The organism is Hominiventricola sp., from assembly GCF_057604405.1.
Map to the genome: position 1 here is coordinate 1 of NZ_DBLYVB010000013.1, position 57,671 is coordinate 57,671.

At 46.5% G+C, this 57,671-nt stretch carries 59 protein-coding genes, 2 tRNA genes, 2 riboswitches and 1 other annotated feature (1 of these 64 running past the window's edge); of the genes, 3 read left to right on the forward strand and 58 right to left on the reverse strand.

What is annotated here, in order from left to right; genetic code table 11:
• Positions 1-319 precede the first annotated feature (319 nt).
• The 47 genes from ACZMB2_RS09055 to ACZMB2_RS09285 all read right to left on the reverse strand — a co-directional run bounded on the left by ACZMB2_RS09055 (position 320) and on the right by ACZMB2_RS09285 (position 37,322).
• Positions 320-408 (reverse strand) — tRNA-Ser (locus tag ACZMB2_RS09055).
• Between the two features lie 60 nt (positions 409-468).
• Positions 469-554: transfer RNA gene (locus ACZMB2_RS09060), tRNA-Ser, on the reverse strand.
• Between the two features lie 134 nt (positions 555-688).
• Positions 689-1,411, reverse strand: a complete 723-nt coding sequence (gene ispD, locus ACZMB2_RS09065; protein ID WP_487596496.1) for a 2-C-methyl-D-erythritol 4-phosphate cytidylyltransferase — start codon at positions 1,409-1,411, stop codon at positions 689-691.
• A gap of 4 nt (positions 1,412-1,415) precedes the next feature.
• Complete coding sequence (tsaD, locus tag ACZMB2_RS09070; RefSeq protein WP_487596497.1) at positions 1,416-2,444, reverse strand: tRNA (adenosine(37)-N6)-threonylcarbamoyltransferase complex transferase subunit TsaD; 1,029 nt, start codon at positions 2,442-2,444, stop codon at positions 1,416-1,418.
• 3 nt (positions 2,445-2,447) lie between these two features.
• On the reverse strand, positions 2,448-3,362 hold the full coding sequence (locus ACZMB2_RS09075; protein WP_487596556.1) for a ribonuclease Z: 915 nt from the start codon (positions 3,360-3,362) through the stop codon (positions 2,448-2,450).
• Positions 3,363-3,370: 8 nt separating this feature from the next.
• Positions 3,371-3,619 (reverse strand): hypothetical protein, encoded by a 249-nt coding sequence (locus ACZMB2_RS09080; protein WP_487596498.1) that lies wholly within the window; start codon positions 3,617-3,619, stop codon positions 3,371-3,373.
• 75 nt (positions 3,620-3,694) lie between these two features.
• Positions 3,695-4,117 carry a ribosomal protein S18-alanine N-acetyltransferase gene (gene rimI, locus ACZMB2_RS09085; protein WP_487596499.1) on the reverse strand — a complete coding sequence of 141 codons (423 nt, stop codon included), beginning with the start codon at positions 4,115-4,117 and terminating at the stop codon, positions 3,695-3,697.
• Between the two features lie 8 nt (positions 4,118-4,125).
• Positions 4,126-4,920 (reverse strand): tRNA (adenosine(37)-N6)-threonylcarbamoyltransferase complex dimerization subunit type 1 TsaB, encoded by a 795-nt coding sequence (tsaB, locus tag ACZMB2_RS09090; protein ID WP_487596500.1) that lies wholly within the window; start codon positions 4,918-4,920, stop codon positions 4,126-4,128.
• 2 nt (positions 4,921-4,922) lie between these two features.
• A complete protein-coding gene (tsaE, locus tag ACZMB2_RS09095; RefSeq protein ID WP_487596501.1) occupies positions 4,923-5,369 on the reverse strand; it encodes a tRNA (adenosine(37)-N6)-threonylcarbamoyltransferase complex ATPase subunit type 1 TsaE in 447 nt (148 codons plus the stop codon).
• 93 nt (positions 5,370-5,462) lie between these two features.
• Complete coding sequence (locus tag ACZMB2_RS09100) at positions 5,463-6,095, reverse strand: ECF transporter S component (protein WP_487596502.1); 633 nt, start codon at positions 6,093-6,095, stop codon at positions 5,463-5,465.
• Between the two features lie 100 nt (positions 6,096-6,195).
• A riboswitch (FMN riboswitch) is annotated at positions 6,196-6,341 on the reverse strand.
• Positions 6,342-6,395: 54 nt separating this feature from the next.
• Positions 6,396-6,638 carry a hypothetical protein gene (locus ACZMB2_RS09105; RefSeq protein WP_487596503.1) on the reverse strand — a complete coding sequence of 81 codons (243 nt, stop codon included), beginning with the start codon at positions 6,636-6,638 and terminating at the stop codon, positions 6,396-6,398.
• Between the two features lie 69 nt (positions 6,639-6,707).
• A complete protein-coding gene (locus ACZMB2_RS09110; protein ID WP_487596504.1) occupies positions 6,708-7,865 on the reverse strand; it encodes a hypothetical protein in 1,158 nt (385 codons plus the stop codon).
• Positions 7,866-7,958: 93 nt separating this feature from the next.
• Positions 7,959-8,441: a YqeG family HAD IIIA-type phosphatase gene (locus ACZMB2_RS09115; RefSeq protein WP_487596505.1), complete on the reverse strand. Its 483-nt coding sequence runs from the start codon at positions 8,439-8,441 to the stop codon at positions 7,959-7,961.
• 7 nt (positions 8,442-8,448) lie between these two features.
• Positions 8,449-9,051 (reverse strand): bifunctional phosphoserine phosphatase/homoserine phosphotransferase ThrH, encoded by a 603-nt coding sequence (thrH, locus tag ACZMB2_RS09120; RefSeq protein WP_487596506.1) that lies wholly within the window; start codon positions 9,049-9,051, stop codon positions 8,449-8,451.
• An 18-nt stretch (positions 9,052-9,069) separates the two neighbouring features.
• A complete protein-coding gene (locus tag ACZMB2_RS09125; RefSeq protein ID WP_487596507.1) occupies positions 9,070-10,266 on the reverse strand; it encodes a homoserine dehydrogenase in 1,197 nt (398 codons plus the stop codon).
• Positions 10,267-10,273: 7 nt separating this feature from the next.
• Positions 10,274-10,717, reverse strand: coding sequence for an ACT domain-containing protein (locus tag ACZMB2_RS09130; protein WP_487596508.1), 444 nt, complete (start codon positions 10,715-10,717; stop codon positions 10,274-10,276).
• Positions 10,714-11,836, reverse strand: a protein-coding gene (prfB, locus tag ACZMB2_RS09135; protein WP_487596509.1) for a peptide chain release factor 2 whose coding sequence is annotated in 2 segments (ribosomal slippage) — positions 10,714-11,760 and positions 11,762-11,836 — 1,122 coding nt in all. Because the reading frame shifts where the segments join, the coding sequence is not laid out codon by codon here. Before prfB ends, ACZMB2_RS09130 begins: the two co-directional genes overlap by 4 nt.
• 36 nt (positions 11,837-11,872) lie before the next feature.
• Positions 11,873-14,440 (reverse strand): preprotein translocase subunit SecA, encoded by a 2,568-nt coding sequence (gene secA / locus ACZMB2_RS09140; protein WP_487596510.1) that lies wholly within the window; start codon positions 14,438-14,440, stop codon positions 11,873-11,875.
• Between the two features lie 168 nt (positions 14,441-14,608).
• The gene (gene hpf / locus ACZMB2_RS09145; protein ID WP_487596511.1) at positions 14,609-15,133 is read right to left on the reverse strand and encodes a ribosome hibernation-promoting factor, HPF/YfiA family; all 525 of its coding nucleotides are present in this window, start codon (positions 15,131-15,133) and stop codon (positions 14,609-14,611) included.
• A 51-nt stretch (positions 15,134-15,184) separates the two neighbouring features.
• On the reverse strand, positions 15,185-15,961 hold the full coding sequence (gene hisA, locus ACZMB2_RS09150) for a phosphoribosylformimino-5-aminoimidazole carboxamide ribotide isomerase (RefSeq protein ID WP_487596512.1): 777 nt from the start codon (positions 15,959-15,961) through the stop codon (positions 15,185-15,187).
• 87 nt (positions 15,962-16,048) lie between these two features.
• Positions 16,049-16,450 carry a hypothetical protein gene (locus ACZMB2_RS09155; RefSeq protein WP_487596513.1) on the reverse strand — a complete coding sequence of 134 codons (402 nt, stop codon included), beginning with the start codon at positions 16,448-16,450 and terminating at the stop codon, positions 16,049-16,051.
• A gap of 87 nt (positions 16,451-16,537) precedes the next feature.
• Positions 16,538-17,305, reverse strand: a complete 768-nt coding sequence (gene dapB, locus ACZMB2_RS09160; protein ID WP_487596514.1) for a 4-hydroxy-tetrahydrodipicolinate reductase — start codon at positions 17,303-17,305, stop codon at positions 16,538-16,540.
• Positions 17,305-18,204, reverse strand: coding sequence for a 4-hydroxy-tetrahydrodipicolinate synthase (gene dapA, locus ACZMB2_RS09165; protein ID WP_487596515.1), 900 nt, complete (start codon positions 18,202-18,204; stop codon positions 17,305-17,307). Before dapA ends, dapB begins: the two co-directional genes overlap by 1 nt.
• 113 nt (positions 18,205-18,317) lie before the next feature.
• Positions 18,318-18,494, reverse strand: a riboswitch (Lysine riboswitch).
• 37 nt (positions 18,495-18,531) lie between these two features.
• Positions 18,532-19,032, reverse strand: coding sequence for a cob(I)yrinic acid a,c-diamide adenosyltransferase (locus ACZMB2_RS09170; RefSeq protein ID WP_487596516.1), 501 nt, complete (start codon positions 19,030-19,032; stop codon positions 18,532-18,534).
• Between the two features lie 136 nt (positions 19,033-19,168).
• The gene (locus tag ACZMB2_RS09175) at positions 19,169-19,729 is read right to left on the reverse strand and encodes a DUF2284 domain-containing protein (RefSeq protein WP_487596517.1); all 561 of its coding nucleotides are present in this window, start codon (positions 19,727-19,729) and stop codon (positions 19,169-19,171) included.
• A 23-nt stretch (positions 19,730-19,752) separates the two neighbouring features.
• A complete protein-coding gene (locus tag ACZMB2_RS09180) occupies positions 19,753-20,193 on the reverse strand; it encodes a EutQ-related cupin domain-containing protein (RefSeq protein WP_308460304.1) in 441 nt (146 codons plus the stop codon).
• A gap of 36 nt (positions 20,194-20,229) precedes the next feature.
• On the reverse strand, positions 20,230-21,480 hold the full coding sequence (locus tag ACZMB2_RS09185) for an ethanolamine utilization protein EutH (RefSeq protein WP_487596518.1): 1,251 nt from the start codon (positions 21,478-21,480) through the stop codon (positions 20,230-20,232).
• Between the two features lie 72 nt (positions 21,481-21,552).
• Entirely contained in the window at positions 21,553-22,092 is a 540-nt protein-coding gene (locus tag ACZMB2_RS09190; RefSeq protein WP_118771531.1) for a BMC domain-containing protein, read from the reverse strand.
• A gap of 3 nt (positions 22,093-22,095) precedes the next feature.
• Positions 22,096-23,445: a 4Fe-4S dicluster domain-containing protein gene (locus tag ACZMB2_RS09195; protein WP_487596519.1), complete on the reverse strand. Its 1,350-nt coding sequence runs from the start codon at positions 23,443-23,445 to the stop codon at positions 22,096-22,098.
• 18 nt (positions 23,446-23,463) lie between these two features.
• The gene (locus ACZMB2_RS09200) at positions 23,464-23,745 is read right to left on the reverse strand and encodes a EutN/CcmL family microcompartment protein (RefSeq protein WP_487596520.1); all 282 of its coding nucleotides are present in this window, start codon (positions 23,743-23,745) and stop codon (positions 23,464-23,466) included.
• Positions 23,742-24,527 (reverse strand): hypothetical protein, encoded by a 786-nt coding sequence (locus ACZMB2_RS09205; protein ID WP_487596521.1) that lies wholly within the window; start codon positions 24,525-24,527, stop codon positions 23,742-23,744. The genes ACZMB2_RS09200 and ACZMB2_RS09205 overlap by 4 nt, the downstream gene beginning before the upstream one ends.
• Before the next feature lie 31 nt (positions 24,528-24,558).
• Positions 24,559-25,374, reverse strand: a complete 816-nt coding sequence (gene eutJ / locus ACZMB2_RS09210) for an ethanolamine utilization protein EutJ (protein WP_118771535.1) — start codon at positions 25,372-25,374, stop codon at positions 24,559-24,561.
• Positions 25,375-25,384: 10 nt separating this feature from the next.
• Positions 25,385-25,999 carry a phosphate propanoyltransferase gene (gene pduL, locus ACZMB2_RS09215; RefSeq protein ID WP_308460119.1) on the reverse strand — a complete coding sequence of 205 codons (615 nt, stop codon included), beginning with the start codon at positions 25,997-25,999 and terminating at the stop codon, positions 25,385-25,387.
• Entirely contained in the window at positions 25,996-26,799 is an 804-nt protein-coding gene (locus tag ACZMB2_RS09220) for a cobalamin adenosyltransferase family protein (protein ID WP_308460120.1), read from the reverse strand. Before ACZMB2_RS09220 ends, pduL begins: the two co-directional genes overlap by 4 nt.
• 73 nt (positions 26,800-26,872) lie before the next feature.
• Positions 26,873-27,154 (reverse strand): BMC domain-containing protein, encoded by a 282-nt coding sequence (locus ACZMB2_RS09225; protein ID WP_118771538.1) that lies wholly within the window; start codon positions 27,152-27,154, stop codon positions 26,873-26,875.
• Positions 27,155-27,202: 48 nt separating this feature from the next.
• Positions 27,203-27,484, reverse strand: coding sequence for a BMC domain-containing protein (locus tag ACZMB2_RS09230; RefSeq protein WP_118771539.1), 282 nt, complete (start codon positions 27,482-27,484; stop codon positions 27,203-27,205).
• Positions 27,485-27,505: 21 nt separating this feature from the next.
• Entirely contained in the window at positions 27,506-28,981 is a 1,476-nt protein-coding gene (locus ACZMB2_RS09235) for an acetaldehyde dehydrogenase (acetylating) (protein WP_487596522.1), read from the reverse strand.
• 19 nt (positions 28,982-29,000) lie between these two features.
• Complete coding sequence (locus ACZMB2_RS09240) at positions 29,001-29,552, reverse strand: BMC domain-containing protein (RefSeq protein WP_118771541.1); 552 nt, start codon at positions 29,550-29,552, stop codon at positions 29,001-29,003.
• Positions 29,553-29,617: 65 nt separating this feature from the next.
• The gene (gene eutL, locus ACZMB2_RS09245) at positions 29,618-30,268 is read right to left on the reverse strand and encodes an ethanolamine utilization microcompartment protein EutL (RefSeq protein ID WP_118771542.1); all 651 of its coding nucleotides are present in this window, start codon (positions 30,266-30,268) and stop codon (positions 29,618-29,620) included.
• A 19-nt stretch (positions 30,269-30,287) separates the two neighbouring features.
• Positions 30,288-31,187: an ethanolamine ammonia-lyase subunit EutC gene (gene eutC, locus ACZMB2_RS09250; protein WP_487596523.1), complete on the reverse strand. Its 900-nt coding sequence runs from the start codon at positions 31,185-31,187 to the stop codon at positions 30,288-30,290.
• A 20-nt stretch (positions 31,188-31,207) separates the two neighbouring features.
• Complete coding sequence (locus tag ACZMB2_RS09255; protein WP_118771543.1) at positions 31,208-32,575, reverse strand: ethanolamine ammonia-lyase subunit EutB; 1,368 nt, start codon at positions 32,573-32,575, stop codon at positions 31,208-31,210.
• Between the two features lie 18 nt (positions 32,576-32,593).
• The gene (eutA, locus tag ACZMB2_RS09260) at positions 32,594-34,024 is read right to left on the reverse strand and encodes an ethanolamine ammonia-lyase reactivating factor EutA (RefSeq protein ID WP_118771544.1); all 1,431 of its coding nucleotides are present in this window, start codon (positions 34,022-34,024) and stop codon (positions 32,594-32,596) included.
• Positions 34,025-34,046: 22 nt separating this feature from the next.
• Positions 34,047-34,484, reverse strand: coding sequence for a EutP/PduV family microcompartment system protein (locus ACZMB2_RS09265; protein WP_178755788.1), 438 nt, complete (start codon positions 34,482-34,484; stop codon positions 34,047-34,049).
• A 28-nt stretch (positions 34,485-34,512) separates the two neighbouring features.
• Positions 34,513-34,863 carry a BMC domain-containing protein gene (locus ACZMB2_RS09270; RefSeq protein ID WP_118771546.1) on the reverse strand — a complete coding sequence of 117 codons (351 nt, stop codon included), beginning with the start codon at positions 34,861-34,863 and terminating at the stop codon, positions 34,513-34,515.
• A 23-nt stretch (positions 34,864-34,886) separates the two neighbouring features.
• Complete coding sequence (locus ACZMB2_RS09275) at positions 34,887-36,023, reverse strand: 1-propanol dehydrogenase PduQ (protein WP_487596524.1); 1,137 nt, start codon at positions 36,021-36,023, stop codon at positions 34,887-34,889.
• Positions 36,024-36,134: 111 nt separating this feature from the next.
• Positions 36,135-36,356, reverse strand: a complete 222-nt coding sequence (locus ACZMB2_RS09280; protein ID WP_487596525.1) for a BMC domain-containing protein — start codon at positions 36,354-36,356, stop codon at positions 36,135-36,137.
• A 336-nt stretch (positions 36,357-36,692) separates the two neighbouring features.
• Complete coding sequence (locus tag ACZMB2_RS09285) at positions 36,693-37,322, reverse strand: single-stranded DNA-binding protein (protein WP_487596557.1); 630 nt, start codon at positions 37,320-37,322, stop codon at positions 36,693-36,695.
• A gap of 200 nt (positions 37,323-37,522) precedes the next feature.
• On the opposite strand from ACZMB2_RS09285, the gene typA reads away from it, so the two are divergent.
• Positions 37,523-39,346, forward strand: coding sequence for a translational GTPase TypA (gene typA / locus ACZMB2_RS09290; protein ID WP_487596526.1), 1,824 nt, complete (start codon positions 37,523-37,525; stop codon positions 39,344-39,346).
• 83 nt (positions 39,347-39,429) lie between these two features.
• Here the strand turns inward: typA and ACZMB2_RS09295 are convergent, their stop codons facing one another.
• From ACZMB2_RS09295 to ftsH, 4 genes are all read right to left on the reverse strand, one after another.
• The gene (locus ACZMB2_RS09295) at positions 39,430-40,368 is read right to left on the reverse strand and encodes an ROK family glucokinase (RefSeq protein ID WP_487596527.1); all 939 of its coding nucleotides are present in this window, start codon (positions 40,366-40,368) and stop codon (positions 39,430-39,432) included.
• Positions 40,369-40,393: 25 nt separating this feature from the next.
• Positions 40,394-41,323: an HPr(Ser) kinase/phosphatase gene (gene hprK / locus ACZMB2_RS09300; RefSeq protein ID WP_487596528.1), complete on the reverse strand. Its 930-nt coding sequence runs from the start codon at positions 41,321-41,323 to the stop codon at positions 40,394-40,396.
• A gap of 66 nt (positions 41,324-41,389) precedes the next feature.
• Positions 41,390-43,204: an excinuclease ABC subunit UvrC gene (uvrC, locus tag ACZMB2_RS09305; RefSeq protein ID WP_487596558.1), complete on the reverse strand. Its 1,815-nt coding sequence runs from the start codon at positions 43,202-43,204 to the stop codon at positions 41,390-41,392.
• Between the two features lie 94 nt (positions 43,205-43,298).
• The gene (gene ftsH / locus ACZMB2_RS09310) at positions 43,299-45,209 is read right to left on the reverse strand and encodes an ATP-dependent zinc metalloprotease FtsH (RefSeq protein ID WP_487596529.1); all 1,911 of its coding nucleotides are present in this window, start codon (positions 45,207-45,209) and stop codon (positions 43,299-43,301) included.
• A gap of 230 nt (positions 45,210-45,439) precedes the next feature.
• Between ftsH and pyrG the strand changes: the two genes are divergently transcribed.
• Both pyrG and ACZMB2_RS09320 read left to right on the forward strand, forming a co-directional pair.
• Positions 45,440-47,047, forward strand: coding sequence for a CTP synthase (pyrG, locus tag ACZMB2_RS09315; RefSeq protein ID WP_487596530.1), 1,608 nt, complete (start codon positions 45,440-45,442; stop codon positions 47,045-47,047).
• A gap of 33 nt (positions 47,048-47,080) precedes the next feature.
• Positions 47,081-48,286, forward strand: coding sequence for an LL-diaminopimelate aminotransferase (locus ACZMB2_RS09320; RefSeq protein WP_487596531.1), 1,206 nt, complete (start codon positions 47,081-47,083; stop codon positions 48,284-48,286).
• A gap of 51 nt (positions 48,287-48,337) precedes the next feature.
• Here the strand turns inward: ACZMB2_RS09320 and ACZMB2_RS09325 are convergent, their stop codons facing one another.
• The 7 genes from ACZMB2_RS09325 to ACZMB2_RS09355 all read right to left on the reverse strand — a co-directional run.
• Complete coding sequence (locus tag ACZMB2_RS09325) at positions 48,338-49,207, reverse strand: MerR family transcriptional regulator (protein WP_487596532.1); 870 nt, start codon at positions 49,205-49,207, stop codon at positions 48,338-48,340.
• Between the two features lie 53 nt (positions 49,208-49,260).
• Complete coding sequence (locus ACZMB2_RS09330) at positions 49,261-49,911, reverse strand: YkgJ family cysteine cluster protein (protein ID WP_487596533.1); 651 nt, start codon at positions 49,909-49,911, stop codon at positions 49,261-49,263.
• A gap of 2 nt (positions 49,912-49,913) precedes the next feature.
• Complete coding sequence (locus tag ACZMB2_RS09335; RefSeq protein ID WP_487596534.1) at positions 49,914-52,646, reverse strand: NYN domain-containing protein; 2,733 nt, start codon at positions 52,644-52,646, stop codon at positions 49,914-49,916.
• A gap of 72 nt (positions 52,647-52,718) precedes the next feature.
• Positions 52,719-53,210, reverse strand: a complete 492-nt coding sequence (locus tag ACZMB2_RS09340; protein ID WP_487596535.1) for an HD domain-containing protein — start codon at positions 53,208-53,210, stop codon at positions 52,719-52,721.
• A gap of 401 nt (positions 53,211-53,611) precedes the next feature.
• Positions 53,612-55,315: a carbon starvation CstA family protein gene (locus tag ACZMB2_RS09345; RefSeq protein ID WP_487596536.1), complete on the reverse strand. Its 1,704-nt coding sequence runs from the start codon at positions 55,313-55,315 to the stop codon at positions 53,612-53,614.
• A gap of 73 nt (positions 55,316-55,388) precedes the next feature.
• Positions 55,389-55,655: a binding site (T-box leader), on the reverse strand.
• Between the two features lie 196 nt (positions 55,656-55,851).
• A complete protein-coding gene (locus tag ACZMB2_RS09350; RefSeq protein ID WP_487596537.1) occupies positions 55,852-57,579 on the reverse strand; it encodes a carbon starvation CstA family protein in 1,728 nt (575 codons plus the stop codon).
• Positions 57,576-57,671: the 3' end of a DUF8052 family protein gene (locus ACZMB2_RS09355; RefSeq protein ID WP_118770595.1), read on the reverse strand. Its footprint extends 438 nt past the window's final position; 96 of the gene's 534 nt are visible here — the last part of the coding sequence; its start codon lies off the right edge, out of view — the gene reads right to left on this strand; the stop codon is at positions 57,576-57,578. The genes ACZMB2_RS09350 and ACZMB2_RS09355 overlap by 4 nt, the downstream gene beginning before the upstream one ends.

Sequence of the window (57,671 nt, forward strand, 5' to 3'; positions counted from 1 at the left end):
GTTAAGCACGCCGCCAGCGTTCATCCTGAGCCAGGATCAAACTCTCGATTAAAGTTTGTTCCGTTCAGAACAACACTTGGCTGTTCTATCCGTTACTGTTTCTAGGTTGCTTTGACTTATATAAGTTAAAGCTGTTCGTTTAAAAATTTTCAAAAGAATTTTCGAAGATTTTCAAAGCACTATTTAATTATCAAGGTTCATGTTCTATCTCGTTGCCTCAGCAGCAACTCTGATATATTATCAAATCTCTTTCAGTTTGTCAATAACTTTTTTATCTTTTTTGAAGATTTTCAAGCAATCAACTTTTCATGAAAGAGAGCGGAGAAAGAGGGATTTGAACCCTCGCGCCGCTACTAACGACCTACTCCCTTTCCAGGGGAGCCCCTTCAGCCACTTGGGTATTTCTCCAAAATGCCTGTCCATGACAGTTTATAAAATTGTTGTTCTCACACACTCTCTCGTGTGAAACGGAGAGAGTGGGATTCGAACCCACGCGCCCTTGCGGACAAACGGTTTTCAAGACCGCCTCGTTATGACCACTTCGATATCTCTCCATGAGCGCTCTCCACAAGCGACTTTGTTATTCTAGCAGTATACGCCCATTTTGTCAACTATGTTTTTCAAATTTTTTCGATTTTTTTCATTTTTATTTTACACAGTTTCAAAAAGCCTGTATTTCCAGGCTTTTCTATCTGTCTAAAAATGCTTCTGCCACTTTCAGATCTTCCGGAGTGGTCAGTTTCATATTCTCATAAGAACCCTGCACCAGTTTTACCGGATGCGCGCACATGGTCTCCACTACCATGGCATCATCTGTAATCTGTACCCCTTTGTCCAGCAGTTCCTGTTCCCGTTCGATCACCTGACGATACGCCGGCACAATCAGTTCTGCATCAAACACCTGCGGGGTCTGGATCTGCCATACCAGGCTCCGCTTTGGAGTTTCCCTGATAAATCCATTCTCATCCGCAATCTTAATCGTATCTTTTACAGGCATGCCAACTACACAGGCACCATGATCCAGTGTCTCTTTATATACCCGTTCAATCATATCTTCCGTCAGGAACGGTCTTGCCCCATCATGGATAAAGACAATCCGCTGTTCCACATCTGAGATTGCCTGCAGTCCCCGATAGACAGAATGATAACGTTCCGCTCCGCCTGCCACCACTGCATGCACTTTCTGAAAACCGTATCTCTCTACAATTTCTTCTTTGCAATAGGAAATCAGATCTTCTCCGGTTACCAGAATAATTTCATCGATCCATTCTGACATTTCAAATGCATGAAGGGAATACCAGAGAACCGGTTTTCCCTTCAGATCCAGAAACTGCTTCTGAATCTTTGTTCCCATCCGTTTTCCCTGGCCTGCTGCCAGCACAATTGCCGTGCTCTTCTTTTCTTTGGACATGCTGTTACCTCTCGCCCAGTTTCAGATTCGGAACTGCATTCAGATCAAGACCTGATCTGGTTCCTGCCATATACTCATAATATGCCGCTGCTCCAATCATAGCCGCATTATCCGTACAGAGAATCGGTGACGGATAGTACAGCGGAATTCCCTGCTTATCGCATGCCTCTTTCATAGCTGCGCGAAGCGCGGAATTGGATGCCACACCGCCTGCCATGGCAAGCTTCGGAATCTTGTAGTCTTTTACTGCCTGAATGGCATGTCCTACCAGCACGTCGCATACTGCTTTCTGGAAGGATGCTGCAATATCTGCCTCCACAATAGGTTCCCCTTTCATTTTACAGCCATTCAGGTGATTGAGTACCGCAGATTTCACACCACTAAAGCTGAAATCATACGGAGAATCTTCCACTTTCGCACGCGGGAAATGGATAGCATCCGGATTTCCCTCTTTTGCCAGTTTGTCAATCTTTGGTCCGCCTGGATAACCAAGTCCAATAGCACGGGCTACTTTATCAAAAGCCTCTCCTGCCGCATCATCTCTGGTGTGTCCGATGATCTCATATTTTCCATAATCCTTTACCACTACCAGATGGGTATGTCCTCCTGATACCACCAGACAGATAAACGGCGGCTCCAGTTCTTTATTTTCTATGTAATTGGCAGAAATATGACCTTCGATATGATGGACTCCTACCAACGGTACGCCAGATGCGTAGCTGATCGCTTTCGCCTCTGCCACTCCTACTAACAGCGCACCTACCAGTCCCGGACCATAGGTCACGCCGATGGCATCCATATCTTTTAAGCCCATGCCGGCTTCGGCAAGCGCTTCTTTAATCACGTAATTGATCTTTTCAATATGCTTCCGTGATGCAATCTCCGGCACAACGCCTCCATACAGGGTATGCAAGGCAATCTGAGAAGAAATAATATTGGACAGCACTTCCCGTCCATTCTTAACAACTGCAGCGGCGGTCTCGTCACAGGAGCTTTCGATGGCAAGAATATAAACGTCTTTCTTTTCTTCCATGTTCTACTCCTCCTTATCAAAATCCAGTTCCACGGATTTTTTATCTTTTCCGGCTTTTGCCGCCGGGAATATTTTTCTCACTTCATCCATATATTCTTCCGGTCTGGTCAGAGACGGACTGTAATGGGTCAGCCACATTTCTTTTACCTGTGCGGTCTTCGCAAGCCTGGCCGCCTCATAAAATGTCATGTGTTTATATTCTCTTGCTTTCGCCTCTTTGTCCTTCTCTCCGTACATACCTTCGCAGATAAACAGATCTGAGTGGTCTGCATGATCGACAATGGACTGGGTCGGCCTGGTGTCCGTGCAATACGTAAGTTTAATTCCTTTTCGCTGTGCTCCCATGACCATCTCCGGGACATAGGTTTTTCCATCTTCCTCTATGGTCTCGCCTTTCTGGAGACGATTCCAGTACTGCTTTGGAATATTTAATGCCAGCGCCCTCTCCAGCTGAAATTTACCTGCCCGGTCAAGTTCCAACGTATATCCATAACAGGTTACATTGTGATTCACACGAAACGCTGTCAACCGATATCCGTTAATTTCGAAAGTCTCTTCCGGTCCATTGATTTCTCTGTAAATAATCGGAAACGGCAGCTCCGGTGCAATAACACGCAGAGCATTCACCACCCTCTCCAAGCCTTTCGGTCCGATCAGGGTCAACGGTTCCTTTCTGTCCGCATTTCCCATAGTCAGCAAAAGTCCAGGAAGGCCACTGATATGGTCCCCATGGTAATGAGTAAAACAAATTACGTCAATGGGTTTAAAGCTCCAGCCCTTTTCCTTGATCGCAATCTGGGTTCCTTCTCCGCAGTCAATAAGAAGACTGCTTCCATTATAACGTACCATCAGCGAAGTCAACCAACGGTAGGGAAGCGGCATCATTCCGCCGCTTCCAAGCAAACACACATCTAACATCATTTCTCCTATAAAAGTTCTGTCTGCTCCTCTGTCTCCACCGGAATGGAAAATCCGGATATCAATCGGTCATAACACTTTTCGCACAGATCGAAAGAGTGAATTTCTCCATCCTTTTCTGAGAAAAATCCCCAATCCGCCATTCCTCGGAACACTCCTTCCTGAAGTATTCCATTCTGGATTTTCAATATTCTTCCACACTGGTTACAGACAATTTTCGTCAACTGTTTTCTTTCCCTGCCTGTATATTGACGCATGCTGTCCTCCTCCTTTTCTCTGGTATGGTTCCATTATAATTTTCTGAAACCTGATCGAAAATAGGAGATTACTGGTCAGACATCCCGCCGCCACATGATCAGGGCATCTTCTTTCGGTTTTTCATAAAAACCTTTCCGGACTCCTTCTGACCGGAATCCAAGTTTTTCATAGATATGAATTGCTGCCTGGTTGCCAACACGAACTTCCAGGGTAAACGCATTCATGCCTCTTTTTCTGCCCTCCACAAGCAATGCTTTTGTAAGGGCTGCCCCAATTCCCCGGCCTCTATATTCTGGAAATACGGCAATATTGGTCACATCACCTTCTCCCGCAATCATGAGAAGTCCCGCATATCCTGTAATCTTTCCTTCATCCTCTGACACAAGAAAAAGATATTCCGGTCGCAAAAGACTTTCATGCAGATTACATTCTGACCACGGCACAGAAAAAACGGTCTGCTCCAGCTGTACCACCGCTCCCAGATCTTCTTCTTTCATCAGACGGATCATGCCTGCTTTTCTCCGTCTTTTTTTGCAGCTGCTTCCGCTTCTGCACGTTCTTTTTCCATACGTTCTCTTTCTGCCTGTGCCATACGCAGATACTCCGGCTGATGCTTGTCTGCTGATTCCATTTTACCTTCCCAAAGATACGTAAGTGCCAAAGCTCCAACTGCTCCTGCACGCTGTTTGTTCACATGTGCCGGCGCAAAAGAAAACTTTTTTCCTGCGCTCGTCAGCTCTTCCAGAAGTCCGCCTTCCAATCGTTCCCGGAATACCGGAACCCCATCTCCCAGAAAAACCACATCTTGTTTCCGTTCACAAAGTTTCTGTGCAATCACCTGAATATCCACTGCCATCTGCGGTTCCAGCACCTTTAGTCTGTCTCCGTCAAATTCATAAATTCCTGTATAAACCTGATTCCGGCGGGCATCCATTAATGGGCAGATCAGGCGCTCCGTTCCGAACAGATTATAAGCCAGTCCATCCACCGTAGGAATGGCAACCAGCGGTTTATCAAGTGCCAAACCCAGTCCTTTTGCAGTGGCAGATCCTATACGCAATCCAGTAAAAGATCCCGGTCCTGCTGCCACAGCAATGGCATCAATACTCTCCAGGTCTAAATCAATCATTTTCACAATGGCGTCCAGCATAGGAAGCAGAGTCTGAGAATGCGTCTTCTTATAATTAATTGTATATTCTGCCAGAAGGTTGCTGCCTGAAGCATCTCCTTCCACCACAGCCACACTGGCTACCAGTCCGGAACTGTCCAGCGCCAGTACTTTTTTATAAGCTTTTTCCATTCTTATGCCTCCCATCCTTCAATTCCGTCGATCTGAATTTTCCGGTAATCAAATCCTTTTTCCAAGTCTTTTTCAATGGTGATGCGGCCAGTCTCCTCCGGAAGAAGTTCCCGAATCAGATCTGCCCATTCAATCAGGCATACCCCATTGCCATAGAAATAATCCTCATAACCAATCTCATCCATCTCTTCAATATCACCGATGCGGTATACATCAAAATGATAAAATGGCAGACGTCCGCCCTCATATACCTGAACAATGGTAAAGGTCGGACTATTTACCGGTTCCATAATTCCTAGTCCTTTTGCCAGTCCCTGGGTAAACACGGTCTTTCCAACCCCCAGATCTCCGGTCAAGGAAATGATCGTGCCCGGTTTGACCCGCTCTCCGATCTTTTGTCCCAGTGCAAAGGTTTCCTCTGCACTGTTGCTTTCTATCGTTATGTTCATGTCATCTCTCCAACTGCGGATTTCCCGCATAAAAAATGTGCTGCAACCATACGTAGTACGATTGTAGCACAATTTTTTTCCAAACACAAATAATTATCTTACTCCCTTAAGAATCGGGCTGATATGTTTGTACAGCAGTACTGTAATCACAGAAACCAGAATTCCCTTGATCAAATTAAACGGTGCAACTGCCAGAAGTACAAAAGTCCAGATTCCGTTGATCGCCGGATTGATAGCCGCTCCCATCTGCACGAAGGCATCAATGGGCATTCCGAATGCCTTTGCATAAGCAGGAAGCAGTACCAGTGCATTGATAAATACAGCTGCTGCAGACATAATCAGGGTTCCTGCCACCAATCCCACGATGGCATGTTTCCGGCTTTTCTTTTTCTTATAAATCAAAGCCGCCGGAATTACAAAGGCACATCCCATGACAAAATTAGCAAACTCACCTACAAACGCTGTATCTGTTCCATTAATCACCAGATTCAGAAGTATCTTGATAAGTTCGGTCATCACACCTGCCACTGGTCCGAGAGCAAATGCTCCTACCAGAATCGGCACTTCACTGAAGTCAAGCTTATAAAATCCCGGTGCGATAAAGGGCAGCGGAAATTCCACGAGCATAAGAACTACGGAAATAGCTCCCAGCATTCCTACGCTTACCATCGTTCTGGTAGCGGATGTTGTGTTCGTTTTTGTTACGGTTGTCGTTGTTGCTTTCATCTTAATGTTCTCCTTCCAATTCTCAAGAGATCCAGCCGGAGAAAACAAACCCCCGGATTACTTCTAATCCGGGGGTACTGATACGCGTGTGCATATGCTATATTTTCTTCTCTCATCCAGACTTTAACTGTCGGTACCGGAATCACACCGGTTCAGCCGCATCACTGCGGGTCGCGGACTTCTGTGCAGAATCTTGTTCTGCTCTACACCGCCGGTGGGGAATTACGCCCCGCCCCGAAGAATCTCTCTTTATTTGTCTTATACAGTATAACGCCATCTGCGCTCTTATGCAACTTCTTTTTATTCGCCTGTGCTAAGAGAAGATACATAATCATTCAGCGCATCAATATCAGCTGATACGGCACCACTGTTCTGTTTCTGCTCATATTTATATACAACAGAATATCCAAGCCATCCTACCAGTGCCAGCACCAACAGTCCTGCACAGAGCTTTGTAAGCAGTACCTCGCGTTTTTTCTTTGCCTCAATAGCCTTTCTGTTTCTTTTTCTCTCTTTATAGCGATCAACTTTTTCCTGACTCATTGATTGCGTCTCCTTTACTGCATATTATCAGTATTATACCATACCTGAAGGAAAATACCATGTTTTTTTTCAGTTCATCTGGGCATCCAGTTCAATCTCGATATAATCCCCCAGTGCGTGGGGTACTTCCATACAGATCCAGACCTTTCCATCCGCCAGATAGGAATATCCATAGGGTGCGCTTCCATCTTCTGCGTAATCATAACCCTCTAACGATCTTGCAAGACTATCCGGCGTCTCATAAATGCTTTCCAGGCGTTCCTGAAAGTAGGGAGCCAGGGATTCTTCCACATAATATCCGGTCCCTGCAAACAGATTTTCTGCCAGCTTTTCCACATTTACGTGATCCTTCAGCCGGATGCTGTCCCCTGTATTCAGATCAATATTATAAGTGTACTTAAAGCTGTATGGATGTGCTGCATCCTCTTCCTCAATCCGCCCATTCATCAGGATAGACAAGGTATCCGGCGTCATAGTCTTCACCATATAGGAAACTTCGTAGGAACTGCCCTGGCTCTCTTCCACTGACAGCCATCCTTCTACTGCCCGCTCTTCTGTTCCACGGATAATGGCATTCCATTTTTCCTGAATTGCCGGATCTCCCAGATTTTCAATCTGTGGATAAGTAATATGAAGCCCCGGTTCTTCTTCCAGCACTACATCTGTCACCTGATAGGAAGATTCCACAAAGGGATAGGTTTCCAGATATTCCTCATAAATATTCCTTCCCGTATCCAGCACTTTTCCTTCCACTGTCACTAGAAGCAGTTCACTTTGATATGCCTCAAGGAAAGTGTTGGTAATACTTCCCATCACAATCATTTCACCCTGCTGACTTAATTTTTTCAGATAATCTGCGAATGCCTGATTAAAATCCAGCATCACCACTTTGTCCCCGCCATAGGTTCCAAAGGAAATGTCTTTCAAGCCTGCCTGCGGATCCAGATTCAGCGCACTTCCCAGTTCTTCCATAATGCTCTGTTCTGTCACTTCTTCTACGTATACGGTTTTCTGTACAATATTTTCAGCCTGCTCATCTCCGCAATAAACATGAAGCGCAATGCCCTCCGGAGTTTCTTCCACTGCCGGTACCACCACTTCCTTTACCGGCACAATTGCTTCTTTTGTATCCGTGAGCAAATCTGATCCCGTCTCTTTCCTTCCGCATCCGGTCATACAAATGCCGAGCAAAAATACCAGTACCAGCCACTTTCTTCTCTCTGTCATGATCATCACTTCCCCTGCTGTTAGTATATGTACTTCTGTAGTTTATTATTATAACAGGGAAATATTGAATATCTGTTACAAAGTTCTTACGTTTTACGCTCTTATCCTCCGAAATGGTTTTTCCAGCCAGCGTTTAATGACAATCTGAATCTCATCCGTAGACTTATCAACCGGTTCCATGAGTACCGTATCCATGCCTGCCCGATTAGCTCCCCAAATATCTGTGAAAATCTGATCTCCCACAAACAGGGTGTGCTTCGGATCTGTATTCATCACCTGCATGGCCTTCTTATATCCGCCCGTCCTTGGTTTTCCCGCTTTGGAGATAAATCCGCTGTTTACCTGTTCTGCAAAAGGCCGTACCCGTTCTTCTCCATTATTGGATACCAACATGGTCTTCATACCCAGAGCATGAATTTTTTCAAATAACTTTATAATTTTCTCATCTGCCGGCGCCCCATGGGGTACCAGTGTATTGTCAATATCAAAAATAACGCCCTGGTAATGTTTTGCCAGGGCATCCCAGTCCATATCCAGAACAGACATTTCCAGTCTGTCCGGATATAACTCTATCATATGCATACTAATTCAAAGCTCCTTTGATGGCTGCGAGGAAATCATCATATTCTTCAAATGCCTGAAATTTCGGATAATCCTTCTTGATCTGATCGGTGGTTCGGAACAAAAATCCTGCTTTACTAGCTTTGATCATGCCGAGGTCATTAAAGCTGTCACCTGCAGCAATCGTCTCAAATCCTGCAGATTGCAGCGCTTTTACCGTTGTCAGCTTAGAATTTTCAATTCTCATTTTAAATCCGGTAATTTCTCCATTCTCTGCCACTTCCAGACTATTGCAAAACAGCGTTGGCCATCCCAGCTTCTCCATCAATGGTTTTGCAAACTGCGTAAAAGTATCACTGATAATGATCACCTGGGTAATACTGCGAAGCTCATCCAGAAATTTTTTTGCACCTGGAAGTGGATCGATCTTTGCGATGGTTTCCTGAATTTCTTTCAGTCCCAGTCCATGTTCCTTCAAAATTCCCAGACGCCAGTTCATGAGTTTATCATAATCCGGCTCATCACGAGTGGTTCTCTTCAGTTCCGGAATACCGCTTGCTTCTGCAAATGCGATCCAGATTTCCGGTACTAATACGCCTTCCAGATCCAAACACACAATATCCATGATACTTCTCCTCCTGTCTTATGCATCCATCCGGATCATGCTGATTATATCCAGATTTTTTGCCTTTTCTGCATATTCGCCTTCCGTCATAATCGGAGTAATGAATCCGATCTCTCCTCTGATTCCGGCATCTATCATCTCTACATCGCCAAACGCCTTTGCTGCATCCGCATCTGCTGCCGCACGTACAAAGAACCGATGAGTCATCTCACTTACCGGAACTAACTCCAATTTCTCCGGATTCCAGAAAATGGTCACTACTTTGCCCAAATGTCTGGCCGCATCTACCATATCTCCTGCTACCGCACTGGCAGTCGGAAGCTTTCCTGCTCCGCTTCCATAAAACATAGATGCTCCCAGCATATTTCCTTCCACACATACCGCATTGAAAACATCATTCACCATATAAAGTGGATGCTCTTTGCGAACCAGGGATGGGCTGACCATAGCACAGTAGCTATCGCCCACCTTTTTGCTTACTGCCAGCAGTTTAATGGCACACTTCATTTTTTTTGCATACAAAAAATCTTCTTTGGTAAGTTTCGTGATACCTTCCGTATAAATATCATGAAAATCCACCTGATTACCACTGGCCAGAGAAGTCAGAATGGCAATCTTGCGGCAGGCATCCCAGCCTTCTACATCCGCTTCCGGATGAAGTTCTGCATAGCCTTTTGCCTGTGCCTCTTTTAACACATCATCGTAATTCAGTCCTTCACGGGACATCTTGGTCAGCATGTAGTTCGTAGTTCCATTTAAAATGCCTGAAATCTCCAGAATCACATCTGCAGTCAGAGAAGAATTCAGCGGGCGGATAATCGGAATACCGCCTCCTACACTCGCCTCAAACAAATAGTTTACCTGATGGTCTTTTGCAATCTGAATCAATTCCGCACCATGCTCTGCTACCAGCTCCTTGTTGGAGGTACACACGCTCTTTCCCGCCTCAAGACAGCGTCTGGTAAACTCATAAGCCGGATGCAGTCCACCCATAACCTCTGCAACGATCTTTACTTCATCATCATTGATAATATCTTCAAAATCATGCGTCAGGACTTCCATCACCGGATCACCCGGGAATTCTCTTAAATCCAGGACATACTGCACCCTCAGTTCCTGTCCTATTTTGTTATCAATGCTTTTCTGATTGGTTCTGAATACTTCATATACACCTGATCCAACGGTGCCGTATCCCATAATTGCGACTTTAATCATTCGTTCTTTACTCCCTGCCTAATATTTTCAGATAACGGATCCCCTGCTGTTCTTCGATTTTCTCGATCATAGCAGATGCATCACCTGCTGTTGGCAGGACCTCCACGCTCAGCGTCAGTGATGCCACACCATTAATCGGAATTGTCTGATGAATGGTCAAAATATTCGCACCAAACTCTGCGATCGTATTCAGTACCGTGGACAACAGTCCGGGTTCATCCTCCATCTGCAATACAAATGTAACTGTTTTGCCTTTGGCCTCGTCATGAAATGGGAAAATATCATCTTTGTATTTATAGAAAGAGCTTCTGCTGATTCCTAACTGATCCGTTGCCTCCTGTACAGTCATAGATGGATCACTGTCCAACATTCTCTTTGCTTCTACTACTTTCAAGAGTACTTCCGGCACTGCTTTTTGCTTTAATACAAAATATTTGCCTTTTTCTTTCATCCCTGTTCCTCCGGGGTCAGGTTGATCCATTTTAAATATGCATTAATAAATGGGTCAATTTTTCCATCCATCACCGCATCCACATTGCTTACCTCTGCACCGGTCCGATGGTCTTTTACCATGGTATATGGCTGCATGACATAAGAACGAATCTGATTTCCCCAGGCAATATCGCTGACTTCACCACGAATACCGGAAAGCTTTTCTGCCTGTTTCTGCTGTTCCAGAAGATACAGTTTTGCCTTCAGCATCTGCATGGCTTTATCCTTGTTCTGATGCTGGGAACGTTCATTCTGACACTGTACCACAATACCGGTCGGCAAGTGAGTAATACGAATGGCAGATGATGTTTTGTTAATGTGCTGTCCACCGGCACCACTGGAACGGTAGGTATCTACCCTCAGATCTTCCGGATTAATCTCGATATCGATCTCATCCTCAATATCCGGCATGACATCGCAGGATACAAAAGAAGTCTGACGTTTTCCCTGTGCATTAAACGGGGAAATCCGTACCAGACGGTGTACACCCTTCTCGGATTTGAGATAGCCGTAAGCATTTTCTCCATTTACCTGGAATGTAACGGATTTGATGCCGGCTTCATCTCCCTCCAGATAATCAAGAACTTCTACAGAAAATCCTTTTCTCTCTGCCCATCGGGTATACATTCGGTACAGCATACCTGCCCAGTCACAACTCTCGGTACCGCCTGCTCCCGCATTGAGTTTCAAAATGGCATTACTGCTGTCATACTCACCGGACAGAAGTGTCTTAATCCGCATGGCCTCAAACCGCTCGGTAAACTGATCCAGTTCTTCCTGAATCTCCGGAATCAGTGACTCGTCATTTTCTTCATATCCCATCTCCAGCAAGGTCTCGATATCCTCATACTGTTCCTGGAGACTTTCAAATTTTTCTTTTTCTTCTTTCAGAGTATTCAGCTCTCTCATTCCTGCCTGAGATTGTTCTACCTGATCCCAGTAGCCTGGAGCCTCCATTTCTCTTTCTAATTCTTCGATCCTGAGCGTCTTTGAAGCCAGGTCAAAGTGAATCCCTCAGTTCTGTCATTGGTTTTGCGTAGCTGTTCAGCGTATATTTAAACTGATCAAGTTCTACCATAACCACACCTTCTTTCTTTTTTCATATTCATATTTCTTATTTTGCACGTCCGCAGCACTGTTTATATTTCTTGCCGCTGCCGCACGGACAAGGATCGTTCGGATAGACTTTCTGAGCAGCTCTCTGTACCGGTTTCTTTCCAAGGGAATCATCCTTATTAGTTCCCGTTACCTGAGCCACTTCCTCACGTTCTGCTTTTTCTTCAATCTTTACATGCATAAGCAGTCGAACGGTATCTTCCTGAATGCCTGCTGTCATAGCCTCAAACATCTCATAACCGCTCATCTTATATTCTACCAACGGATCTCTCTGTCCATACGCCTGCAGACCAATACCCTGTCTTAACTGTTCCATATCATCGATATGATTCATCCATTTCCGGTCAATTACTTTCAAGAGGAAGACACGCTCCAGCTCACGAATCATCTCCGGGTTGGGGAATTCCGCCTCTTTTGCTTCATACAGACGGGTTCCTTCCTGTTTCAATGCATGTTTCAGTTCTGCTTTATTTTTACATTCCAGGCGTTCTGCGCTGATCGGCTCAAAAGGAATAATCGGAAGCAGAGTCTCATTAAGTCCTGACAGATCCCACTCTTCCGGTTCCTGATCATCTCCGATAAAAGTATCAACTGCATTTTCTACAACATCTGCAATCATCTTGTAGATAGAATCTCTCATACTCTCGCCATCCAGAACCCGGCGGCGCTCTGCATAGATAATCTCTCTCTGCTCATTCATGACCTGGTCATATTCCAGAAGATTTTTACGAATACCAAAGTTGTTGTTCTCGATCTTCATCTGGGCTTTCTCGATGGCACTGGTCAGCATCTTATGCTCAATCTGCTCATTTTCCGGAACACCCAGTGCATTAAATGCACTCATCAGCCGTTCGGAACCAAACAGTCTCATCAGATCATCTTCCAACGAAATATAGAAGCGGGACTCACCCGGGTCTCCCTGACGTCCGGAACGTCCACGCAGCTGATTATCAATACGTCTGGACTCATGGCGTTCCGTACCGATGATCTTTAAACCACCTGCTGCCTTTGCCTCATCATCCAGTTTAATGTCGGTACCACGACCTGCCATATTGGTTGCAATGGTAACTGCTCCATGCTGTCCTGCCAAAGCAACAATTTCTGCCTCACGCTCATGGAATTTTGCATTCAGCACTTCATGTTTAATGCCGCGTTTCTGCAGCATTCTGCTCAGTTCTTCGGAAGTCTCAATGGTAATGGTACCTACCAGTACCGGCTGACCGGTTGCATGGGCTTTCTCAATTTCTTCACAGACTGCATGAAATTTTTCTTTTTTGGTCTTGTAGACAGCATCCTGTAAATCTTTACGAATCACTGGCTTGTTCGTCGGAATCTCTACAACATCCATACCGTAGATCGCGCGGAACTCTTTTTCCTCAGTCTGAGCAGTACCGGTCATACCGGATTTCTTATCATATTTGTTAAAGAAGTTCTGGAACGTAATATTTGCAAGCGTCTTACTCTCGCGTTTTACTTTTACATGCTCTTTTGCTTCTATAGCCTGATGAAGACCATCAGAATAACGCCGGCCCGGCATGATACGTCCGGTAAACTCATCGACAATAAAGATCTGATCGTCTTTTACTACGTAGTCCTGATCACGGAACATGAGATTATTGGCACGCAGCGCCAACTCCATGTTATGCTGGATCTCCAGATTTTCCGGATCAGCCAGGTTCTCGATCTTGAAGAACTGTTCTACTTTCTTAATTCCATCAGATGTCAGATGAACAATCTTATCTTTCTCATTGACGATGAAATCTCCGGTTTCCTCAATTTCCTCACCCATGATAGCATCCATCTTGGAAAATTCCTTACTTGCCTCTCCTCTTTTCAGCGTATGTGCCACATAATCACACAGCTCATAGAGCTTTGTGGATTTTCCACTCTGTCCGGAAATAATCAACGGTGTTCTCGCCTCATCAATCAAAATAGAGTCAATCTCATCGATGATGGCGTAATGCAATTCTCTCTGTACCAACTGCTCTTTATAAATCACCATATTATCACGCAGATAATCGAAACCTAGCTCGTTATTGGTAACATAGGTAATATCGCAGTTATATGCGGCACGGCGTTCCTCTTTGGTAGAAGCATTCAGTACCACACCAACGGTCAGTCCCAGGAATTCATGTACCTTTCCCATCCAGCCGGCATCACGGCTTGCCAGATAGTCATTAACAGTTACGACATGAACACCCTTTCCATCCAGTGCATTTAAATATGCCGGGAGGGTGGATACAAGGGTTTTACCTTCACCGGTTTTCATCTCTGCAATACGTCCCTGATGAAGAATTAATCCACCAATCAGCTGTACCCTGTAGTGTTCCATTCCAAGCACACGCTTTGCAGCCTCACGGACAGTGGCAAATGCCTCCGGAAGAATGTCATCCAGTGTCTCCCCCTCTGCCAGTCTTTGCTTGTATTCTTTTGTCTTGTCCCTCAGCTCTTCATCGCTCAAAGCTTGCATGGTAGGGCGCAGAGCCTCAATTTTGTCGATGGTAGGCATAATCAGCTTAAGCTCACGCTCGCTGTGAGTTCCAAACAATTTGTCAATAATATTCATACTGCTCTCCTATTCACATGTCCGTACTTGCCGGACATTCTACTTACACAAAGGACATTATAGCATAGCTTTGTGAATATTCAAAGTAAATAATTGTGAACTACGTCGACAAAACAGGACCGGCGGGGAAATTCCTGCCGGTCCTGCATCTTTACGTTTCTTTTTCTTTTATCTGTCCGGTTCCATAATGCCGTAGGTACCGCCTTTCCGCTTGTACACAACACTAATGTCATCGGTTTCTGCATTGACAAATGCAAAGAAATTATGTCCCAGAAGTTCCATCTGCACACATGCATCTTCCGGATACATAGGCTTAATATCAAACTTTTTGGTACGGATGATCTTTACTTCCTGATCGTCTACTTCCTTCTCCAGGAACTCTTTCTGGAAATTTCCGCCACCCTGCTGTCTTGCCACAAGTTTATTCTTATACTTGCGAAGCTGACGCTCAATGACTTCCTCTACCAGATCAATCGATACATACATGTCCGTACTGGACTGTTCCGAACGAATAATATTGCCTTTTACCGGGATGGTGACCTCGATCTTCTGGCGTTCCTTCTCAACGCTTAAAGTTACATGGACTTCGGTATCAGGAGTAAAATACCGTTCCAGCTTTCCCAGCTTCTCCATCACTGCTGAGCGAAGCCCCTCAGTAATATCCAGATTTTTGCCGCTAATGATATAACGCATAAAATCACTCCTTTTCTTTTTGATGTTGCTTATATTATAGCATTTTTCGTCCTATTGCGCAATGAATTTCACAGTCTCTTCATAATTCATAAGACCGCCGAACAGGTCCAGTGCACTGCCGATAGTCACGTTCAAATGGTTTCTTCCAAGCATCTTTAATTCCCGCAGATCCTCAAAGCTTCCGATGCCTCCCGCATAAGTAACAGGAATGCCGTTCCAGTCTCCCAGCATCTCAGCCAACGGTTTTTCAATCCCTCTTGCTTTCCCTTCCACATCTACCGCATGAATCAGAAACTCCGCACAGAATTCGGACAATTCATCAAGTACCGCAGTATTCAGTACCACCTCCGTAAACTTCTGCCATCGATCCGTGACAATATAATAATCATTTTCTTTTTTCCTGCAGCTCAAATCCAGCACCAGATGCTCCGCTCCCACGGCATCTATCATTTGTTTCAGATGGTCCCGATCCATCTTTCCATCACGAAATACATAGGAAGTCACGATCACATGGCTGGCTCCTGCATCCAGATACTCCGCTGCATTTTCCGGATGAATGCCGCCTCCGATCTGCAGGCCTCCCGGGTAGGTCCGAAGGGCTCCAAGGGCCTGCTGTCTGGTGGCCTCATAATACTCACTGCCTTCTTTATTGAGCAGAATCACATGTCCGCCACGGATCCCCTGCTTCTGATACAGTCTGGCATAAAATGCCGCATCCTGCTCCGACACATAATTCTCGCTGGCCTGATTTCCTTCATCTTTCAGGCTGCCACCCACAATTTGTTTTACCTGTCCATTATGTATGTCAATACAGGGTCGAAATTCCATCTTTTCTCTTATACCTGTTCCTTTCCGGATATAACTTCCGCCGGTCAGAAACTCTGCCGGCGGATTTTTATCTGCATATGCACTTGTTTATTCTGTATCAGTCATATTTTTGTCGGTTCCGCTACTGTTTTCCACATCATCTGATCCATCCATCAATGTATCTCCAGCCTCTGTCACGCCATTTACTAAATCATCCACCACGTCATCGGCATCTCTTCCGATCTCTTCCAGAAGCCCGTCCCCGTCCACATCCGTATGGTCGTAAATGCCATCTCCATCCGTGTCAAAAATAATCTCATCAAAAGGTCTTCCATCAATACTCTCATTACCGTTGCCGGTCTCTGCTTCACCAGCCTCTTCCATGCCGGCGCCGCTGTTGGCATTATCGTTGCTGTCATTGGTTGCACCATTGTCTCTGCCACAGGCTGCGGTCATCCAGAGCGTTGCCAGTAACAGCATCATCAGGCAGTGTCTCTTTAACTGTTTCATAAAAAGTCTCTCCTTTTCCTTAACATTGCTGTTACTAATATGGACAACTATTTTGTTTTTATGCACGTTTTCCCATAAAATCAGGAGTTATGCCTGTGCATCAATCACATCGCTCATGTTGTAATATCCTGCTGGTTTGCCTGCCAGGAATTTGGCTGCCTGGATTGCTCCTTTTCCAAAAATGGCACGGGAATAAGCAGTGTGGCTGAATGTCACAACTTCGTCAGTTCCTGCAAAAATCACATCATGATCTCCCACGATGGTGCCTCCGCGAACTGCGGAAATCCCAATCTCTTTCTTTTCCCGTTTCTTATGATCCTGACTGCGGTCATATTTATATGCATACTCACTGTTCAAAACTCCATCATTTATGGCATCTGCCAGTGCCAGTGCAGTTCCGCTCGGTGCATCCAGCTTTCTGTTGTGATGTTTTTCCACAATCTCAATATCAAATCCAGCCGGAACAAGAATCTTTGCCGCATCCTGCAGAATCTTCATAAGCATGTTGATTCCCAGGGACATATTAGCAGATTTCAGTACCGCTACCTGTTTGCTTGCTTCTTCCACTGCTGTCAGCTGTTCTTCTGAAAGTCCTGTAGAACAAAGCACCACCGGTATCTTCTTTTCTACACAGTATTTAAGCAGCCCATCTGCTGCCTTTGCGGAAGTGAAATCAATAATCACATCCGCATCCACTGTACAGGCCTCAAGATTCGGAAACACCGGATATCCGTTATCACGGCAGTCCACCGGATCAATCCCCGCTACAATGTCAATCTCCGGATCGTCTTTGATCAGACCAGTGATCACCTGTCCCATATGGCCATTACAGCCATGCATAATTGCCTTTACCATTAGTTCTCTCCTTTTGCCTTTACACCGAATGCATCCATTGCTGCCTTCAGTTCTTTCTGATGTTCCTCTTCCATCTCAGACAAAGGCATACGAAGAGGACCCACTTCCCATCCCAACATGTTCAAAGCTGCTTTTACCGGAATCGGATTTACTTCGCAAAACAGCTTCTCGACAAGCGGAATAGCGCGAAGCTGAAGTTCCAAGCTGCCTGCCACATCGCCATCCAGGAATTTTGCAACAATATCATGAGTCTCTTTCGGAGCCACATTAGAAAGTACGGAAATAACACCTTTTCCGCCCAGGGACAGAATCGGTACGATCTGGTCATCATTTCCGGAATAAATATCAATAGAATCTCCGCAAAGCTGTGCTACTTTTGCAATCTGGGAGATATTTCCGCTTGCCTCTTTAACAGCCACGATATTCTCCACATTCTTTGCCAGATATGCAATCGTCTCCGGGGTCATATTCACGCCGGTACGGCTCTGGATATTGTAAAGGACTACCGGAATCTTAATAGAATTTGCGATCTTTGTAAAATGTGCAATCAGACCTTTCTGGGTTGCCTTATTGTAATATGGACTCACCAGAAGTACACCATCCACACCATATTTTTCTGCTTCCTGTGAAAGATATACCGCTGTCTCCGTACAATTAGAACCGGTACCTGCTACGACCGGAATTCTTCCTGCTACTTTCTCCGCCGTAAAACGAATTGCCTCCAGATGCTCCTCATGGGTCAGCGTGGATGACTCGCCCGTGGTTCCGCAGATAATAATCGCATCGGTTCCATTGGCAATCTGATATTCAATAAGTTCCTCCAGCTTCGGATAGTTTACCGCTCCTGTCTCTGTCATAGGTGTAACAATTGCAACACCTGCACCTGTAAAAATTGACATTTTCTTCCCCTCCTGCTCTTTGGTTATAATTAGATTATGATAAAAAAAGAGGCGTACCAGTGGACGCCTCTGCAGAATACTAGTTCGGGAAATTCTCCCTTCTCTTTTATATCTGTCCGGATAGCGCTTCATCTGTGCACGATGACAGTCATAGGATTCTTTACCCTATGCCCAAGAACCAGATTTACAGGCTTACCGGCCTTTCGGCGCTCGTCCCTTTCCGCCGCATTCGCCTGTGCCTGCACACATCCAACGACATACTCTTGATTCGCGCGACCTCTATCTCTTTATTCATTGACTTCAATATAGCATCTATCTATTTCTTTGTCAACACGCGGAATCGGTTTCCTTCAACGCAGTAATTTGATATACCTCATCCGCCCACTCAAGCATCTCCGGACACAATTTGATTCCAGTAAAAATCAGTTCCGTATCCTCTGCGCTGTCCAGCAATCCATGAATCTCATCCAGTGTAGCAATTCCCTGTTCTACCAGTCCCAGAACTTCATCCAGAATCAGCACATCGCATTCTCCGGTTGCCAGAACTTTCTTGGCAAAATTTAATCCATTACGCAGATTCGGAATCTCTTCTTCTTTTTCCTGTGGAGTCAGATCTTCAAAAGAATCTTCTCTTTTCTGAAAACGGAACATCTTAATCTCCGGCTCAAGACGCTGAATAAAGCTGATCTCCTCCGGATACTTTCCCTTCAGAAACTGTACAACAAATACGGAACGGCCTCTGCTTGCTTCTCTGATTGCCAGTCCAATGGCTGCAGTTGTCTTTCCCTTGCCGCTTCCGCAATAAATTTGCAGTTTTCCCTCTTCCATAGCATCCTCACATTTCTGAACGTGAAATAGAATTCGTATATTTTTTTATCTTACACTAGCCAGCCTGCAAATGCAAGGCGAAAAAAGAGCTTCCATGTCTGGCTTATCTCCTTCAGCCAGACAGGAAGCTTCTCTTCTACGCATGAAACAATGCTGCTACTGCTACATCATATTCCGGTACTCCATTGGAACTCCAGAGAAGTTCCATTCCAAGATTGTCCTTCACCATTCTGGAAAAATCAAATCCAAATGCGGTAATAGAATAGCGCCTCAACTGCGGATAGCGGCATGCTTTCCCCTCTGCTCGCGCGCATTTCCTGCAAAGGATACACCTTCCTGCTCCAATACAGGTTCCTTCCGGGAATTCTTTTTCCAACTCCAGCAGTATAAGAAGAAGATTTCGTTTCACCCTCTCATATGTCTGATTTCTCAGCTGCTGTGCCTCCTCCGGAGTGCTGACATTTTTTCTGATTTCTTCTGGATATTTTACTTTTACTCCAATCAGAAATCCTTCTGAAAATTTTTTCAAATATGCATCTGCTTCCGGAACCCCTGGAGGGCAGGACCACACCTTTCCATAATCAGGACAAAGTTTGCAGGCCTCCCTCACTGGCTCCGGATTCCAATACTGGGTAAGCAGCCGTTCAACACTGATTTTTCTGACCTGAACTTCCAGATCATATGGGATCTGTTCCACGGCAGCCACCTCTTTTCTCTCTCTTATGCCAGATCTGCCCAGTTTGCCGGATATACAAAATATGCATATCTGGTCTTATCCGGGGTCTGGAAGTGGATATGGCTGTTCTTCGGGATGTAGATGATCTGTCCCGGTCCTGCCGTTACCACGCGTCCGTCAATCTCGATCTCCAGAGTACCTTCCAGCACGAGATCATATTCATCATAGGTCAGTGTCCACTCAAAGCTGGTGTGGTCAAGCTCCATGATTCCGCAGCCCATTCTCGGCGCTTCCTCAAGGGTTACCACATCTTTCAGTGCCACACCGTCCTGCTCAAAACGCTCGCATTTGACAGTCTCTGTCGCGATCTTGATAATACCACTTGGATCTTTTTCTTTTACAAAATCCTCTCCGCTCTCCTGCTGTTTGGCTTCCGCCAGAACTTTCTGCACGATCTCGCGGATCAGTTCTTCACTTACGTTCATACGGTGTCCATCCTTTCATTTTCATGAAGCGGAATTTTACTGTTCAGCTTCCTCTTCTGCTTTTGCTTTTGCAACAGAAGCTTCTACTTTAGAAAGAAGCATCGGAGCCAGTGCATTGGCAAGAATCAGGGCAGTGATACCTGCAACCAGCTTACCAACGATAACCGGGAAAATCATATCGGAGTTTACACCAGCGGTAAATCCAAGATGATCGCCGAATACGAATGCTGCGGATACTGCAAATGCAACGTTTAAGAGTTTGCCCTTCGGGTTCATCTTATCCATGATATTGAACATTGCAATATTGTTAGCCAGAGTAGCTACCAGTCCTGCAGAACCATTCTCGTCCATACCCAGTTTCTCTCCGATAGCACTCAGTGCTTTACCAAAGGTACGGGTAATCCACAGAACCATCGGGAATGCACCGATTAATACAACTGCAATCTGTCCACAAACCAGAAGTCCGGACTCCAGGGGAATCACGCCATCAGCATCCGGCTCAACCATGATATTCATGAGCGGGAATTTGATACCGGTCTGATACTCAAATACTGCAACTGCGGTAAAGAAGGTAATAACTACGGTAACAGCGGTTCCGAATTTGTTGAATCCGTTGATCATCTTATCCGGCATGAACCACAGACCTGCTACGATGAGACCTGCGATAATGATAACCGGAATCAGGTTTCTTACGATCGTAATAATGTCGATCTTATACTGGGTCATGTTCATAACAAGACCACCTACGATACAGCCAATCGGTACGGTAATGAGACCTGCCAGGATACCTGCTCCCAGATACGGACGGTCAGATTTTTTAATAATGGACAGTGCAACCGGGATGGTAAATACGATGGTCGGTCCCATCATGGTTCCCAGGATCAGACCTGAGAAGTTACCAACAGCTTCGCTTCCTGCCATCTGCATTGCCAGTGGATATCCACCCATATCGCATGCCAGAAGCGTGGTCGCAAACATGGACGGGTCGGCGCCCAGCAAGGTGTAGATCGGAACAATAATCGGTTTCAAAATGATTGCAAGTACCGGAGCCGCTGCTACAACACCTGCCATGGCTGCTGCCAGAGGACCCATTGCGTTAAATCCCTCATCAAACTGCTCGCCATATCCTAATTTGTTACCGCGGATCTTGTCAATCGCACCAACGATCATGAAAATCATCATGATAAAGATGATCACCTTGTTGATGGAAAGAGTGCTGACCCATTCCTGTACGCTGCTTGTAAATACCCCTACATTTGTAAGGTTGTCAAGTAACTCCTGAAACATACCCGTTCCTCCTTTTTTTGTGTTTCTTTAAAGCTTATGCTCTGCTCCCCCAGACTTATGCCGAAACGCAGCCTATAACAGAGATTCCAAAAGCTGCGGTGCGGGACGCGGAATAACCGTGCTCTCCACATACAGCTCGCTTACCTGTTTTGCTGCATCAATAGCTGCACGGACAGCTCCTACATCTCCGGTCAGGACTACAAATCCCTTTCCGCCGATGGCATAGCCGGTCCGAACTTCGATTAAAGTAATCTGAGCTGCTTTCGCTGCTGCATCCGCTGCTTCAATGGCTGAAGCAATGGAATAGTACTCAATCACGCCAACAGCCTGAGGATCCGTCACTTCTACTGTGCCGGAAATTGCCGGAAAGACCTGTTCATGTACGCTTGGAATCAGCAAAGTGTCCACTACAAATTCTCCACCTGCTGCTTTTCCTGCTTCCAAAGATGCTCTGACAGCACCGGTATCACCGCCCACAATCACCATATATTTTCCCGGACAGACAGTGACAGAACGTAAAAGTTCCACTTGCGCGGCTTTTAACATAGAATCACTGGTCTCAATGCCTCTGGCAATACTGGACAGTTCTACCATGCCGATCGCTCTTCCCATCTCTTACGCCTCCCTTCTACTGATCCGAATGCCTTTCGGAGTCACTTCTTTTACAACTCCATCAAAGCCTGTATGAATGTTTGCGGATAATCCCTCTGCACTGCCTGCAACCAGGTCATCCTTTTTTACAGCATCCCCTGCAGTCACTACCGGAACTGCCGGTTTGCCAATATGCTGTGATAATGGAATGAATACCTCTTCCGGTTCTACTTCAAAAAGCTCCGGCAAACCGTGGAATACATATTCGTCCAGTCCAAGACGGACGATCAGGCGTCCGGTAGGAATTCTCCTGTGCTCCAGCATGTCGCTCGCCTGCGGATGCTGGTTCTTCTCCGGCTGAATTCCTCTTTCTCTCAAAAGTCCTTTCGCATAATCGTTCATCTTCCTCGGTGACAGTCCCATCGGACAGGAGAACATCTCACAGGTACCGCAGCTGCTGCAGTTTGCCGCACTGCCGAAAGCCCGCTCAAATTCTGCCGGATCCGTAATAGATTTCTGTCTCCAAATGGTTCTCATAATCATATGGGGCTGCACATTGTGTCCCAACAGATGTCTCGGACACAGATCTGTACAGGCTCTGCACTGAAGACAGGCTGTTGCCGCCTGACGTGCCATACGTTCCACACTCATGGCAGCACGTTTTACAAGATAATGATTCTTCGGAAGCACCAGAAGATTGCCTGTGGTCTTGGTAACAACCGCATTTTCAATCTCTTCTCTGGTCTTCTGCATTTTTCCCATCATGGGACCTCCCAGAATCACCACATAATCATTTACCAGAAGTTTTGCTTTTTTCAGGACTTCCGTAATCGGCGTACCGATTGGTGCGTGACACATCACCGGAGTCTCCACCGCACCTGTAATGGAGAGAAACTTCTCGTCCACAGGTTTTCCTTCCAGTGCATCGGCAATATTGAGGACTGTGCCGACATTCTCTACCACGCATCCTACATTCAGAGGAAGTCCCCTTTCCGGAACCACCCGTCCGGTTACCTGATTGACCAGCACCTGCTCGTCACCGGCCGGATAGTAGGTCCGCATGGTAAAGATCTCTACATTGGCTCCCAGTGCTTTTACTGCGTTCTGAAGAGCTTCTGTCTCTCTTACATATTTTGCTTTTAATGCAATCACTGCATGCGCTGCTTCCAGATGTGCGGCAATCTTCTCTACTGTCGCTACAATTCTTTCTGCATAGGTACGGCACAGATATTTGTCTGTCTCGATCAGCGGTTCACATTCCGCTGCATTGACGATAAAATACTCTGCCTTCGCATTCAGTTTTACGTGGGTCGGGAAGCCGGCTCCTCCGGCTCCCACTACTCCCGCTTTCTGAATGGCTTCCACCATTTCCATACTTGATCACCGCCTGTCTTATATCAGCGCTTCGTCAACTTCCTGGTCATCCACGATTCCGACGATCGTTGCATCCACCGGAATATGGGGACCTCCTGCTGCACCACGCGCTGAGCTTCCGCCTACATAGAGAACCTTCTCTCCCACACCAGCACCGATAATATCTGCCGCTACAATGGGCGTATCAATGGGCTGATCGTTCAGAAGATTCAGTGGCTGCACCACCAGGAGCTTTAATCCGGAGAGATTCTCATCTTTCCGTGTTGCCCAGATGTTTCCAATTACACGTCCTATTTTCATACTCGGCTTCCTTTCCCGCCAGTCTCGCCTTCGTCACGAGCAATGCTGATTCCATATTTCTTCGCATACTCTTTGGCAAGATCTGACAGAATTGCCTTCTTTCCTACCAGAATGCAGGCAGCCTTTCCTTCCCGTGCACTGATCACATCTCTCTCTGTAATGATGCGTTTCTCCAGCCGTAGGGTTACTCCGGAGACTGGCTGTTCTTTTTCTCCGGTGGATTCTTCTTTCTTCGGAGCAGCCTCTGTTTCTTCCGGAACGTTTTCTCCCAGAACAACCGCTTCCAGTTGATCTAAAGGAACAATGGTCACTCCGTTCTGCTGAAGGAATTTTAAGTTTTCCTCCAGACGGCTGTAGTAGCCGGCCGGCGCGGTATCCTTATAGCGATACAGTTCCACTTCTTCCTCCGCAATAAATATCCTTTTTCCAAGGAGAAGTGCGGTTCCGAATCTTCTGGTGTAATCGGTATCGAAGATTCCGTTGGCAATCTTTCCAAGGGCTTCATTGGTCAGTGTAAATGCGATCACGCCTTCATAGGAAGCCACATCGCAGTCTTCTTCTTTCAGCAAAGCACATTCTACCCGGTAGCATTCTGCAAGTTTTTTGCTTTCCAGCACCGGATGACATCGCATTCCATGGTCTTCCGCCAGAACCAGAAGTGCCGGCCTGTTATCTTCAGACGGCACTGCCGCCGGTTCTGCCGATGCTTCTTCTTTTTCCAGCTCTGCCACACGCTCCTGTACTTTTCTGCAGATCTCACTGATCATAGCATCCAGTTCCACGCGCTCCCCTCCTTTCCATTTTTTATACTCATTACACTTTACAGTTCATGGCAATGCCTGTCGGTGTGACAAGGAACGGATCTGCCGGCTTGATCGTCGGGATTCCCGTCTCCTTTTCAATAATCTTTTCCATACCGGTCAGACAGCAGGTACCTCCACACAGATAAATGGTATCCACATTTTTTGAAACGATGTTTTTCTTTACGATCGTTGCCATTTTCTCAATAACCGGTTTCAGAATCGGAAGGATCTCCCGATGTCTGGAATAATCCTGTTTGATGGCTTCTGCTTCTGCAAACGGAATATGGTAATTTCCGGAAAGCACCAAAGTCAGGTGCGTACCACCTGTCGGTTCGTCTGCAATCTCCACAACCTTGCCATCTTTTAAGAGCGCAAGTCCTGTAGTACCGCCTCCGATATCCACAATCACGCCGTCCGATATCTGGTAAATAGCATTGGCTGCACTCGGCTCATCCAGAACTGCAGTCACTTCCAGCTCCGCGCCTTCCGCCACATAGGTATGTGTCTTGACGCTGTCGTCGGTTCCTGCCGGCATGGCAATGGCACAGTTTACCAGTTCTTTTCCAATTCGCTGCTCCAGTTTTGCCTTCAGAGCTTTTACAATGTTCAGTGCTCCGAGATAATCGACGACTACGCCGTCCCGAAGTACATCTGCCGCCTGTTTCTCACAGGCAATGGGATTGTTTTCCTCATCCAGCACCACCATTACGATGTATGCGGTACCCAGATCCAGACCGACTTTCAGTTTGTCTCCTACCGGAGTGAAGGTCTTTGTCTCGGATTCGGCTACCCGTTTCATGTATGTCTCTACCCGTTGAATATCCATCTGTGTTCCTTTACTGCTTTAATATTTTTCCGAGAGTAAATCCACTGACCTGCGCCGCATTTGCCTCATCGAAATCAATGTGCATTTTGTAACGGAACTGATCGCTGACACGAATGACAACGTTATCAAAAGTCACTGGTCTCTCAGTCATAATCTGTACGCTGACACGTTCCTTATCCTGAAGGTCAAGCTTTGCGGCTACCTGCGGCGGAACATGTACGTGGGCTCTTGCCACGATTACAGCAGAAGATGCGTCAAGTGTACCCTTCGGTCCTTCAATGACCACCGGTCCTGCATCTCTTAAATCTCCGGATTCTCTTACCGGAGCTTTTATTCCCAGTGCCACGCAGTCACTGATGGAAAGTTCCACCTGTGTTGCTTTCCGCACCGGTCCTAATACTGCCACGCGTTCCTTCTTCCCTTTCGGTCCGATGAGCGTCACGCGTTCTTCACTTAAAAACTGTCCCGGCTGAGACAGCGGACGTTTCGGATGAAGCACTGCCCCTTTTCCGAATAACAGTTCCACATCCTCCTGCGTCAAATGCACATGTCTGGCAGATACTTCTACTTCTACCAGTCCACTCTGTACGATAGAATCCACTACCGATTCAATAAACTGCTTCATGACGTCTCCTGATTCTGGATCTTTGCCAGATATTTACACATGATGATGTGTACGGCACTGGACATTCGGTTCAGTTCTTCTATGATATCTGCCCTGTCATAACTCTTTCCATTATGGAACGCGGCTGCGGCCGCTACTTCGGTTTCGCGGACTGCCGTTCTGAGCTGATTCAGAAGTGCATAGGTCTTTCCAAGCTTATAACTCGGCAGAACCATCTGCTTTACTTTATAATATTTCATAGGATTGTGGGAATGTGCCCGCAGCTCCTCATGAGTCAGTCCGATAATCGTCTCTCTGGTAAATGGTTCATCCAGTACATCACAACGCATCATCTCACGCAGACTTACCAGAATATCCTCCAGATCATCGATAAATTCCTGATCTTCCTGCATTTCCAGCAGAATCGTCTGATTCAGCACAAAAAGAGCTTCCAGACTGTCCAGTTTTCCACGGAATACAATCCGTTTGTCATCCTTGTTCACCAGAACATTTCTGACAAGCTGGGTCATATGCTCCGGCTTCTCATAATAGAAAGCACCTGTCGCGTCATCCACATATTTGGGTTTCGGCGGTGCCGGAGTGACGACTGCACTTTCCGGGATTCCCGGAACCTCTGTAGCCGTGATCTCCACTTTTTCTTTCGGGAGCGGCTTATCTTTTTCTTTGATAATCTTGATCTTTAACTGCTGCAGATATTCTCTTGCTGCCGGTGAGAGGATCTGTCCCTCCGGTATGACATAAGTCTCCGGCTTGGATGCCCGTAACTCATCCCGCAGAATTGCTTCTGTAATTACCTTCATCGCAGTCAAGCCACCTCCTTATCTCCTATACTGTCCGGCCGTCCGAATACACGGGCGGCCGGTACTTACTCACTTATGATAAGGAGGGTAAAATAGCCTCAACTTCCTCATGCGGTCTCGGAATTACATGAATAGAGATCAGTTCGCCAACACGCTCAGCTGCCGCTGCGCCTGCATCTGTTGCTGCCTTCACAGCTCCCACATCGCCGCGTACCATAACAGTTACCAGTCCGCCGCCTACATGCACTTTACCGATCAGAGTTACGTTTGCTGCCTTTACCATTGCATCTGCTGCCTCGATAGAAGCTACAAGTCCTTTTGTTTCAATCATTCCTAATGCCTGTGTTACTGCCATTTCTCATTCCTCCTTGATCTGTATGTTCTGTCTGTGACAGCGAATCTCTTAGCCGAGATGCGGAAGAATTGCCTCTACTTCCTCATGCGGTCTCGGGATTACATGGATGGAAATCAGTTCGCCAACACGCTCAGCTGCTGCTGCGCCTGCATCTGTTGCTGCTTTTACAGCTCCTACATCGCCGCGTACCATAACGGTTACCAGTCCGCCGCCTACATGCTCCTTACCGATCAGAGTTACGTTTGCTGCCTTTACCATTGCATCTGCTGCCTCGATAGAAGCTACAAGTCCTTTTGTTTCAATCATTCCTAATGCCTGTGTTACTGCCATTTTTCATTCTCCTTTTCTTATCTACATAGAACGAAGTCTTTTTACGATCTCATTCACTACTGCATCAATATCAACATCTTCTGCCTTCGGTCCGCTGCACATGCCATCCGTACAGGTCGGGAGTCCTGCTTTGATCTCATCAAGCTCCAGAAGTCCTTCTGCCACATGACGTTTGTTCAGCAGATTCATCGGTCCTACATTTTCTGAGGTAGCACTTCCGCCGATTGCTCCGCAGCCAAGTGTCAGGGACGGCATCAATCCGGTAGTGCCGCCGATACCTCCAAGGGCACTCGGTGTATTGACAATAATACGGGATGCCGGAACTCTCATGGCAAAATAGTTTACCATTTCCGGATCCTTGGTATGCATACTAAACGTATGTCCTGCTCCCTCATAATGCAGAATATCCTGCACCAGTCTGCAGATCTCTTTATAATCATCTGCGGTATAGAATGCCAGAATCGGTGCCAGTTTCTCATTGGAATATGGATGACCACGTCCGATACCGGTTTCTTTTGCTACCAGTACTTTAGTTCCTGCCGGAATATCAATACCTGCCAGATCTGCAATGACCTGTGCACTCTTTCCTACAATCATAGGATTCATAGTGCCGTTTGCTCTTAAGATGAATTTTCCGAGTTTTGCAATCTGCTCGTCTGTCAGGAAATAGGCTCCCTGTTTCTCCATCTCTGCCCTTACAGCATCTTCCATATCCTTATCACATACAACGGACTGTTCAGATGCGCAGATCGTGCCGTTATCAAAGGTTTTGGAGTCCATAATCCGTTTTACTGCCAGCGGCAGATCTGCGGTCTTTTCAATGTATGCCGGTCCGTTTCCGGGACCTACTCCAATCGCCGGTGTTCCGGATGAATAAGCGGCTCTTACCATGGCACTTCCGCCAGTAGCAAGGATCAGTGCCACATCCGGATGTTTCATCAGGTTATCTGTTGCCTGAATAGTCGGAATGGTGATGCAGGATACAAGATTTTCATTGCCTCCTGCTTCAGCAATTGCCTGACGAATTACTTTTACTGCCTCCAGAATACAGTTTCTTGCATTCGGATGCGGTGAAAATACAATCGCATTTCCTGCTTTTATGGAAATCTCAGATTTATAAAATGCAGTAGAAGTCGGGTTCGTGGATGGAATCAGTCCGGCAATCACACCTACCGGAACTGCTATCGTGCGGACTTTCTTCTCTTCATCATATCCAAGTTCTCCAATGGTTTTCATATCCTTGATATGCTCATACACATCACGGCTACCAAATATATTCTTAATTACCTTGTCAGCCTCAATACCAAAACCGGTTTCCTCATGAGCCAGTTTTGCCAGACGCTTTGCATTGCGCACACCTGCATAAGCGATAGATTTTACGATGGCATCTACCTCTGCCTGCGACTTCTGGCTTAATTCCTCCTGAGCCGCTTTGGCTTTCTCTACCAGCTCACGCACTTCCTGCACTGACAACAGGTCTTTATCATATAACTGCATAAGCAACTTCTCCTATATACTATGATTCTTTAAACTCTGTTATCTTCTGAATCAGCTCCTGTTTCTTCGCGAAACGGATCTCAGCGCGGGTCATGTTCTTGATCTCAAGTGCCCTTGCCAGTCTTCGGAGCGCATCCACCCCCATGGTCTGCATCTCTTCCACCGTCACATCCTGAGGAGCTTTCTCCCCTTCTTCCGCTTTCACGGCTTCAGATTCAGGTTCTGACAGTGTATCCGGTTCTGACGATATTTCCGGTTCAGATGGCTTTTCCGGCTCTGGAGGAGTTGGCTCTTCCGGTTCTTTTCCACCTTTGAGCATTCTGGTCACATCATCCGCCGGACGCGGAATGACATGAACACTGATGACGGTGCCGACTCTCTCAGCCGCTGCTGCGGAAGCATCCATAGCTGCCTTTACAGCACCCACATCACCTTCCACAAGAACAGTTACCAGTCCGCCTCTTACTTTTTCCACACCCAGCCGGGAAACATTCGCTGCTTTCAGTGCGCTGTCCAGAGCTTCGACTGCTGTAAGGTAACCATATACTTCAATCATTCCCAATGCCTGCATATATTCGTACCTCTTGTCTTTCCCGCGGCTGTTGCTCCGCGGGAACTAAGTCTTATGCTCTGATTTTATGCGATAGGATTGTCTGCTACAAACTCTACAGCTGCTGCAAATGCATCACATGCTGCCTTGCATGCAGACTGGCTTCCGGTCAGCAGTGCGCCACCGAAGTTGGTCTCTGAAGGCGGAGCATACAGAACACACATTTTTACGTCTGCTGCTTTCAGAGCTGCATCCACACCATACATAGCCTCAAGAGGCGGTGCGATCAGATATGCAATAGCCTCGCCCTCTTTGATACCTGCGCCCTCAGAAAGGTAAGAACCTGTTCTGGAAATGCAGTGTGCATAGTAGCAGATGGTATCGTCATCGTTTGCAGATACGAAATGAGCCTGGTTCTCAATGACATCAACAGCTGCTTCAAGACCACTCTTTACTTCTGCCGGGTTCGGTCCTGCCAGAATACCAATAATTTCTCCTGCCAGCTTGGTGTTTGCGTTAGCAGCACCACCGTAGAAGCTCTTTGCGTATACAACCTGAACATCCGCTTTTTTGGTAGCCTCATCCAGTGCAGTATACGTAACATCATCACAGTCTGCAGTGAGCAGTGCAAGGGATCTCTGCTCCGGTGTCAGATTTAATTCTTTTGCCATTCCCGGACTTACATTCGGGATGAGTTTGGTTGCAAGCACTGATGCTTTCAATGGATCGCGTTTCATTTTATTCCCTCCGTTCGACTTAAAGTTTCAGATCTGTACCACTTGCTTTTGCATCAAGGATCTTCTTGATGATATCAGCAATATGTGCTCCGGCCTCTGCCGGAATGGTTCCGTCTTTATGGATGTTGGATACAACGGTTCTTCTTGCCTCCGGCATTCCAACAGTTGCTTTGTAGGCAATATATGCGGACATGGACTCTGCGGTAATCAGTCCAGGTCTCTCACCGATCAGTACACAGGTAACATCCGCACCTGTAATCTCAGAGATCTGGTCCATTGCTCCTACACGACCATATTTTACGAAGAACGGAGTACCGTAATCAATGCCGTAGCTCTTAAGTCCCTGCTCAATAGCCGGCAGTACATCACCTACATTGGCTGCGATTGCTGCGGAGCTTAAGCCGTCAGATACATAGATCTGTACGGTCGGATGCATCTTGCATTTTTCTTTGATTGTGGCAACTGCCTCATCGCTTAACGCACGTCCCAGATCCGGACGGGTCAGATAAGTATCTTTGCTGTCACATTTGGTCTGCACGGTAAACAGACCCATTTTATCAATAAAGTCCTGATCTACATCATTAAATACAGCGTCCTGTGCTGCAGAATGTGCTGCACGGAATTCCAGTACCGGAAGTGTCTTATAACGAGCACCAGCTTTGCCAATACCCAGACGGCAGGGAGCGTACTGTTTCAGATCATAGTATGCTTCCTTTGCTACCGGGTTTTCTACCAGATACTGTGTTCTCAGATCGACAGCTGCTACATCGTCCCAACAGCCGTCCTCAATTTCAGTGCCATTCTGTGGGGAGGCTTTTCCTGCCACAGCAGCTTCCACTGCAGAAGCAGTTGCGCCATCGCTCACATTCATCTCTGTAAGCACCTGTGCAATGATATCTCTTAAATCTTTCTCGCTCACCAAAGTTTTTCACCTCCTGCTTATTTTAAGAAAACGGATGCATCACCTGCAAGCGGTGTCAGTTTTCCGTTCTCTGAGAATCCCATCTTCTCCAGCCACTGATCGAATTCCTTGATCGGACGGAGACCGAAGACCTCTCTTAAGCTTGCTGCTTCATGATATCCGGTACACTGATACATCAGCATACAGTCATCACCCTGCGGTACACCCATGATGTAGTTGCAGCCTGCGGCTACCAGAAGGGTTGCCAGGTTCTCGATATCGTTCTGGTCAGCTTTCATATGGTTGGTGTAGCATGCGTCACATCCCATCGGGATACCGGTCAGTTTGCCCATGAAGTGATCCTCAAGACCTGCACGGGTAACCTGCTTGGAATCATACAGATACTCTGGTCCGATGAAACCAACTACAGTATTTACAAGGAACGGACTGTATTTCTTAGCAAATCCATAACAACGAGCCTCCATGGTTACCTGATCCCATCCATGATGTGCATCGGAGGAAAGCTCGGAACCCTGTCCAGTCTCGAAATACATAACGTTCGGACCGGTACTGGTTGCTTCGTGAAGCATCATATCATGTCCTTCATCAAGCATAGAGCCATTCAGGCCAAATGCTTCATTACCCTTCTGAGAACCTGCAATAGACTGGAACATCAGGTCAATCGGTGCTCCTAATTTATCCATAGCTTCCATCTGGGTGGTTACATGTGCAAGTACGCAGATCTGAGTCGGAACTTCCCATTTGTTCTTAAACTCATCAAAGCTTCTTAAAATTCTCGCAACACTCTCTACAGAATCATCTACCGGGTTCAGACCGATAACTGCGTCACCGCAGCCAAGGCTTAAGCCTTCCATTACGGATGCCATGATACCCTTCGGATCATCTGTGGTGTGGTTCGGCTGCAGACGGGATGAGAATGTTCCCGGAAGGCCGATGGTGGTGTTGCAATGTGCGGATACACGGATCTTCTTTGCCGCATAGATCAGATCCAGGTTGGTCATCAGCTTACATACAGCGGCTACCATCTCACTGGTAAGACCTCTGGATGCACGTTTGATCATGTCCGTTGTGGTGGTCTCGCTCAAGATCCACTCACGGAATTCAGCAACCGTCATACCCTTAATCTCTTTGTAGATTGCCTCGTTGACACCGTCCTGAATGATTCTGGTTACTTCGTCTTCCTCGTAAGGAACTGCCGGATTGTTGCGAAGGTCTTCCAGGGTGATATGGGAAAGTACTACTTTCGCAGCTACTCTTTCCTCTGCGGACTCTGCTGCGATACCTGCCAGTTTGTCACCGGACTTCTCTTCATTGGCTTTCGCCATGACTTCGCGAAGAGATTTGAATTCGTACACTTTGCCGAATAATTTTGTTTTTAAAATCAACCTGTTCACTCTCCTTTATCATGTATTGAAGATTAGAGTTTTTGTGACAACGGGAACGACGCGCCCCTGCGCTACCGGTTCTCCGATGTCGATGTAGTCACCATCATTTGCAAAGATCCCATCAATGCAGATAAATTTTTTCTGGCGCTTCAGGAGTACATTAATGGCGTTTCCAAGCACCTTGGCAATATCATTTTCGATGACCAGGATGAGGGGGTGTGGTCCGGCAATTACCTCTTCCGCCCCATCGACAACCATCTGTGCCAGTTCCTGAATCTCCAGAAAACTGGTATGATATCTGCCTGAAAAAACAATGGCAACCTGTTCAAGCGCACCTTCCGTTTCGTAAAGCTTCAGCTTCCGACGTAAGGATTCCTTGAACATAACCGGGTTCTGTTCCTCATCCTCCGTAAGTTTCAGAACCGGAATGTTTTTTATGGGCAGTTGTCCATCACTGTAGCTGATGGTGCTGCCACTAACATTTGTAGTATGGGTTCCCGCTCCGACTACCGTTGCACGGATCGTCTCAGCCGCGGGATATGTAAGAACCTGTTTCAGAGCCGCATTATTTTTCACTGCTCTGGCAAGAAGTACTCCAACATCTCCATATTCGAACACATTGGCAGGTTCTCCGTTATAATAACAGCTCGCCACTCCGCCTGAATAAGTAATGGCGTCAATTTTAGGCTCACTGGTCAGTGGTTTTCCGTCATTTGTATAAAGCCCTGCGTGAAGACTGTCTGCTTCTCTGGCATGAATTGCCATGGCCAGCTGATCTGCCATATATTCGCAGATCTTATAGAGAACGGTTTCCTCTGCCCGGTCACCCACTGCGATGTGAATGCCATGGGCTTCTGCAAGTTTCTGAATCTTCGGGAAAATATAACTGATCCGACCATTTTCAATCTTGATCAGTCTTCCTCCGATATCGAGACAACTCGTTCCCTTCAGGTTTCCCTTCTGGAACAATGCAATATTACTGGTTCCGCCTCCGATATCAATATTCGCTACTGCCTGCCGGTGTTCTTCGGAAAATGCATCTGCCCCTGCTCCTTTTGCAGAAAGAACAGATTCCAGATCCGGTCCTGCAGTTGCTACTACAAAATCACCTGCCATGCTGCTTAAAGAAGCAAGTACCGTATTGGCATTGTGCTTTCTGGCAGTCTCTCCGGTAATGATCACCGCTCCGGTCTGCAGGTCTTCCGGTTTCATTCCGGCGGCCTTATATTCCGCTTCGATGATCTTTTTCACCTTTTCCGCATCGATCTCGGTCTGGGAAAGAAGCGGTGTAAAATAAATCTTGCTCCGGTAGGTAACTTCCTTATCCACGATATTGATCCGGGGCACCACATAGCTGCTGGCTTCATTCTCGATCGTCAGTTTACTGAAAATCAGCTGCGTCGTGGATGTCCCAATATCAATTCCAACACTTAATATGGTTTCTTTCATGGGGATCTCCTTCCATCACAAATCACTTGTCTTCAAAATATTTCAGGAATGGTTCAAATCCGGTACCTTCATAACTGCTGGTGACAAAGATCTCTTTTGCTCCTGCAATCTTCAGATACTTCTGTGCATCCTCCAGCTGTTTTTCAGTTGCCTTGTCACTTTTGGTAACCACCCCGATGCAGGGCTTTGCAAAACTGCTGGAATATCCAGGTGGAAACATGGTACCGTTTTCCGTCGCATCCTGCACAAGGACAATGGTGTCTGCATCCGCTGCTGATACCATCAGTGCACCACGCATATAGGTACGTTCCAGATATTCTCCCGGTGTGTCAATCATATTTTTATTAATGATCTCAACTGCCTGCGTTTTCTTGTATTTCAGCTGTTGGTCGCTTAAATATTGACAAAGAGTTGTCTTCCCTGCCATGGAACGGCCAATCATAATAATTCGTCTTTTCATCTTCTGATCCATCGCAGAGCCTGTCTTTCTACGATCTTGTGATCGTTGTTCCTGCAAATCCCATCTTGTCACACAGCACATGCATAACATCGTGAAGTGCTGCCTCCACATCTGCCACATCACCTGTGATGATCAGGGATCCATTAAACCGATCCACAAATCCAATCTGGATGCCGGCTGCCTTGCTGGCTACATCTGCCGCAATAATAGCTGCCTCACTGGGAGTAATGGTAAAGATTCCGATTGCTCCTTCTGCATCAATCAGACCCATTTTCGCATACAGGGCTTCTACCGGATGGGGAATCACATGAGCCAGTGTTACCTGTTTGCCAGGAACAAACTCCTGTATGATTCGTTCTTTATGGGATTCCTCAAACATAGGATTTCCTCCTTTGCCTGTCTCTAAATTCTTCTGCCTTCATAGGCAGCCAGGAACAGGTCTCTGACCTCCTCTGGCGTGCAGTCTCTTGGATTCGTTGCGGTGCATGCATCGTTCATGGCCGCATTCACCATCTCATCCAGTGCTGCCATAAAATCTTCCCTGGAGACCCCTGCCTCAGCAATGCTGGTCGGAATATTCAGCTGTTTAATAAGCTGTTTGGTAGAACGGATGACATTAAATGCACTCTGTCGGATACTGCTGCCCTCGAGCCGTGCCAGTCTTGCGATTCTCGCATAGCGCTCTGCATGTACAGTCAGCTTATCGTGACATCCACAGTTATAGGCCATTACATATGGAAGAAGAATTGCATTGGCACGTCCGTGAGGGATGTGGAAATGTCCTCCCAGTGTATGTGCCATGCCATGATTCAGTCCAAGTCCTGCGTTGCTGAATGCCATTCCTGCCAGACAGGAGGCATGATGCATATGCTGTCTTGCATTCAGGTCATCCGGAGTCTTATAGGCTTTTAACAGATTACTACGAACCAGCTTGATGGCTTTTTCTGCTGCTGCATCCGTAAAATCGTTTGCATTCTTTGATACAAATGCCTCTATTGCATGTGTCAGGACATCAATTCCTGTATCCGCTGTAATAGATGGCGGTACCGTCTTCGTAAGCTCCGCATCCAGAATTGCATCATCCGGAAGAAGTTCATCTGCAACCAACGGATATTTTGCGGACTTTTCCGGGTCACTGATGACTGAAAAGCGGCTTACTTCCGTTCCGGTTCCACTGGTAGTCGGAATTGCCACAAACTTGCATTTTTCAGAAAATCCTTCTCTGGCTGACAGATAGTTGATGGCTTTTGCACAATCAATCGGTGATCCTCCGCCCAGTGCCAGAAGTGCCTGTGGCTTGAAATCCGTCATAAGACCGATTCCTTTCGTAACCGTGGCAATATCCGGATCCGGTTTTACTTCTGAAAAGATCTCATAAGCAATCCCCATCTGATCCAGTACGTCGGTCAGGTAACTGACTTTTCCGCTCTCATGCATGAATTTGTCAGTTACAATAAAGGCCCGCGTCACACCCTTAAGGATTTCACGCAGACCTTCTCTCTCCATGTAGATTCTTGGCTTCACATAATAATTTCCCATTGCTTTTTCCTCCTGTTTCCGCCATCTTCATCATATGAGAAAAAACATCTCATTTTCGCTTCCTCCAATAACGATCCTGATCTGTTCTCGTTATTCAGTTTTCATCATAAATCAAAGTTCGCTCTGAATTCTCTTTACTGCTTCATCTACAGCAGCTGCCGTACCTAAAATTGCCAGGCAGGTCAGATGCTGCGGACAATTTCCATTGATCTCAAATACCTCTACATCGGAAGCCTTCTGTGCCAGATCGCTGGCATAAATCAGGTCACAGACATTTCCATTGCACAATGCAAGCGCAGCATTCTCATGGAACAGAATATCTAACCCTTCCATTCTCGCCCTGCGCATGATAATTTTCTTTGTCCCCTCAGAGACTGTTTTCATTACTCTGATTTTCAAACCAGCCATAATGTGTAGTTCCTCTTTATTTCTTTATAAACATTAAATGAGCAAGCCCCATGGCATAGGGCTCTGCTCACATGTTGCTCGTCTTCGTTATTTTATTTTCGATCTTGCTCATATTATACTCGACATTTTGTCACAAAGCAAGGTGTATTTGTCATATCTGCATAAAAACTTTTTATTTTCTGTCTTTTTTTCAAAATTTTCACCACAGATTTTCTCCGGCGGACATCTGTATCTGCGAGCCGGAGGAAATATTATACAATACTATGAATCAAGATACTCGAGTTTGCTCACAGATATTTCATAGGCAATTCTTTTCTCACTTTCCTCCTCATCAATCTTCTTCATATATTCTCTGCTTTGAATCCGTCCCCAGATCTGTGTATGTCCCCCTACTTCAAAACCGGATGCAAAACGGGCATTTCTTCCCCAGCAGATACATGGAATATAATCAGACTTTCCATAGGGCCGGTTGACAGCCAGTAAAATATCTGCAATCTCCCTTCCAAGGGGAGTCTTCCGGTAAACAGGCGGTTTGCAGATGTAACCGTCCAGAAAGATCTGGTTGGTCTTAGAATTTTCCAGTTCTTCTTCTGTAAATTCCAGTTCCCGCACAAAGACAGATAATACCAGCCGGTTCTTCTTTTCTTCATGACGGTTATAGGAACGGAACTGTCCTGTTGCACGAATGTACGTTCCCCGATAATCCTCATTTACATCAATGAGTCTTTCGGAAATCATAAGCGGTATCACATCGCAGGACTCACTGAGTCTTTTTACGGATACGTTCAGCATATAAAAGCCTTCCCCAAAGACTTCATGGCTGAATGTGAACGTGGATACGACTTCTCCCATAATAGATACCTGGTTGTTTTCGATGATCTTATCTGACATCATTTTGTTCTCCCTTCTTTTTGACGAAGTGTCTCTTCTTGTATTTTATCTGTAAAATATATTCCGTTCTTCTTCCAAATATTCCAAAAATGCAAAAAAAATATTCCTCTCACGCGAAAAAAGCTTGTATTCCGGGCAAAATATGATACACTATTAAATTTGTAGGATATTTTGAGAGTCACAAAGAAGAGGATTAAATTATGAAACGTGAAGATGTAAGAAATATAGCAATCATTGCTCATGTAGACCACGGCAAAACCACCCTGGTCGATGAGCTTCTGAAACAGAGCGGTGTGTTCCGTGCCAATCAGGAAGTGGCAGAACGTGTCATGGATTCCAATGACATCGAAAGAGAACGTGGTATTACCATTCTTTCCAAAAATACAGCTGTTTTTTATAAAGATGTAAAAATCAATATTATTGATACTCCCGGACATGCAGACTTCGGCGGCGAGGTAGAACGTGTCCTTAAGATGGTAAACGGTGTTATCCTTGTGGTAGATGCTTTCGAAGGTTCCATGCCCCAGACCAAATTCGTTCTGAAGAAAGCACTGGAGCTGAATCTTCCGGTAATCGTCTGCATCAACAAAATCGACCGTCCGGAAGCAAGACCGGAAGAAGTCGTAGACGAGGTTCTGGAGCTTCTGATGGATCTGGACGCTACTGATGAGCAGCTGGACTGCCCGTTTGTCTATGCTTCCGCAAAGGGCGGCTACGCCTCCCTGGATCCGAACGAACAGGGCAAGGATATGACTCCGCTGTTCGATACCATTCTGAATTATATTCCGGCTCCGGAAGGTGATCCGGAAGCACCGACCCAGGTACTGATCAGTACCATCGACTACAACGAATATGTAGGCCGTATCGGCGTTGGAAAAGTAGACCGCGGTACCATCTCCGTGAACCAGGATGTGGTTATCGTAAACCATCATGATCCGGATAAGATGCGGAAAGTAAAAGTCAGCCGTCTCTATGAATTCGACGGTCTGAATAAGGTAGAAGTACAGAACGCAACCATCGGTTCCATTGTTGCCATTTCCGGTATTTCAGATCTGCATATCGGAGATACTCTGTGTGCACCGGAAGCGCCGGAAGCAATTCCGTTCCAGAAGATTTCTGAGCCGACCATCTCCATGCAGTTTAATGTCAATGACAGCCCGCTCGCCGGTACGGAAGGAAAATTCGTCACTTCCCGTCATCTGCGCGACCGTCTGTTCCGTGAGCTGAACACCGATGTCAGCCTTCGTGTGGAGGAGACTGACAGTACTGACAGTTTTAAAGTATCCGGACGTGGTGAGCTTCATCTGTCCGTCCTGATCGAAAACATGCGTCGTGAAGGTTATGAGTTCTCTGTCAGCAAAGCCGAAGTACTTTATCACTATGACGAGAATGGCAAGAAGTTGGAGCCGATGGAGCTGGCTTACATTGATGTAGATGACGAGTTCTCCGGAAGCGTTATTCAGAAGCTGGGTGAGCGTAAAGGGGAACTCCGCAACATGCATACCAACAGCAACGGTTCCACCCGTCTGGAGTTTTCCATCCCGGCAAGAGGCCTGATCGGATACCGTGGTGAGTTCATGACCGACACCAAAGGTACCGGTGTTCTGAATACCATCTTCAATGGTTATGAACCCTACAAGGGCGACATCCAGTATCGCAAGCAGGGATCTCTGATTGCATTCGAGTCCGGTGAATCCATCACCTACGGTCTCTTCAATGCCCAGGAGCGTGGTGCCCTGTTCATTGGACCTGGCGTAAAAGTATATGCCGGCATGGTCATCGGACAGACAGGAAAGGCAGAGGATATCGAGATCAACGTCTGCAAGACCAAGAAACTGACTAATACCCGTTCTTCCAGCGCTGATGAGGCTCTGAAGCTGACTCCGCCGAGAGTATTAAGTCTGGAACAGGCTCTGGAGTTCATCGACACCGACGAGCTTCTGGAGATCACCCCGAAATCTTTAAGAATCCGTAAAAAGATTCTGGATCCAACCATGAGAAAGAGAGCTGCTATCCGCAAATAATCGGATACGGTTCTATGTAAAAAGGGCATGCCTTTCATCACCCGATGAACGGCATGCCCTTTTGTTATATATCATATTCCTTCTTATTCTTCAATCACCAGCTTGGCTGCGCCATACATACCGGCATCATTTCCAAGGCTTGCCAGAATAAACTCTGCATCCCTGCATCCGCGGAATACATATTTCATATAATATTTCTGAATGTAATCAATGACGATCTGTCCGGCTCTGGACATACCTCCGCCGATGACAAATACTTCCGGATCTGCGGTTCCTGCCACTGCAGACAGTGCCAGTCCCAGATATTTTCCGAAACGCTCTGCCACTTCACAGGCAAATGGATCCCCTGCTTTTACTGCATCCCAGATCTCCCGCGCCGACATGGTCTCCGGATCCAGAACCGTTTTCACAGCGTTCTGTTCCAGCATCCATTTTGCCAGACGGACAATACCGTTGGCGGAAGCCACATGTTCCAGACAGCCATGATTTCCACAGCCGCAGGCGCCAGGCACTTCATCGTCCACATGAATGTGTCCAATTTCACCACCTGCTCCGTGGGCACCAGTAACAATTTTTCCATTAATAATCACACCGCCGCCAACTCCTGTTCCAAGAGTTACCATAACACCGCTCTTATGGCCTGCTGCCGCGCCTTTCCACATCTCGCCTAATGCTGCTACATTCGCGTCATTGCCGCCCTTGCTGGGCAGTCCAGTCAATTCAGTGAGCTCTTTGGTTACTTCTTTATAACCCCATCCAAGATTAGCTGTATGGGGAACCACACCATTGGCATCAATAGGACCCGGCACACCAATACCGATACCCGCTACATCCTTTTTATCAATTCCTCGTTCCTCCAGCTTGCCAAGTGCCGCTTTCGCAATATCCGGCAGAATCGCAGCTCCCTCATTTTCCGTATGGCTTGGAATCTCCCATTTTTCCAGAAGTTCTCCATCTGCGCGGAACAATCCCATCTTTACCGTGGTTCCTCCCACGTCAATTCCAAAACAGTATTCCTGCATATTCCTTTTCCCCCTGATTCTTTCTTTATTTCTTATTGCGGTTAATACTCTCCTGTACACGGCGGTACAGTTCCTGAGCCGCATTGTAACCCATCTTCTTCTGCCTGTGGTTAACTGCCGCAGACTCTACAATAATGGCAAGATTCCGGCCCGGACGGATCGGAATGGAATGACATACCACTTTATTTCCAAGAAATTCTGTGTATTCTTCATTCAGACCCAGACGATCATACTCTTTTTCCTTGTCCCACTCTTCCAGTTTGATCACAAGGTCGATATTCTGGGTCTCTTTGACACTCTCTACACCATACAGGGTCTTTACATCAATAATACCAATGCCGCGAAGTTCAATGAAATGACGGGTAATCTCAGGGGAAGTGCCCACCAGCGTATCGTCGCTGACTTTGTGAATCTCCACCACATCATCGGTAATCAGTCGGTGACCACGTTTAATCAGTTCCAGAGCCGCCTCACTCTTGCCAATGCCGCTCTCGCCCATGATCAGAATACCCTCACCATAAACATCCACCAATACACCGTGAATAGAAATGCAGGGAGCCAATTCCACATTCAGCCAACGGATAACTTCTGCCATCAATGGGGAAGTCATACGGTTGCTGAACAACAATGGCTTATTATATTTGCGTGCCATCTCATACATGTCTTCATCCGGTTCCGTACGCGATGCATAAATAACGCAGGGAATCTTACTGGACATAAACCGTTCGTAGTTTTTCAGTTTTTCTTCTCTGTTCTGACTTTTTAGATATGTATATTCGACATATCCGATAATCTGTACACGCTCACATGCAAAGTGCTCAAAATATCCTGCCAGCTGAAGTGCCGGACGGTTAATGTCCGGACTGCTGATCTCAATTCCTTCTGTTGACACTTCCGGCGTCAGGTTTTTCAGCTCCAGCTTTTCAATCATCTTATTTAATGATACTGTCGGCATTATCTTGTCTCCTGTTCTCTTTTATTTGCTTTCTGCAGCCTTCTCATTGTTATCAGTATAGCGTCTTTATTCATTCTTCGCAATATGAAAGAATTCAAAAACCTGTCGCGCAGCCCGGCTGTTCATACCTTCCACTTCCGACAGTTCCTCCTCCGTGGCAGACTTGATATCTTCCAGCGTCCGGAAGGATTTCATCAGTGCCTTTCTCCGTGCCGGTCCTATGCCCGGAATATCATCCAGTACCGAATGCACCTGTTCCCTGCTCCGAAGTGACCGGTGATACTCAATAGCAAACCGGTGGGCCTCATCCTGAATTCTTGTCACCAGACGGAATCCTTCACTGTCCCTGTCAATAGGCAGTTCTACATTATGAAAATAGATTCCTCTTGTCCGGTGCTTGTCATCCTTTACCATACCGCAGACTGGCACCTCGATATTCAGCTGCTGCATGACTTTCAGCGCAATATTTACCTGACCGCGGCCACCATCCATCATGATAAGATCCGGATAATTTTCATAGTGAGATAGCCGTCTGGTCAGCACTTCCTCCATACTGGCATAGTCATCCGCCCCCTGCACGCCGCGAATCCTGAATTTCCGGTAATCGGACCGTTTAGGCCGGCCTTTTTCAAAAACTACCATGGAGCCAACCGTCTGGAAACCGCTGATGTTGGAAATATCATAGGCCTCTACCCGTTCCAGCTTCGGAAGATCCAGAAGATTTGCAATCTCTTTCATAGCACCGATGGTACGGCCTTCTTCCCTGCGGATGCGCTCGCGATCCTGCATGAGCACCATATCCGCATTCTTTTTCGCCAACTCCACCAGCTTTTCCTTCTGACCTTTCTTCGGTACCTGAATATGCACCTTTTGGCCTTTTCTGCCGCTCAGCCACTCTTCAATGAGGGCCGCATCCTCAATCTCATACTGCAGCATGATTTCTCTGGGAATGTACGGGGTCCCCGCGTAGAACTGCTTGATAAAAGCAGACAGCACATCCGGCCGGCTGTCCCCGTTGGCTATCCGCAGACAAAAATGATCCCTTCCAATGAGGCGTCCGTCCCGGATAAAAAACACCTGCACCACCGCATCATGCTGATCCACAGACATGGCAATGACATCCTTATCCTCCATGTCGCTGCTGGTAATCTTCTGCTTCTGGGCAATCTTGGTCACACTGTTCAAAAGTTCCCGGTACTCGATGGCTTTTTCAAACTCCATCTCCTCTGACGCTGCCAGCATCTTTTCTTCCAGTTCCTTCAGGATCGGTGTATAATCACCATTCAGAAAAGTCAGTACTTTTTTGACAGACTTTGCGTATTCTTCCTTTGAAATATATCCCTGGCAGGGTGCCGGACATTGATGGATATGGTAATTCAGGCACGGCCGCTCCTTTCCCTGCATCTTCGGCAGCTGCTTGTTGCAGGTCCGGATGCCATACAGTTTATGAATAAGATCTATGGTGTCCTTCACCGCCCCTGCGGATGTATAGGGTCCATAGTATTTCGCCTTATCTTTGTACATCTGCCGGGCAAACAATACCCTCGGAAAATCTTCCTGTACTGTCACCTTAATAAACGGATAAGTCTTGTCATCCATCAGCATGGTATTGTATTTAGGACGATGTTCCTTAATAAGATTACACTCCAGCACCAACGCTTCCAGTTCCGAATCCGTGATAATATACTCAAACCTGGCAATATGAGTCACCATCTGTTCAATTTTCACACCCTTATTCCGGCTGGACTGGAAATACTGCCGTACCCGGTTTTTCAGTGAAATGGCCTTTCCCACATAGATAATGGCATCCTTGTCGTCGTGCATGAGATAGACGCCCGGTTTGGACGGAAGCTTTTTCAGTTCTTCTTCGATATTAAATATTGCCATTTGCTTCTCCTTTTTCCGGATAATGAAAACCGCCAAAGCACAGGATATTCACTGCGTTCTGACGGCTTTTCCTCAGATTCTTATTTTCTTATTCCGCAAAAATCAGTTCTTCCTGATGATAGTCTTCCTTGTCACTGCCGTCGCGGACTTTGTGGTAAATCTCCATAAATTCCTTACCTGTGATAGTCTCCTTCTCAATCAGGAACTCTGCAATTTTATCCAGGCATTCCCGGTTCTCGGTGAGTAACCGTTTTGCCTCTTCATACGCTTCTTTCAGAATCCGCATAACTTCTTCATCCACATGGGATGCAGTCTCATCACTGCAATTCAGGACACTTCCATTATCAAGATACATACTCTCTCTGGATTCCAGCCCCATAAGACCAAACTTTTCAGACATTCCATACTGAGTTACCATCGCTCTTGCCAGATTCGTCGCCTGCTGAATATCGTTGGATGCACCGGTAGTAACGGAGTCAAATACCACTTCCTCCGCTGCACGGCCTCCCATACACACTACCAGACGGGCCAGAATCTCTTTCTTGGAAAGAAGGAATTTTTCCTCTTCCGGCGTCTGCAGTACATAACCAAGGGCACCATTGGTACGGGGGATAATCGTAATCTTCTGTACCGGCTCTGCATCTTTCTGCAATGCACTGGTCAGCGCATGACCAACCTCATGGTAAGAAACGACTTTTCGTTCTTCCTCACTTAGGATCTTGTTCTTCTTCTCTTTACCCATGAGTACAACTTCCATGGCGTCAAAAAGATCTTTCTGGCAGATAGCCTTGCGTCCGTGTTTTACCGCAAGAATTGCTGCCTCATTGATCATATTTGCCAGGTCGGCACCTACAGCTCCGCTGGTAGCCAACGCCACTGCTGCCAGATCCACTGTCTCATCCATCTTTACATTTTTCGCATGTACTTTCAGAATATCCTCACGGCCTTTCAGATCCGGACGCTCCACGATGATCCTGCGGTCAAAACGGCCCGGTCGAAGCAGGGCCTGATCAAGCACTTCCGGACGGTTGGTTGCCGCCAGAATAATGCATGCCTGATTACTCTCGAATCCATCCATCTCTGCCAAAAGCTGATTCAATGTCTGCTCACGTTCATCATTTCCTCCGAGACGGGAATCACGGCTTTTTCCAATGGCATCAATCTCATCGATAAACACGATACAGGGAGCATTTTTCTTTGCTTCTTCAAAAAGATCACGAACACGGGATGCACCCACACCTACGAACATCTCTACAAAATCAGAACCTGCCAGAGAGAAGAAGGGCACATGGGCCTCTCCTGCCACGGCTTTTGCAAGAAGTGTCTTGCCAGTTCCCGGAGGACCTACAAGCAAAGCTCCTTTCGGCAGTTTCGCACCAATCTCAGTGTACTTTGCAGGATTATGAAGGAAATCCACCACCTCTACAAGGGATTCCTTCGCCTCTTCCTCACCTGCCACATCCTTAAATGTAACACCTGTCTCTTTTTCAATATAAACCTTGGCTTTGCTCTTGCCGACACCCATCATGCCGCCTCCACCGCCCATACGGCGCATAAGCAGGCCGAATGCCAGCCACAACAGAAGGATTGGCGCCAGAATGGAAATAATATTCCATATTATCATAGACCAGGTATCCTGAATATAAGGTTTGATCTCCACACCTTTCTCTTTCATGAGCGGAAGCAGGTCGTCATCACTCATCTTACCGGTATAATAGCTCTGAGTCAGTCCGGTCTGAGACTGCTCCTTCGGCGTAATCTTCCAGGTCGTTCCTGTATCTTCCACACTGGCAATCTCATCCGATTCCAGCATATCTACAAACGTATCATATGTAATTTCCTGTGTGGTTGCTTCCTTGTACTGATCACGCACCAGTCCCCAAAGAAGGAATCCTATCATAAGAAACACCAGAAACATCATCATGTTCTGGGTGTTTTTAGGAAATTTTCCATTATTTTTCTTGTCTCCATTTCCGTTTGGAGTGTTGTTGTCGTTCATCTCTTTCCTCCTTGCGCGTAGCACTTCTTATTATAGTGAACCTTCTTTTATAAATCAATACACCTTCGACGAAAATTTAGTGTCTATTTATTAAATTAGTATAAAGCTAAAAACCATAAAATTTTTAGTCTGTTTTTATGGATTTTTAAGGCTAGCGGAGATATAATAAATAATGTTTTTTTAAATTTGGTAAATTTTTTAAATAGATACATTCAGGAGGAATCAGTCATATGCCAGTAAAGTATGTATTTGTCACTGGAGGCGTTGTATCAGGACTTGGCAAAGGAATTACCGCCGCATCCCTGGGACGTCTTCTGAAAGCGCGTGGATACAAAGTAACCATGCAGAAATTCGATCCTTACATCAATATCGACCCCGGTACTATGAACCCGGTACAGCACGGAGAGGTTTTTGTTACCGATGACGGTACCGAGACCGACCTTGATCTGGGACATTATGAGCGCTTCATCGACGAGAGCCTGGATAAAAACTCCAATGTAACAACTGGTAAGGTTTACTGGTCTGTTCTTCAGAAGGAACGCCGCGGTGACTATGGCGGAGGGACTGTACAGGTTATTCCGCATATCACCAATGAAATCAAGAGCCGTTTCTATCGGAATTTTACTTCCGATGATACGCACATTGCCATCATTGAAATTGGCGGAACTGTCGGTGACATTGAGAGCCAGCCATTTCTGGAGGCAATTCGTCAGTTCCAGCATGAAGTAGGACATGAGAATGCCATCCTTCTCCATGTAACTCTGATTCCTTATTTGAAAGCATCCGGTGAAATGAAAACCAAACCAACCCAGGCTTCTGTCAAAGAGCTGCAGGGAATGGGAATTCAGCCGGACATCATTGTATGCCGTACAGAGCTTCCACTGGAAAAGGGAATCAAGGATAAGATTGCTCTGTTCTGTAATGTGCCGAAAGATCATGTACTGCAGAATCTTGATGTAGAATACCTTTATGAAGCACCCCTTGCCATGGAGCAGGAGCATCTTGCCCAGGTAGCCTGCGAGTGCCTGAATCTGCCGTGTCCGGAGCCGGATCTGACCGACTGGACCGAGATGGTGAATAAGCTTCGCCACCCGACGACGGAAGTTACGGTTGCACTGGTTGGAAAATACATCCAGCTTCACGACGCTTATATTTCCGTAGTGGAGGCGTTGAAACACGGCGGTATCGACAATCATGCCGTTGTCAATATTAAATGGATCGACTCCGAGACCGTAACTCCGGAGAATGTGAATGAACTGCTCTCTGATGTGAGCGGTATCCTGGTTCCTGGTGGTTTTGGCTATCGTGGAATCGAAGGAAAAATTACTGCAATCCAGTATGCCCGTGAACACAATATTCCATTCCTGGGACTGTGTCTTGGCATGCAGCTTTCTATCGTAGAGTTCGCCCGCCACGTCATTGGTCTGGAGGGCGCCCACAGTATTGAGCTGGATCCCAATACCCCTTATCCGGTCATTGCACTGATGCCTGATCAGAACGGTGTGGAAGATATCGGCGGAACCTTACGTCTTGGCTCCTGCCCATGCGTACTGGACAAAACCTCCAAAGCTTATGAGCTGTATGGTGAGGAGCTGATCCACGAACGTCATCGTCATCGCTATGAAGTAAACAACGATTTCCGTTCCACCCTTGTTGATCATGGAATGACACTTTCCGGGCTGTCACCGGATGGAAGAATTGTAGAAATCATCGAGCTGCCAAACCATCCGTTTTTCATTGCTACCCAGGCTCATCCGGAGCTGAAATCCAGACCGAACCGTCCGCATCCGCTGTTCAAAGGATTTGTGGCAGCTGCACTGGAAGCAAACAACAAATAAGTCATATTTATTTTAGGAAAGGATTCATACGCCATGCCAAAATTAAATGAAAATTATCTGAATCTGAAAGCAAGTTATCTCTTCTCCGAAATCGCCCATCGTACCGCCGCTTACAAAGAAGCCAACCCGGAAAAAGGAGCACAGATTATCCGTCTTGGAATCGGTGATGTAACACTTCCCCTGGGAAAAGTGGTAATTGATGCGCTCCATGAAGGAGTCGAGGCTATGGCAAGTGCCGAAACCTTTAAAGGCTACGGTCCGGAACAGGGTTATGAAGAGACCAGAAATGCCATTGCTGCTTACTATAAGAAAAATGGAGTTGAAGTAGATCCGGGCGACATCTTCGTATCTGATGGCGCAAAGAGTGATACCGGAAACATCACCGATCTGTTTGGTCATGACAACATCGTCCTCGTTCCTGATCCGGTTTATCCGGTTTATGTGGATACCAATATCATGGCTGGAAACAGTGTCACCTACATGGCTGGAAATGCAGAAAACGGCTTTCTCCCCATGCCAAATAAAGATCAGCATGCGGACGTCATTTATCTGTGTTCTCCAAACAATCCGACCGGTGCCTGCTACAATAAAGCGCAGTTGAAAGAATGGGTGGATTATGCGCTGGCTAACGACGCTGTTATCTTGTTTGATTCCGCCTATGAGGCATTTATCTCTGACCCGGAGCTTCCGAGAAGCATCTTCGCTATCGAGGGAGCAAAGAAATGTGCCATTGAATTCTGTTCTCTGTCCAAAACCGCAGGATTTACCGGAACCCGTTGTGGTTACACCGTTGTTCCGAAGGAACTGACCTTCAAAGCTTCCAATGGTGAGGAAATGTCCCTGAACGCTATGTGGAACCGCCGTCAGTGCACTAAATTCAACGGCACCTCCTATATAGTGCAGAAAGGTGCCGAAGTTGTCTTCTCCGAGGAAGGCATCAAGGAATGCCAGGAAAATATTAACTATTATAAGAGAAATGCCAAAGTCATTGCTGATACCATGACAAAACTTGGCATCCGCTTCTTTGGCGGCATTAACTCTCCCTACATCTGGTTCGAGTGTCCGAAGGGTATGGAGTCCTGGGAATGCTTCGACTACCTGCTTCAGAACATCCAGGTAGTAGGAACCCCGGGCGCAGGCTTCGGTGAGAATGGTAAGAACTTCTTCCGTCTGACTTCCTTTGGTAACTACGAGAAAACCGTAGAAGCTATGAAGCGGTTTGAAAAACTGTTTGGTTAAATATACAAAAAATGCCACAGAATCATCCAAATGATGAGACTGTGGCATTTTTTATGAATCGTAATTTTTATACAAAATTGCCAGATAAACCAAATATGCTGCAAATCCTGCCAGACCAAGAAGAGATACTGCTGCATTTAGCAGATCATCTTTCAACAATGGCAATATACGCGGCAGAAAAACAAGCAGGAATATCAGTACCGGAATCATCAGTTTGGAAATCATCCTCAGTATCTGATATCGTTTCTCCGGGATATTTTCCGGCTTATATAACTCCGGATGAAGCAGTTCTCCGTGGATTACCATTCCCATTCTGCCGCATACACGGTATGCCCGGTACGCTCTTCCGTCAATGGTAAATTCCGGATACATGCCTTCTTTTGTAATTACCAGATTCAAATGATGCTGTTCCGCATACAGGAAGAGCTGTTCCGTCATCTGCCGGGGTGTTGTACAAAAATCCTCCGGAGAAAAACTGAACTCACGAAGACTTTCACTTTGCAATACTTTTTTATAATCCTGAAGAATATCTGCAAAATAATGTCCGTTTTTCTCCTCGGTTTTTATTTTACTCAGATACCCGTCCACATCCAGCTGTGTAAGCTCCTTCTCTTCGATCTGTCCGCAGAAAGAAATTGCCGCCTGCAGCTTCTGCTGTCTTTCCACAAGCATCTCTTTCTGCATCTGAAGTGCATCCTGCAATTCTATGGTTCCCGCAAGGAGCTGCCGGATTTCCTCCAGCGGCATATCAAGCTTCCGAAAGAGAAAGATCAGCTTCAGTCTTCTGATATCTTCCTCACTGTAATTCCGGTACTTATTTTCCTGTTTCCTCGACGGCTGCAGTAAACCTATCTTTTCATAATACCGTATATTCTGCTTTGTAATCCCTGTCTGCATCTCCGCTTCCTTAATCGTTGCCATAATAGCCTCCATTTATTTTTTCTTTGATACTAAGGGATATAGTAACTATAAGGTCAAGTATTTTTTGCTGTCTGCAGCCGTTTATTGAATTCCTCATAGAAATTTCCATCCGGAGTATAGGGTGTCAGGTAAAATTTCTGCAGCACGCCCATACTGATCTGCTTCATCTGATCCGGTGCTTTCTTCACCTGGGTTTCCAGATCTTTCAGGTAATAGTGCCAGTCCCTGACAAATGCTTCGTACTGCTTCAGATCCGGCGTATCCAGCCATTTCTTCACCTTTACTTTTGATTTGTCCGGCTTGGGACATTCATGAACCTGAAGAAAGTATTTAAAAGAACCATCTTCGTAGATTCTCCCCAGCGGAAATAATCTGCAGATACCCGGGCGGAATCCGTGAATCGAGCAGCGCCCATCCTTATTTAAAAAGGAACAGGCTTCCTTCTCCCCTGCCATCTTAAGATTTGGCAGAATCAGGCAGTCCACAATGTTTAATTCGATCTTATCCACCATGAGTCCGTTAAAATCGGTCCCTAATCCACAACATAAACGGTGGATATCCAGAGGGTCCAGCACAATGGATTCTCCCATTCCACGGCAGCAGGCAGAACAGCCCTCACAGCCGCCGCAGTCTGCCTTTACCATGTCGTTGGAGGTATATAATTTTCCGTCTGACACTTCCTTCATGTCAATATTTCGTTCCATAGTTATTCCTCTTGCTTCTTCTGATGACTTCCAAACTCTGCATTTCCCATCCGTACATCCTGCAGATGTTTCTGCAGATCTTCCGGCAGGTAATCAAAGAGATAGTTTTTGCTGCCCGGGAATTGTTCTACGTAGTCCCGGCGGATTTCCTGATTGATCCGGTTGATCTCTTCTTTCAGTTCCCGCGCTGACATCATGGCACAGCCCTGTCCACGGATAATGATCTGTTCCAGACCGTCGGAGGTTGCCACCGTCACCTGATATTTCCGTCCAATCTGGTGAGCTGTTCTTTCTATATAACTGTCTGCCGTCTCTGCTTCTTTGGTGTAGACAACGTGGATATTGTGATAAGGAACGATCTCCTCCTCATGCCCTTCTACCCGGTAGGCATCAAAGACAAGAATGAGATTGCACTTTCGGAAGCCCTGATAATTGCACATGATATCCTGCAGCTTTTCTCTGGCTCCCGCAATGCTCACTTTTGCCAGATCACTTAATTCTTCCCAGGCAAAGATGACATTGTAACCATCCACCAGAAAATATTCCGGCAATTTTTCTTTTGGTTTGTAGGGTTTTGCTTTCTCCGGCTTTTCCGTTCCATAAGTTCTGGAAGCAGGATGATCGTTATAACGGCGGAGCTTTTCTTCTCCAAAAGTCCGTTGCATAATAGCCTGCAGTTCTTCTTCGTCCTCCACGCTTCCCAAAGGCACAGCCGGGCGGCGTCTCTCTTCCGGCTCATTCAAATTTCCCAACGGATTTTCCCGGATCGCAGATGCTCTCAGGCTGCCATTTTTCTGCAGCACACTTTCCAGATGCATATGCTGCGGCACTTCATACCAGGGTACAATGGTTCCTGCTCCATGATAGCAGAATACCGAAGACGACGGATTCCGAAGGTCTGCTTCCGGATCATACCAGGTCTCTTCCAGTACTTCCTCCGGGTTATGGCAGCGTCCATAGCCACGGAAAATGCAGGTCAATCTGCCTCTTCCTTTTGTATAAGAATTAATCTCTTTCTGATAATTCTTAATACAGGCTACTGCCACACCTCCAGTGAGCACAAACATATCACCTTCCTGCTCCGGAAGTCCCATCTCCGCACCCATACGTTCCAGATCCATCATGGCATGTCCCAGTGTCTCAGAGGGCACTTCCAGACGAAAATCATACCAGGGTTCCAACAATACACTTTCTGCCTGCATCAGTCCCTGCCGGACAGCCCGGTAGGTTGCCTGCCGGAAGTCGCCGCCCTCCGTATGCTTCTGGTGGGCACGGCCTGCCACCAGAGTAATCCGCATATCTGTAATATCCGAGCCTGTAAGCACGCCTTTATGCTGCCGTTCTTCCAGATGCGTTAATACCAGTCGCTGCCAGTTGCGGTCCAGCAGATCTTCACTGCAGTCCGCCGCAAACTGAAGTCCGCTTCCCTGCTCCCCCGGTTCCATGAGTAGATGCACTTCCGCATAGTGGCGCAGCGGTTCGAAGTGTCCCACCCCTTCTACCGTATTGGCAATGGTTTCCTTATATACAATATTTCCTTCATCAAAATCCACGGATACTCCAAAACGGTCCAGAATCAGTTTTTTCAGAATCTCAATCTGCACCTCGCCCATGAGCTGCACTTCAATCTCCCGCAGTTTCTCATTCCATCGAATATGAAGTTCCGGTTCCTCATCTTCCAGAAGACGCAGTTTTCCAAGAAGCTGCACCGGATCACAGTCTCTTGGCAGCGTCAGTTTATAATTCAGTACCGGCTCCAGCACCGGGAGGTTGGTGTGATGCTCGGTTCCAAGCCCTTCTCCGGCCCGCGTCTTCGTAAGTCCTGTTACCGCGCAGACCATTCCCGCTTCTGCCTCATTCACCGTCTCATATTTAGTTCCGGAATAGACACGGATCTGATTTACTTTTTCCTGCCACTCTTCTTCCTCCGCCGTTCCACTCAAGGTATCTTTTACTTTGAGCATTCCTCCGGTCACCCGAAGCCAGGTCAGTCTTCCTCCCTGCTCATCCCGGCTGATCTTAAAAACCCGCGCGCCGAATTCCTGCTCAGGCTCTTCTACATAAGAATACTTCTCCAGACCTCTCAGAAATTCATCCACCCGGTCGAGCTTCAGCGCTGATCCGAAATAGCACGGAAATACATGACGGTCACGAATCAGTTCCCGGATCATCTGCTCAGAAACTGTTCCCTGCTCAAGATAATGTTCCAGTGCCTGTTCCTCGCAGACCGCCACATTTTCCAGAAATTCTCCAGATGTCTGATCGCAGTCAAAATCCACGCATCGATCATCCAGTTCCTTCTTCAGTTGCACCATGAGCAGTTCTTTATCGGTCCCATTCTGGTCCATCTTATTCACAAACAGGAACACCGGAACACCATAGCGTTTGAGCAGCCGCCAGAGTGTTCTCGTATGTCCCTGTACTCCATCTGCTCCGCTGATGACCAGTACGGCATAGTCCAGCACCTGCAGTGTCCGCTCCATCTCTGCGGAAAAATCCGCATGGCCCGGTGTGTCCAGCAATGTTACTTTCCAGTCTCCAAGGGTGAATTCTGCCTGTTTTGAAAATATGGTAATTCCTCTCGCCCGCTCCAGCTCGTGGGTGTCCAGAAATGCGTCTTTATTATCTACTCTTCCCAGCTTCCGGATGGTGCCGCTTTCATACAGCATCGCTTCCGATAACGTTGTCTTTCCCGCATCCACATGTGCCAGAACTGCTATACAAAGATGTTTCAATGCAAAATGCCCCCTCGTGTCATAATTTAATTATTATAACACGAAAGAGGGCATTTCGTCGAGGAGAGGGTGTTATACTGTCGGATACATGGTCCGATACAGCCGTTTTCCGCTTTCCGTCCGGAATATTTTGTGGTATGCATTTCTGCATCCCTCCGGGGACACTTTATCTTCAAAAAGGTTGACCAGAAAATCCGCTTCCACCAGAATCTGATAATCCATGCCGTCCATATCATGATAGGTATGGTGATGTCCCACCAGATAGCAGACCCGCTCTGTCACATCTGCCGGCCATTCTAATCCATCCAGCAGTTTTTTCGCCTCCGCCGGGCCTTCCAGCTCCTGATATTTTCCGCTGCTGCTTCCATATTTCTGCTCAGAAATATGGATTCCAATATCATGAACCACTGCCGCACTCTCCAGCGTAAACTGGGTCCTCGCATCCAGCCCTTCCATGAGTCCGATCATTCTGGCAAATTCATATACTTTCACAAAGTGTTGGATTCGCGGCACATCTCCATGATCATATTCCATCATAGCAGTTAACAATTTTTCTATTCTCATCTTAGCGGCACTCCTGTTCTTTTTTTCAATTTTATCACAGGTGATTATTCCCTGGAATAGTGCTTTTTTTCAGAAATACAAAAAGTCCGGAAAGCTTTACGCCTCCCGGACCTTCTGTTATTTATTCGCAAACACTCTACAAATATAGGTTAAATTCACATTAAGCGCATACAGCGGAAAAGCTGTTGTAATACTCCTTAAAGAATTCATTCAGCATACTTAAAATTTTTCTCATAACAGACACCTTGCCTTTCTTGTGCACTGTGTTTTCTTCCACAGCATGTTCAGTTACGATTGGATTTTCAGATCTGATTTCCTTTTGTTGAGTATAATGTACCACAGCTGTGCATAAATGTGAAATACATATAGTAATCGTGTTGCGATACTTTTTAAGTATTCCTTTATGCCGCCTGTTTCACGGCCTCTTTCTTCTTATTAAATAACTCTTTTCCGGAGTTTACCACGATAACCACGCCAAGCACCATCAGCAGTATAGCAATGATCAGCTGCAGGCCCTCTACCATGAAGACTGCGGTTCCTGCGTTGAATGCTTTGACCAGGCCGATGGTTCTCTGAACCAGTGCGGTGAAGGTGACGCAAAGCATAATGATCAGAGGCGGGAACAGGGTCTTATTCTCACGGCCGGTGACTTTCAGGAATACGCACAGGGTAATGAGTACCAGTGCGCTCAACAGCTGATTGGCACTTCCGAACAGCGGCCAGATGTTGGAGTATCCAACCTGTGTCAGGATATAGCCGAATGCCAGTGTCACAATGGTGGAGAAGTAGGTATTACAGAACAGTTTTCTCCAGCCCTCTGCATGTTCCATATCATCCACACTGAACAGTTCCTGGAAGGACATACGCCCGATTCTTGCAACCGCATCCAGACTGGTCAGCGCCAGAGCGGATACACACATGGTCATGAAGCAAGATGCCACATAGACCGGAACACCGAACATTTCCAGAAGCCCTGCAACTCCGCCGGAAAAGACCTGGAACGGAGTTCCTGCTGCGGCAGTTCCGTCTGCTGCGGCGGCTGCACCTGCCACGCAGAGTGCCAGCACTGCCAGAAGACTTTCCAGAACCATGGCTCCATATCCGACTTTCAGCATATCTTTCTCATTTGCTACAGTCTTGGAAGAAGTACCGGAAGATACCAGGCTGTGGAATCCGGAAACAGCTCCGCATGCAACGGTAACAAACAAAATCGGGAACAGATTTCCAAGATTGTCATTATGGAATCCGGTGTATACCGGCAGATTCATGTTCGGATGTGCAACCACAAGTCCAAGAGTTGCTCCGATGATCATGCCTGCAAACATGAAGGTAGTCATATAATCACGAGGCTGTTTCATCAGCCACATCGGAAGAACCGATGCCAGGAAAATATAAGCAAATGTGATGTAGGACCAGGTTGCTTTATCTGCCACCATCGGAAGGTTCATACCGATTCCAAGAGCAGCTACGGTGCATACCAGACCAAGTACTACTTCTTTCCAGCCGCTTACTTTGCATTGTTTCTGGATCAGTCCGAAGATAACTGCAAATACCATGAACAGAATGGAAATGGTTCCGGCTGCTCCGTTGACCTGTGCATTTTCGGCAAGGGAAGCAACTCCGTCTGTAACAGTATAGGCATTAAAAGTACCGGCTACCATATCGGCAAATGCGGCAATCACAATCAGGGTAAACAGCCAACAGAACAGAAGGAATAATTTTCTTCCGGTCTTGCCAATGTATTTCTCGATCAAAAGTCCCATGGATTTTCCTTCATTCTTTACACTGGCATACAGTGCTCCGAAATCGGTAACAGCTCCGAAGAAAATGCCTCCCAGGAGAATCCAGAGCAGTACCGGCAGCCAGCCAAATGCTGCCGCCTGAATAGCTCCCGTCACAGGGCCTGCACCTGCGATGGAAGAAAACTGATGGGCAAATACCACCCATCCATCTGTCGGTACATAATCTTTTCCATCTTCTTTTGTGTAAGCCGGCGTCTTTGCCTTCGGGTCGATGCCCCATTTGTTCGCCAGCCAGCGTCCGTATAAGGTATAGCCTGCCAGCAGGCAGACAGCTGCGATTGCTACGATCACTAACGTATTCATTTCTTTTCTCTCCTCATCTTATTGTTTTTATGTTTCAGATCAAAAAAACCTTCGTCTCCTCCAGATGGATTCTGAAGAAGACGAAGGTCTGTAAATTCCTCCGCGTTACCACTTCTCTTGCCGGAAACTTCCGGCCTCTCTGCCACATCCTCGACAGTCTTTTCTGTCAATGAATATGCGTCCTCATAACGGTGGACTGCCCGTTCTGAATTACTTGCATTTCCTTTCACTCAGACTGCTGGCAGGGGATGAATTCTTTCCATGCCTGTTTTCTCACACCAGCCGAAAACTCTCTGATAAGCATTACGGAAACAATCCGTATCCTGTTCACTGCATTTGATCTATGAAACGATTATGATTATAGTCCGCTTTTTTCAAATGTCAACATTTTTTGAAAATGAGAAAATATTTTTTGTTTATGAAATAAAACATGAATTTTTTTCATTAATATATTTCCTTTTATTCATCGAAAAAGGCGCCCAGAAGGACGCCTCATTTCATGCCGTATTTCAATATGTTTGCTAAATCCCTGTTGATTAAGCGTTTGCTTTTTTCGGGTTTTTCAGAGTCTGAACACCCTCAATAACAAGGACAATAGCAAGGGCGATCAGCAGAACTCCAAGAATGGACTGTGCCCAGGGACCCCAGTCTGCTCCGCCAGCCATGATCATACCAACCTGATTCTTTACCGTCAGACACAGGGAAGCGATGGTAACGATGATCATGAATCCCATCGGAAACAGGAACATCTTATTGTTCTTTCCAAGGTTGCCAAGCCAGGTAGCAACAGCCAAAAGACCGATACCTGCAAGCAGCTGGTTTGCAGCTCCGAACAGACCCCAGATCTTACCGTATCCGTTCATACCAAGCAGGATACCAAGAACAACCGTCAGGATGGTAGCAAAGTACGGATTAACCATCACTTTCTTCCAGCCTTCTTTTACATCTGCAGCAGTTTCGCCCGGCTCCAGCCAGAACTCCTGGAACATGAAACGTGCAAGACGGGTTGCAGTATCCAGAGAGGTCAGACAGAATGCAGAATAAGTCAGTACCAGTAAAGAGTTCAGAATGCTGTAGCTTCCCGGAATGATGTCATCGATCATATGAGCGATACCACCACCGAAGATAGCAGTTGCACCAACCAGCGCATTGTCCGGGTTAGCTGCATTCCATTTGTAAGCATATCCGATTGCACACAGAGTCAGTACTGCAAGTACGCACTCCAGAAGCATTCCGCCGTAAGCGATCGGTTTTGCATCCGTCTCTTTGTCCAGCTGTTTGGAAGTGGTTCCTGATGATACCAGTGAATGGAATCCGGAAATTGCACCACATGCTACAGTTGTAAACAGTACCGGGAACATGAACTGGATACCGTTTCCGTTGTCTACTGCAAAGCCTGTTACTGCCGGGAACGTGCTGTCAAAGGTCGGATGAGCAACGATAACACCAAAAGCTGCTACTGCAAGCATAGCGTACAGCAGGAAAGAACTCAGGTAATCACGCGGCTGAAGCAGAATCCATACCGGTGTTACAGAGGCGATTGCAATATAAAGACCTACAATCCACATCCAGGTCTTGGTAGACAGATACAGCGGATGAAAATTCATACCAACTGCCATAATGACAACGATTGCAAGCACACCTACTACAGATGCGATGCCCATCGGCATATTACGACGATATACGCAGAAACCAAATACAATAGCAATGAGAATGAACAGAATGGAAATCATTGCTACCGTAGCCGGAGTTGTAGATTTAACCATATCAACTGCTCCGCTCTCATCATAAACAGCACCGAAAGTAGATGCTACGATAGAAGCAAAGGCTGCTACTACCAGGATCAGGGTCAGATAAGAGAAGATGATAAACAGCTGTTTTGCACGTTTGCTCATATTAGCGGAAATGATCTCTCCGATGGACTGTCCTTTATTGCGGACAGATGCGAACAGTGCACCAAAGTCATGCACGCCGCCGAAGAAGATACCTCCAACAAGGATCCAAAGAGTTACAGGAAGCCATCCGAACATGGCTGCTCCAATCGGTCCGGTAATCGGACCTGCACCTGCGATGGATGAGAAATGATGTCCCATCAGAACCGGAGCTTTTGCCGGTACGTAGTCAACACCATCTTCCATGGTATGAGCCGGTGTTTCCGTTTTGTTTTCACCTACGCCCCACTGTTTACACAGCCAGCCGCCGTAACAGACGTATCCAGCTACCAGGATAGCGACGCAGATGATGAGAAGTACTAATGAATTCATTGTTTACTTACTCCCTTCCGTGTTTGCGAATATAGTACTTTTTTCAAAATTTTCGCTACATGATGACCGCTGCGGTTAGCATCAATACGGCA

Bases quoted from the DNA above. Each gene is read 5' to 3' on its own strand.
- ispD (WP_487596496.1), bottom strand. From the start codon at position 1,411: ATGTCCAAAGAAAAGAAGAGCACGGCAATTGTGCTGGCAGCAGGCCAG.
- tsaD (WP_487596497.1), bottom strand. From the start codon at position 2,444: ATGGAAGAAAAGAAAGACGTTTATATTCTTGCCATCGAAAGCTCCTGT.
- ACZMB2_RS09075 (WP_487596556.1), bottom strand. From the start codon at position 3,362: ATGTTAGATGTGTGTTTGCTTGGAAGCGGCGGAATGATGCCGCTTCCC.
- ACZMB2_RS09080 (WP_487596498.1), bottom strand. From the start codon at position 3,619: ATGCGTCAATATACAGGCAGGGAAAGAAAACAGTTGACGAAAATTGTC.
- rimI (WP_487596499.1), bottom strand. From the start codon at position 4,117: ATGAAAGAAGAAGATCTGGGAGCGGTGGTACAGCTGGAGCAGACCGTT.
- tsaB (WP_487596500.1), bottom strand. From the start codon at position 4,920: ATGGAAAAAGCTTATAAAAAAGTACTGGCGCTGGACAGTTCCGGACTG.
- tsaE (WP_487596501.1), bottom strand. From the start codon at position 5,369: ATGAACATAACGATAGAAAGCAACAGTGCAGAGGAAACCTTTGCACTG.
- ACZMB2_RS09100 (WP_487596502.1), bottom strand. From the start codon at position 6,095: ATGAAAGCAACAACGACAACCGTAACAAAAACGAACACAACATCCGCT.
- ACZMB2_RS09105 (WP_487596503.1), bottom strand. From the start codon at position 6,638: ATGAGTCAGGAAAAAGTTGATCGCTATAAAGAGAGAAAAAGAAACAGA.
- ACZMB2_RS09110 (WP_487596504.1), bottom strand. From the start codon at position 7,865: ATGACAGAGAGAAGAAAGTGGCTGGTACTGGTATTTTTGCTCGGCATT.
- ACZMB2_RS09115 (WP_487596505.1), bottom strand. From the start codon at position 8,441: ATGATAGAGTTATATCCGGACAGACTGGAAATGTCTGTTCTGGATATG.
- thrH (WP_487596506.1), bottom strand. From the start codon at position 9,051: ATGGATATTGTGTGTTTGGATCTGGAAGGCGTATTAGTACCGGAAATC.
- ACZMB2_RS09125 (WP_487596507.1), bottom strand. From the start codon at position 10,266: ATGATTAAAGTCGCAATTATGGGATACGGCACCGTTGGATCAGGTGTA.
- ACZMB2_RS09130 (WP_487596508.1), bottom strand. From the start codon at position 10,717: ATGAAAGAAAAAGGCAAATATTTTGTATTAAAGCAAAAAGCAGTGCCG.
- secA (WP_487596510.1), bottom strand. From the start codon at position 14,440: ATGAATATTATTGACAAATTGTTTGGAACTCACAGCGAGCGTGAGCTT.
- hpf (WP_487596511.1), bottom strand. From the start codon at position 15,133: ATGCGTTATATCATTAGCGGCAAAAATCTGGATATTACTGAGGGGCTT.
- hisA (WP_487596512.1), bottom strand. From the start codon at position 15,961: ATGGAATTTCGACCCTGTATTGACATACATAATGGACAGGTAAAACAA.
- ACZMB2_RS09155 (WP_487596513.1), bottom strand. From the start codon at position 16,450: ATGAAACAGTTAAAGAGACACTGCCTGATGATGCTGTTACTGGCAACG.
- dapB (WP_487596514.1), bottom strand. From the start codon at position 17,305: ATGGTAAAGGCAATTATGCATGGCTGTAATGGCCATATGGGACAGGTG.
- dapA (WP_487596515.1), bottom strand. From the start codon at position 18,204: ATGTCAATTTTTACAGGTGCAGGTGTTGCAATTGTTACACCTATGACA.
- ACZMB2_RS09170 (WP_487596516.1), bottom strand. From the start codon at position 19,032: ATGGAAGAGGGAAAACTGCAAATTTATTGCGGAAGCGGCAAGGGAAAG.
- ACZMB2_RS09180 (WP_308460304.1), bottom strand. From the start codon at position 20,193: ATGAACGTAAGTGAAGAACTGATCCGCGAGATCGTGCAGAAAGTTCTG.
- ACZMB2_RS09185 (WP_487596518.1), bottom strand. From the start codon at position 21,480: ATGTTTCAGGAGTTACTTGACAACCTTACAAATGTAGGGGTATTTACA.
- ACZMB2_RS09190 (WP_118771531.1), bottom strand. From the start codon at position 22,092: ATGGGAAGAGCGATCGGCATGGTAGAACTGTCCAGTATTGCCAGAGGC.
- ACZMB2_RS09195 (WP_487596519.1), bottom strand. From the start codon at position 23,445: ATGGAAATGGTGGAAGCCATTCAGAAAGCGGGAGTAGTGGGAGCCGGA.
- ACZMB2_RS09200 (WP_487596520.1), bottom strand. From the start codon at position 23,745: ATGAAAATAGGACGTGTAATTGGAAACATCTGGGCAACACGGAAAGAT.
- eutJ (WP_118771535.1), bottom strand. From the start codon at position 25,374: ATGGATATTCAACGGGTAGAGACATACATGAAACGGGTAGCCGAATCC.
- pduL (WP_308460119.1), bottom strand. From the start codon at position 25,999: ATGAAGCAGTTTATTGAATCGGTAGTGGATTCTATCGTACAGAGTGGA.
- ACZMB2_RS09220 (WP_308460120.1), bottom strand. From the start codon at position 26,799: ATGAAGGTAATTACAGAAGCAATTCTGCGGGATGAGTTACGGGCATCC.
- ACZMB2_RS09225 (WP_118771538.1), bottom strand. From the start codon at position 27,154: ATGGCAGTAACACAGGCATTAGGAATGATTGAAACAAAAGGACTTGTA.
- ACZMB2_RS09230 (WP_118771539.1), bottom strand. From the start codon at position 27,484: ATGGCAGTAACACAGGCATTAGGAATGATTGAAACAAAAGGACTTGTA.
- ACZMB2_RS09235 (WP_487596522.1), bottom strand. From the start codon at position 28,981: ATGCAGTTATATGATAAAGACCTGTTGTCAGTGCAGGAAGTGCGTGAG.
- ACZMB2_RS09240 (WP_118771541.1), bottom strand. From the start codon at position 29,552: ATGCAGGCATTGGGAATGATTGAAGTATATGGTTACCTTACAGCAGTC.
- eutL (WP_118771542.1), bottom strand. From the start codon at position 30,268: ATGAAACGCGATCCATTGAAAGCATCAGTGCTTGCAACCAAACTCATC.
- eutA (WP_118771544.1), bottom strand. From the start codon at position 34,024: ATGAAAGAAACCATATTAAGTGTTGGAATTGATATTGGGACATCCACG.
- ACZMB2_RS09265 (WP_178755788.1), bottom strand. From the start codon at position 34,484: ATGAAAAGACGAATTATTATGATTGGCCGTTCCATGGCAGGGAAGACA.
- ACZMB2_RS09270 (WP_118771546.1), bottom strand. From the start codon at position 34,863: ATGTTTGAGGAATCCCATAAAGAACGAATCATACAGGAGTTTGTTCCT.
- ACZMB2_RS09275 (WP_487596524.1), bottom strand. From the start codon at position 36,023: ATGGGAAATTATTATGTGAAGCCAAGAATCTACATGGAGAGAGAAGGT.
- ACZMB2_RS09280 (WP_487596525.1), bottom strand. From the start codon at position 36,356: ATGGAAGGGTTAGATATTCTGTTCCATGAGAATGCTGCGCTTGCATTG.
- ACZMB2_RS09285 (WP_487596557.1), bottom strand. From the start codon at position 37,322: ATGTCAGATAAGATCATCGAAAACAACCAGGTATCTATTATGGGAGAA.
- typA (WP_487596526.1), top strand. From the start codon at position 37,523: ATGAAACGTGAAGATGTAAGAAATATAGCAATCATTGCTCATGTAGAC.
- ACZMB2_RS09295 (WP_487596527.1), bottom strand. From the start codon at position 40,368: ATGCAGGAATACTGTTTTGGAATTGACGTGGGAGGAACCACGGTAAAG.
- hprK (WP_487596528.1), bottom strand. From the start codon at position 41,323: ATGCCGACAGTATCATTAAATAAGATGATTGAAAAGCTGGAGCTGAAA.
- ftsH (WP_487596529.1), bottom strand. From the start codon at position 45,209: ATGAACGACAACAACACTCCAAACGGAAATGGAGACAAGAAAAATAAT.
- pyrG (WP_487596530.1), top strand. From the start codon at position 45,440: ATGCCAGTAAAGTATGTATTTGTCACTGGAGGCGTTGTATCAGGACTT.
- ACZMB2_RS09320 (WP_487596531.1), top strand. From the start codon at position 47,081: ATGCCAAAATTAAATGAAAATTATCTGAATCTGAAAGCAAGTTATCTC.
- ACZMB2_RS09325 (WP_487596532.1), bottom strand. From the start codon at position 49,207: ATGGCAACGATTAAGGAAGCGGAGATGCAGACAGGGATTACAAAGCAG.
- ACZMB2_RS09330 (WP_487596533.1), bottom strand. From the start codon at position 49,911: ATGGAACGAAATATTGACATGAAGGAAGTGTCAGACGGAAAATTATAT.
- ACZMB2_RS09340 (WP_487596535.1), bottom strand. From the start codon at position 53,210: ATGAGAATAGAAAAATTGTTAACTGCTATGATGGAATATGATCATGGA.
- ACZMB2_RS09345 (WP_487596536.1), bottom strand. From the start codon at position 55,315: ATGAATACGTTAGTGATCGTAGCAATCGCAGCTGTCTGCCTGCTGGCA.
- ACZMB2_RS09350 (WP_487596537.1), bottom strand. From the start codon at position 57,579: ATGAATTCATTAGTACTTCTCATCATCTGCGTCGCTATCCTGGTAGCT.